58 protein-coding genes, 1 tRNA gene and 1 pseudogene (2 of these 60 only partly in view) are annotated in these 56,173 nt (G+C 56.4%); 43 read left to right on the plus strand and 17 right to left on the minus strand.

Annotation, left to right across the window (positions count from 1 at the left end; genetic code table 11):
* From MMW58_RS08445 to MMW58_RS08465, 5 genes and pseudogenes are all read left to right on the plus strand, one after another.
* A protein-coding gene (locus tag MMW58_RS08445) for an MFS transporter (protein ID WP_166646169.1) crosses the window boundary here: on the plus strand, positions 1–1,267 show its 3' portion. Its footprint begins 173 nt before the window's first position; only the last 1,267 of its 1,440 coding nucleotides appear in the window; the start codon falls outside the window, past its left edge; its stop codon occupies positions 1,265–1,267.
* Between the two features lie 60 nt (positions 1,268–1,327).
* The gene (locus tag MMW58_RS08450) at positions 1,328–3,007 is read left to right on the plus strand and encodes a glycoside hydrolase family 43 protein (RefSeq protein WP_241723112.1); all 1,680 of its coding nucleotides are present in this window, start codon (positions 1,328–1,330) and stop codon (positions 3,005–3,007) included.
* Between the two features lie 428 nt (positions 3,008–3,435).
* The gene (locus MMW58_RS08455) at positions 3,436–4,818 is read left to right on the plus strand and encodes a carbohydrate porin (RefSeq protein ID WP_159317175.1); all 1,383 of its coding nucleotides are present in this window, start codon (positions 3,436–3,438) and stop codon (positions 4,816–4,818) included.
* A 421-nt stretch (positions 4,819–5,239) separates the two neighbouring features.
* Positions 5,240–5,527: a PAAR domain-containing protein gene (locus tag MMW58_RS08460; RefSeq protein WP_241723113.1), complete on the plus strand. Its 288-nt coding sequence runs from the start codon at positions 5,240–5,242 to the stop codon at positions 5,525–5,527.
* Positions 5,528–6,141: 614 nt separating this feature from the next.
* Positions 6,142–6,443 (plus strand): annotated as a pseudogene (locus tag MMW58_RS08465) (type VI secretion system domain-containing protein); the annotation flags it as partial.
* A 154-nt stretch (positions 6,444–6,597) separates the two neighbouring features.
* On the opposite strand, the gene MMW58_RS08470 reads toward MMW58_RS08465, so the two are convergent.
* Both MMW58_RS08470 and MMW58_RS08475 read right to left on the minus strand, forming a co-directional pair.
* A tRNA-Arg gene (locus MMW58_RS08470) sits at positions 6,598–6,672 on the minus strand.
* A gap of 74 nt (positions 6,673–6,746) precedes the next feature.
* Complete coding sequence (locus MMW58_RS08475) at positions 6,747–7,655, minus strand: formate/nitrite transporter family protein (protein ID WP_241723114.1); 909 nt, start codon at positions 7,653–7,655, stop codon at positions 6,747–6,749.
* A gap of 270 nt (positions 7,656–7,925) precedes the next feature.
* Between MMW58_RS08475 and mlaA the strand changes: the two genes are divergently transcribed.
* On the plus strand, positions 7,926–8,687 hold the full coding sequence (gene mlaA / locus MMW58_RS08480) for a phospholipid-binding lipoprotein MlaA (protein ID WP_241723115.1): 762 nt from the start codon (positions 7,926–7,928) through the stop codon (positions 8,685–8,687).
* Positions 8,688–8,749: 62 nt separating this feature from the next.
* On the opposite strand, the gene fadL is transcribed toward mlaA, so the two are convergent.
* Complete coding sequence (fadL, locus tag MMW58_RS08485) at positions 8,750–10,072, minus strand: long-chain fatty acid transporter FadL (RefSeq protein WP_181955432.1); 1,323 nt, start codon at positions 10,070–10,072, stop codon at positions 8,750–8,752.
* A 91-nt stretch (positions 10,073–10,163) separates the two neighbouring features.
* Positions 10,164–10,337, minus strand: coding sequence for a hypothetical protein (locus MMW58_RS08490; RefSeq protein ID WP_159236779.1), 174 nt, complete (start codon positions 10,335–10,337; stop codon positions 10,164–10,166).
* A gap of 106 nt (positions 10,338–10,443) precedes the next feature.
* Here MMW58_RS08490 and MMW58_RS08495 point away from each other — a divergent pair, with 106 nt between their 5' ends.
* The 4 genes from MMW58_RS08495 (at position 10,444) to sixA (ending at position 15,036) form a co-directional block, all read left to right on the plus strand.
* Complete coding sequence (locus MMW58_RS08495; RefSeq protein WP_133599300.1) at positions 10,444–10,728, plus strand: YfcZ/YiiS family protein; 285 nt, start codon at positions 10,444–10,446, stop codon at positions 10,726–10,728.
* Between the two features lie 158 nt (positions 10,729–10,886).
* Positions 10,887–12,197, plus strand: a complete 1,311-nt coding sequence (gene fadI / locus MMW58_RS08500; RefSeq protein ID WP_045856133.1) for an acetyl-CoA C-acyltransferase FadI — start codon at positions 10,887–10,889, stop codon at positions 12,195–12,197.
* Positions 12,197–14,341, plus strand: a complete 2,145-nt coding sequence (gene fadJ / locus MMW58_RS08505; protein ID WP_241723116.1) for a fatty acid oxidation complex subunit alpha FadJ — start codon at positions 12,197–12,199, stop codon at positions 14,339–14,341. Before fadI ends, fadJ begins: the two co-directional genes overlap by 1 nt.
* 209 nt (positions 14,342–14,550) lie before the next feature.
* Positions 14,551–15,036, plus strand: coding sequence for a phosphohistidine phosphatase SixA (gene sixA / locus MMW58_RS08510; protein WP_045856130.1), 486 nt, complete (start codon positions 14,551–14,553; stop codon positions 15,034–15,036).
* A gap of 21 nt (positions 15,037–15,057) precedes the next feature.
* Here the strand turns inward: sixA and smrB are convergent, their stop codons facing one another.
* Positions 15,058–15,609 carry an endonuclease SmrB gene (smrB, locus tag MMW58_RS08515; RefSeq protein ID WP_045856128.1) on the minus strand — a complete coding sequence of 184 codons (552 nt, stop codon included), beginning with the start codon at positions 15,607–15,609 and terminating at the stop codon, positions 15,058–15,060.
* Positions 15,610–15,775: 166 nt separating this feature from the next.
* Between smrB and prmB the strand changes: the two genes are divergently transcribed.
* From prmB to MMW58_RS08545, 6 genes are read left to right on the plus strand one after another with little or no spacing between them, the layout of a single operon-like run.
* The gene (gene prmB, locus MMW58_RS08520; protein WP_041146611.1) at positions 15,776–16,708 is read left to right on the plus strand and encodes a 50S ribosomal protein L3 N(5)-glutamine methyltransferase; all 933 of its coding nucleotides are present in this window, start codon (positions 15,776–15,778) and stop codon (positions 16,706–16,708) included.
* Between the two features lie 35 nt (positions 16,709–16,743).
* Complete coding sequence (gene aroC / locus MMW58_RS08525; RefSeq protein ID WP_241723117.1) at positions 16,744–17,829, plus strand: chorismate synthase; 1,086 nt, start codon at positions 16,744–16,746, stop codon at positions 17,827–17,829.
* Positions 17,830–17,832: 3 nt separating this feature from the next.
* Complete coding sequence (gene mepA / locus MMW58_RS08530) at positions 17,833–18,657, plus strand: penicillin-insensitive murein endopeptidase (protein WP_241723118.1); 825 nt, start codon at positions 17,833–17,835, stop codon at positions 18,655–18,657.
* Positions 18,657–19,466, plus strand: coding sequence for a sulfite exporter TauE/SafE family protein (locus MMW58_RS08535; protein WP_133599287.1), 810 nt, complete (start codon positions 18,657–18,659; stop codon positions 19,464–19,466). The genes mepA and MMW58_RS08535 overlap by 1 nt, the downstream gene beginning before the upstream one ends.
* Positions 19,466–20,014 carry an elongation factor P hydroxylase gene (locus MMW58_RS08540; protein WP_241723119.1) on the plus strand — a complete coding sequence of 183 codons (549 nt, stop codon included), beginning with the start codon at positions 19,466–19,468 and terminating at the stop codon, positions 20,012–20,014. The genes MMW58_RS08535 and MMW58_RS08540 overlap by 1 nt, the downstream gene beginning before the upstream one ends.
* Positions 20,015–20,045: 31 nt before the next feature.
* Positions 20,046–20,321 carry a YfcL family protein gene (locus MMW58_RS08545; RefSeq protein ID WP_123709424.1) on the plus strand — a complete coding sequence of 92 codons (276 nt, stop codon included), beginning with the start codon at positions 20,046–20,048 and terminating at the stop codon, positions 20,319–20,321.
* An 81-nt stretch (positions 20,322–20,402) separates the two neighbouring features.
* Here the strand turns inward: MMW58_RS08545 and mnmC are convergent, their stop codons facing one another.
* Positions 20,403–22,391 (minus strand): bifunctional tRNA (5-methylaminomethyl-2-thiouridine)(34)-methyltransferase MnmC2/FAD-dependent 5-carboxymethylaminomethyl-2-thiouridine(34) oxidoreductase MnmC1, encoded by a 1,989-nt coding sequence (gene mnmC / locus MMW58_RS08550; RefSeq protein ID WP_241723120.1) that lies wholly within the window; start codon positions 22,389–22,391, stop codon positions 20,403–20,405.
* A 158-nt stretch (positions 22,392–22,549) separates the two neighbouring features.
* Between mnmC and fabB the strand changes: the two genes are divergently transcribed.
* Together fabB and MMW58_RS08560 are read left to right on the plus strand one after the other, a co-directional pair.
* The gene (fabB, locus tag MMW58_RS08555; RefSeq protein ID WP_045856114.1) at positions 22,550–23,767 is read left to right on the plus strand and encodes a beta-ketoacyl-ACP synthase I; all 1,218 of its coding nucleotides are present in this window, start codon (positions 22,550–22,552) and stop codon (positions 23,765–23,767) included.
* A gap of 111 nt (positions 23,768–23,878) precedes the next feature.
* Positions 23,879–25,054, plus strand: coding sequence for an MFS transporter (locus MMW58_RS08560; protein WP_241723121.1), 1,176 nt, complete (start codon positions 23,879–23,881; stop codon positions 25,052–25,054).
* 2 nt (positions 25,055–25,056) lie between these two features.
* On the opposite strand, the gene MMW58_RS08565 is transcribed toward MMW58_RS08560, so the two are convergent.
* Positions 25,057–25,791 carry a GntR family transcriptional regulator gene (locus MMW58_RS08565; protein WP_241723122.1) on the minus strand — a complete coding sequence of 245 codons (735 nt, stop codon included), beginning with the start codon at positions 25,789–25,791 and terminating at the stop codon, positions 25,057–25,059.
* Positions 25,792–25,988: 197 nt separating this feature from the next.
* Here MMW58_RS08565 and MMW58_RS08570 point away from each other — a divergent pair, with 197 nt between their 5' ends.
* From MMW58_RS08570 to MMW58_RS08580, 3 genes are all read left to right on the plus strand, one after another.
* On the plus strand, positions 25,989–26,303 hold the full coding sequence (locus MMW58_RS08570; RefSeq protein WP_241723123.1) for a PTS sugar transporter subunit IIB: 315 nt from the start codon (positions 25,989–25,991) through the stop codon (positions 26,301–26,303).
* Positions 26,304–26,417: 114 nt separating this feature from the next.
* Positions 26,418–27,740: a PTS sugar transporter subunit IIC gene (locus MMW58_RS08575; RefSeq protein ID WP_133599275.1), complete on the plus strand. Its 1,323-nt coding sequence runs from the start codon at positions 26,418–26,420 to the stop codon at positions 27,738–27,740.
* Positions 27,741–27,814: 74 nt separating this feature from the next.
* Positions 27,815–29,488 (plus strand): carbohydrate porin, encoded by a 1,674-nt coding sequence (locus tag MMW58_RS08580; protein ID WP_241723124.1) that lies wholly within the window; start codon positions 27,815–27,817, stop codon positions 29,486–29,488.
* A gap of 86 nt (positions 29,489–29,574) precedes the next feature.
* On the opposite strand, the gene flk is transcribed toward MMW58_RS08580, so the two are convergent.
* Positions 29,575–30,558 carry a flagella biosynthesis regulator Flk gene (flk, locus tag MMW58_RS08585; protein ID WP_241723125.1) on the minus strand — a complete coding sequence of 328 codons (984 nt, stop codon included), beginning with the start codon at positions 30,556–30,558 and terminating at the stop codon, positions 29,575–29,577.
* A 109-nt stretch (positions 30,559–30,667) separates the two neighbouring features.
* Between flk and pdxB the strand changes: the two genes are divergently transcribed.
* The 10 genes from pdxB to MMW58_RS08635 all read left to right on the plus strand — a co-directional run bounded on the left by pdxB (position 30,668) and on the right by MMW58_RS08635 (position 40,759).
* Positions 30,668–31,804, plus strand: a complete 1,137-nt coding sequence (pdxB, locus tag MMW58_RS08590; RefSeq protein ID WP_241723126.1) for a 4-phosphoerythronate dehydrogenase PdxB — start codon at positions 30,668–30,670, stop codon at positions 31,802–31,804.
* A 62-nt stretch (positions 31,805–31,866) separates the two neighbouring features.
* A complete protein-coding gene (locus MMW58_RS08595) occupies positions 31,867–32,880 on the plus strand; it encodes an aspartate-semialdehyde dehydrogenase (protein ID WP_133599269.1) in 1,014 nt (337 codons plus the stop codon).
* The gene (gene truA / locus MMW58_RS08600; RefSeq protein WP_123709419.1) at positions 32,880–33,692 is read left to right on the plus strand and encodes a tRNA pseudouridine(38-40) synthase TruA; all 813 of its coding nucleotides are present in this window, start codon (positions 32,880–32,882) and stop codon (positions 33,690–33,692) included. The genes MMW58_RS08595 and truA overlap by 1 nt, the downstream gene beginning before the upstream one ends.
* 148 nt (positions 33,693–33,840) lie before the next feature.
* On the plus strand, positions 33,841–34,500 hold the full coding sequence (locus tag MMW58_RS08605; protein WP_045856102.1) for a DedA family protein: 660 nt from the start codon (positions 33,841–33,843) through the stop codon (positions 34,498–34,500).
* Positions 34,501–34,700: 200 nt separating this feature from the next.
* A complete protein-coding gene (accD, locus tag MMW58_RS08610; protein WP_041146597.1) occupies positions 34,701–35,615 on the plus strand; it encodes an acetyl-CoA carboxylase, carboxyltransferase subunit beta in 915 nt (304 codons plus the stop codon).
* Between the two features lie 131 nt (positions 35,616–35,746).
* The gene (folC, locus tag MMW58_RS08615) at positions 35,747–37,015 is read left to right on the plus strand and encodes a bifunctional tetrahydrofolate synthase/dihydrofolate synthase (protein WP_241723127.1); all 1,269 of its coding nucleotides are present in this window, start codon (positions 35,747–35,749) and stop codon (positions 37,013–37,015) included.
* Complete coding sequence (gene dedD, locus MMW58_RS08620; RefSeq protein WP_241723128.1) at positions 37,005–37,706, plus strand: cell division protein DedD; 702 nt, start codon at positions 37,005–37,007, stop codon at positions 37,704–37,706. Before folC ends, dedD begins: the two co-directional genes overlap by 11 nt.
* A gap of 302 nt (positions 37,707–38,008) precedes the next feature.
* Positions 38,009–38,497, plus strand: a complete 489-nt coding sequence (gene cvpA / locus MMW58_RS08625; RefSeq protein WP_041147709.1) for a colicin V production protein — start codon at positions 38,009–38,011, stop codon at positions 38,495–38,497.
* A gap of 33 nt (positions 38,498–38,530) precedes the next feature.
* A complete protein-coding gene (gene purF / locus MMW58_RS08630; RefSeq protein WP_045856095.1) occupies positions 38,531–40,048 on the plus strand; it encodes an amidophosphoribosyltransferase in 1,518 nt (505 codons plus the stop codon).
* A gap of 141 nt (positions 40,049–40,189) precedes the next feature.
* Entirely contained in the window at positions 40,190–40,759 is a 570-nt protein-coding gene (locus MMW58_RS08635) for a UbiX family flavin prenyltransferase (protein WP_041146593.1), read from the plus strand.
* Positions 40,760–40,839: 80 nt separating this feature from the next.
* Here MMW58_RS08635 and MMW58_RS08640 read toward each other — a convergent pair whose 3' ends face one another.
* Positions 40,840–41,001 carry a hypothetical protein gene (locus tag MMW58_RS08640; RefSeq protein ID WP_241723129.1) on the minus strand — a complete coding sequence of 54 codons (162 nt, stop codon included), beginning with the start codon at positions 40,999–41,001 and terminating at the stop codon, positions 40,840–40,842.
* 48 nt (positions 41,002–41,049) lie between these two features.
* On the opposite strand from MMW58_RS08640, the gene argT reads away from it, so the two are divergent.
* The 5 genes from argT (at position 41,050) to hisP (ending at position 45,107) form a co-directional block, all read left to right on the plus strand.
* Positions 41,050–41,832, plus strand: coding sequence for a lysine/arginine/ornithine ABC transporter substrate-binding protein ArgT (gene argT, locus MMW58_RS08645; protein ID WP_133599261.1), 783 nt, complete (start codon positions 41,050–41,052; stop codon positions 41,830–41,832).
* Positions 41,833–42,077: 245 nt separating this feature from the next.
* On the plus strand, positions 42,078–42,860 hold the full coding sequence (gene hisJ, locus MMW58_RS08650) for a histidine ABC transporter substrate-binding protein HisJ (protein WP_133599260.1): 783 nt from the start codon (positions 42,078–42,080) through the stop codon (positions 42,858–42,860).
* Positions 42,861–42,926: 66 nt separating this feature from the next.
* Complete coding sequence (locus MMW58_RS08655; RefSeq protein WP_041146590.1) at positions 42,927–43,613, plus strand: histidine ABC transporter permease HisQ; 687 nt, start codon at positions 42,927–42,929, stop codon at positions 43,611–43,613.
* Entirely contained in the window at positions 43,610–44,326 is a 717-nt protein-coding gene (locus MMW58_RS08660) for an ABC transporter permease (RefSeq protein ID WP_041146589.1), read from the plus strand. Before MMW58_RS08655 ends, MMW58_RS08660 begins: the two co-directional genes overlap by 4 nt.
* A 7-nt stretch (positions 44,327–44,333) precedes the next feature.
* Positions 44,334–45,107, plus strand: a complete 774-nt coding sequence (hisP, locus tag MMW58_RS08665; RefSeq protein ID WP_133599258.1) for a histidine ABC transporter ATP-binding protein HisP — start codon at positions 44,334–44,336, stop codon at positions 45,105–45,107.
* Here the strand turns inward: hisP and MMW58_RS08670 are convergent.
* From MMW58_RS08670 to MMW58_RS08700, 7 genes are all read right to left on the minus strand, one after another.
* Positions 45,088–45,648, minus strand: coding sequence for a GNAT family N-acetyltransferase (locus MMW58_RS08670; RefSeq protein WP_133599256.1), 561 nt, complete (start codon positions 45,646–45,648; stop codon positions 45,088–45,090). The genes hisP and MMW58_RS08670 overlap by 20 nt on opposite strands.
* A gap of 85 nt (positions 45,649–45,733) precedes the next feature.
* The gene (locus tag MMW58_RS08675) at positions 45,734–46,300 is read right to left on the minus strand and encodes a helix-turn-helix transcriptional regulator (protein ID WP_241723130.1); all 567 of its coding nucleotides are present in this window, start codon (positions 46,298–46,300) and stop codon (positions 45,734–45,736) included.
* Positions 46,297–46,557 carry a hypothetical protein gene (locus MMW58_RS08680; RefSeq protein WP_132512364.1) on the minus strand — a complete coding sequence of 87 codons (261 nt, stop codon included), beginning with the start codon at positions 46,555–46,557 and terminating at the stop codon, positions 46,297–46,299. Before MMW58_RS08680 ends, MMW58_RS08675 begins: the two co-directional genes overlap by 4 nt.
* Positions 46,558–46,785: 228 nt before the next feature.
* Positions 46,786–47,679, minus strand: a complete 894-nt coding sequence (locus MMW58_RS08685; RefSeq protein WP_045856080.1) for a TIGR01777 family oxidoreductase — start codon at positions 47,677–47,679, stop codon at positions 46,786–46,788.
* Between the two features lie 18 nt (positions 47,680–47,697).
* A complete protein-coding gene (folX, locus tag MMW58_RS08690) occupies positions 47,698–48,060 on the minus strand; it encodes a dihydroneopterin triphosphate 2'-epimerase (RefSeq protein WP_041146583.1) in 363 nt (120 codons plus the stop codon).
* 65 nt (positions 48,061–48,125) lie between these two features.
* Positions 48,126–48,755, minus strand: coding sequence for a GSH-dependent disulfide bond oxidoreductase (yfcG, locus tag MMW58_RS08695; RefSeq protein ID WP_045856078.1), 630 nt, complete (start codon positions 48,753–48,755; stop codon positions 48,126–48,128).
* Positions 48,756–48,832: 77 nt separating this feature from the next.
* Positions 48,833–49,741: a LysR family transcriptional regulator gene (locus tag MMW58_RS08700; RefSeq protein WP_241723131.1), complete on the minus strand. Its 909-nt coding sequence runs from the start codon at positions 49,739–49,741 to the stop codon at positions 48,833–48,835.
* A gap of 103 nt (positions 49,742–49,844) precedes the next feature.
* On the opposite strand from MMW58_RS08700, the gene MMW58_RS08705 reads away from it, so the two are divergent.
* The 4 genes from MMW58_RS08705 to yfcD all read left to right on the plus strand — a co-directional run bounded on the left by MMW58_RS08705 (position 49,845) and on the right by yfcD (position 53,214).
* Positions 49,845–51,266 (plus strand): aldehyde dehydrogenase family protein, encoded by a 1,422-nt coding sequence (locus tag MMW58_RS08705; RefSeq protein WP_241723132.1) that lies wholly within the window; start codon positions 49,845–49,847, stop codon positions 51,264–51,266.
* Between the two features lie 85 nt (positions 51,267–51,351).
* On the plus strand, positions 51,352–51,996 hold the full coding sequence (gene yfcF / locus MMW58_RS08710) for a glutathione transferase (RefSeq protein ID WP_159236758.1): 645 nt from the start codon (positions 51,352–51,354) through the stop codon (positions 51,994–51,996).
* Positions 51,997–52,050: 54 nt separating this feature from the next.
* Positions 52,051–52,602 carry a phosphodiesterase gene (gene yfcE / locus MMW58_RS08715; protein WP_133599244.1) on the plus strand — a complete coding sequence of 184 codons (552 nt, stop codon included), beginning with the start codon at positions 52,051–52,053 and terminating at the stop codon, positions 52,600–52,602.
* Between the two features lie 57 nt (positions 52,603–52,659).
* Positions 52,660–53,214: an NUDIX hydrolase YfcD gene (gene yfcD / locus MMW58_RS08720; RefSeq protein WP_045856070.1), complete on the plus strand. Its 555-nt coding sequence runs from the start codon at positions 52,660–52,662 to the stop codon at positions 53,212–53,214.
* 4 nt (positions 53,215–53,218) lie between these two features.
* On the opposite strand, the gene MMW58_RS08725 is transcribed toward yfcD, so the two are convergent.
* Positions 53,219–54,238: a LacI family DNA-binding transcriptional regulator gene (locus MMW58_RS08725; RefSeq protein ID WP_133599242.1), complete on the minus strand. Its 1,020-nt coding sequence runs from the start codon at positions 54,236–54,238 to the stop codon at positions 53,219–53,221.
* Positions 54,239–54,476: 238 nt separating this feature from the next.
* Here MMW58_RS08725 and MMW58_RS08730 point away from each other — a divergent pair, with 238 nt between their 5' ends.
* The 3 genes from MMW58_RS08730 to MMW58_RS08740 form a co-directional block, all read left to right on the plus strand.
* Positions 54,477–54,920 (plus strand): PTS sugar transporter subunit IIA, encoded by a 444-nt coding sequence (locus MMW58_RS08730; protein ID WP_076945798.1) that lies wholly within the window; start codon positions 54,477–54,479, stop codon positions 54,918–54,920.
* Positions 54,921–54,997: 77 nt separating this feature from the next.
* Positions 54,998–55,270: a PTS sugar transporter subunit IIB gene (locus MMW58_RS08735; protein ID WP_041146575.1), complete on the plus strand. Its 273-nt coding sequence runs from the start codon at positions 54,998–55,000 to the stop codon at positions 55,268–55,270.
* A 20-nt stretch (positions 55,271–55,290) separates the two neighbouring features.
* Positions 55,291–56,173: the 5' portion of a PTS ascorbate transporter subunit IIC gene (locus MMW58_RS08740; RefSeq protein ID WP_045856066.1), read on the plus strand. 509 nt of this gene lie beyond the right edge of the window; the window shows 883 of its 1,392 coding nt (coding positions 1–883); the start codon lies at positions 55,291–55,293; the stop codon falls past the right edge of the window.

Genomic DNA, 56,173 nt, shown 5'->3' on the forward strand with positions numbered 1-56,173 from the left:
TGTCCGCATAGTTAACGTTTTTTGGGATCCGATGGTCGGGACCTACGTTGACAGAAGAAGCTCCAGTGCTGGCAAATATCGCCCCTGGCTTTTAAGAGCGGGTATTCCGCTCGTTATTCTTGCCGCATTGCTGTTTGCTCCTATTCCTGGCGTCCGGGGTTCCGTTCCTTTTGCCTTTATTATTTATTTGGCACTGGATTTAGTCTATTCAGTGGTGAATATTCCTTATGGTTCTCTTAACGCGTCATTGACACGCGATCCTGAGTCCATTGATAAACTGACCAGTACCCGAATGATGTTGGCAAACAGTGCTAACCTGCTTGTCTATACCCTGTTCCCGATGTTTGTACAAATTGCTTCACCCAAAGATCGAAGCCTCAAGGATACCGGTTTTTTTGGCTTTGAACTCAATATGGGGAACTATACCGATCCATCCGCGAATTACGCGTGGTTTGGCGTGTACTCAGTTTATATGGTGCTAGGCGCAGCGGCACTTTTCTTCTGTTATAAATTTACCAAAGAGCGCGTGGTCGCGACGGCAGAACAAACGGCCAACGTAAAAACGACCGATCTATTTCTTGAACTGAAAAACAACCGGCCGCTTGTCATTCTGGGGCTGTTTTTCATGCTGGCCTTTACCTTTATGTTCTTCATGAATACGGTGAACGGTTTCTTCAATCAGTTTGTTGTCGGCCATTCAGAATGGATGGGGGCAGTTGGTCTTGTTGCCTCAATTCCGGGTATTGTCTTCCCTATTTTTTGGCCCAAACTCAAGAAGTTTTTTGGCAAAAAAGGGTTCTTCCATCTTTTCCTTGCCATGTTTATTGTGGGTGAATTGTTGACTTACGTTTGGTCACGAGAAGGCATGCATGATGCCCTGTGGCTCGCCTACATCGCCACGTTCATTAAACAATGGGGCTTAACCTCGGCTACGGGCTTTATGTGGGCGCTGGTCCCTGAAGTGATTGCCTATGGCGAATTGAAATCAGGCAAGCGCAATGCGGCGATTATTAATGCGATCATGGGCCTTTTCTTCAAGATTGGGTTTACTATTGGCGGCGCTATTCCACTGTGGTTACTGGCTGCGTATGGCTTTAGCGAAACCGGTGCTCAACAAAGTGCCAATGCTATCGATGGAATTATTATGACAGCGGTTTGGATCCCGATTGCTTTATCCGTTGTTTCGATGATTGTCATTCAACTCTATCCTATCTCAGATAAAAACGTCACAGAGATCAACCGTCAGCTTGATGAGGTACGGGTATAGTTAAAGTTTGAATTAAATTGCAAAAATTTAAATTAGAGAATTATATAAAGGAAGATTGCTATGACTCTTATTCAAAACCCTGTGTTACCTGGATTTAATGCGGACCCCAGTATTATCCGTGTAGATGACACCTACTATATCGCAAACTCTACATTTGAGTGGTTCCCTGGCGTGCGTTTACATGAGTCAAAGGACCTGCAGCACTGGGATCTTCTCCCCAGCCCCTTGTCCACAACCGCGCTGTTAGATATGAAAGGTAACCCTTCATCAGGTGGCATCTGGGCTCCGGCGCTTTCTCATGCTGATGGCAAATTCTGGCTAGTGTATACGGATGTGAAAATCACGGAAGGTGCCTTTAAAGATATGACCAACTATCTGACCACCGCTACGGATATTCGTGGTCCATGGTCAGATCCTATCAAACTCAATGGCGTTGGCTTCGATGCTTCACTGTTCCATGACGATGACGGGCGTAAATATATCGTTCAGCAAACCTGGGACCATCGAGAATATCATCACCCCTTCGATGGCATTACGTTGACTGAGCTTGATACCCGGACATTAAAGTTAAAACCGGAAACAGCGCGAACCCTCTATCGCGGCACGGCCGTTGCGCTTGTCGAGGGGCCACACCTCTACAAACTGAACGGATATTACTATCTTTTCGCCGCTCAGGGAGGGACCGTATTCACCCATCAGGAGGTTGTCGCGCGTTCTAAGACCTTAGATGCCCACAGTTTTACCACGGCACCGGGAGAAGTTTTCCTAACCAACGTCGATACGCCGGACTGCTACATCCAGAAGCAGGGCCACGGCTCTTTGGTTTCAACGCCTGCTGGCGAATGGTATTACGCTTCGCTCTGCGCGCGTCCGTGGAATCGTCCAGGCGAGTCTGTCTACGATCCTCGCGGCTGGTCAACGCTGGGCAGAGAAACGTCGATCCAAAAAGTGTACTGGGATGAAGAGGGCTGGCCGCGCGTTGAAGGCGGCCACGGTGGAAAAACGTTTGTTGAAGGTCCAGAGGATGCCATTTACACCGAAAGCGCAACAGATCACAGTCAGCATGATGCGTTTACCACGTCGACCCTCGATCGCAACTGGAATACGCTCCGCGTTCCGTTCACCAAAAAAATGGGTACCACAGGCGATGGCAAACTGACGTTGATTGGTCAGGGTTCTTTAGCGAATACCCATGACCTGTCGCTTATTGCCCGACGTTGGCAAGCCTTCTATTTTGATGCCCAGGTTAAGGTCAAATTTAATCCATTCAGCTATCAACAAATGGCGGGGTTAACGAATTTCTATAACGATCGTCACTGGAGCTTTGTGTTCATCACCTGGAATGAAATTAATGGCTCAGTCATCGAAATAGGTGAAAATAATCGCGGAAAATACACCTCTTATTTAAAAGATGATGCCATCAAGATCCCCGAAGGTACCGAGTATGTCTGGTTCCGCACCAAAGTTCGCAAACAAACGTACAGCTATGAATATAGCTTTGATGGGATCAGCTTCACTCAAATTCCGGTCACGCTGGATGCCGCAATACTTTCAGATGATTATGTCCTGCAAAGCTATGGTGGGTTCTTTACCGGAGCATTCGTTGGCCTGGCGGCAGTCGACTACTCTGGCTATGAGGTCAGCGCAGATTTTTATGATTTTGCTTATCAGGAGCTCGGTGATTCGTTAACGGCTACTGGCGATTATGGCTGGGACGCAGGGGAATTACGCTCTAATTAAATAATAAACGAAATACCCGCTTACTGTCGTGAAGAAAGGGGGGCCGCTGATGAGCGCTGCCCGCCTTACGTTAGCGCGCGATAGAGAATGCCAGAGATTTGCTGTGGGATGCCGATGGCGCACTGCGGTAGACTCGGCAGAGCGGCAAGGCTGTAGGCGAAATACGGCAGTCTATGACCTCGACCGTGGTGCAGATGTCGGGCCGCCATCATTTTTGTTCGTGCGTGGATTATTGCAACAGACTATTCATCGATATCCATGCTGATATTTAATTATATCGAATAGGGAGAAGCCTATTACCCGATTTATTTAACTGTACCTCTGCGCAAATAAAAATAAAATCAGCTTGTTTTGGTGGTATCTTTTCAACTTACCCCAGAACGGGATGGTTATTGTCTGAAAATATAATTAATTAATTTGAGATAACCATGAAAAATATAAAAAAGCTGCCATTAGTCATGGCGGTTATTGCCGCGCTGTGCCCGCTTTCCTCTGTCATGGCACAAGAATTTACGCAGGAACAAATCGACGCCATTGTGGCGAAAGCCGTGGATAAAGCGCTGGCCGACCGTCAGGCCAAAATCGATGCTGCCGCCGATAAAAAGGTGGACGTCATCACCAACCCGCAGACCACCGCAGCCTCACCGGATATGGCTATTCCATTCGGCCTGAAGTTTAGCGGCTACGCCCGCTACGGCGCCCAGTTCCAGACCGGTGACCAGAAGTTCGTCGGCGTCGACGGCTCCTACAACGGCGCGTCGGCAATCGGCCGTCTCGGCAACGAAGGCAACGGCGGCGAATTCCAGATCACCAAAGCCTTTAAGAGCAGCCAGGGCGCTATCTGGGATATTAACGTTATGTTCGACCACTGGAGCGACGAAGTTAACCTGAAAAAGGCCTACGTCGGCGTCACTAACGTCCTCGAATCAAACCCCAACGCCTATATCTGGGCCGGTCGCGACTTCCACCAGCGTCCGCAGCAGGGGATCAACGACTACTTCTGGATGAACCACGACGGCCAGGGCGCCGGGGTGAAAAACTTTGATATCGGCGGCGTGCAGTTTGACGTGGCGGGGGTCTCACAGGTTGAGTCCTGCAGCCCGGAGGTGATGGCCGATGAGTCCAACCCGTCGCGCATCACCTGTACCGGCGGCTCGGGCACCGGCGATGACGGCCACTACGCGCTGACGTCAAAAATCCACAATATCAAGGCTGGCCCAATCGACGTTGAGGTGTACGCCAACTACGGCTTTGATTCAAAAGCGGTGGATAACGACGCGCAGCTCGATGCCTGGCAGGGCGGCCTGGTGCTGAGCCATACCAACGACGGCGGCGTGAACAAGGTTATCCTGCGCTATTCCGATAACGCGGATAACAGCGTCTATAACAAAACCGACGATCTGACCGCCATCTACGCCAGCTTTGAGGGCAGCCACAAGTTTACCCGACAGGCGCAGGTGGAGTATCTGCTGGCCTTCCATGACTACGACAACGGCAAGGACAATACCGATAACCGTAAAAACTACGGCGCGATTATCCGTCCGATGTATTTCTGGAACGACGTGCATTCAACCTGGCTGGAAGCCGGCTATCAGCGCGTTGACTACGATCGGGGCGGGGATAACCACGGCTGGAAGCTGACGCTGTCGCAGAACATCGCGATTGGTATGGGGCCTGAGTTCCGGCCGATGCTGCGCTTCTACGTCACCGGCGGCCAGGTGGATAATAAACATACCGCTAAGGTCAACGGCACCAGCAGCGACCAGCTGGATTCTCTGAACGTCGGCGGCATGTTCGAGGCGTGGTTCTAAGTTAGTTTGAGTATCCTGTGCCAGGACCTGAATGGAGTAGTTGCATACGGCTGAGTGACCTGCAGGGATGAGCGTTCCTGTCGGTCACTGCCGCCTGGCGGAAGAGGGATGAGACTTCCTGAGTGTAATGTGCGAGTTTGCATAAAACCTCAGGAAGTTCTGCCGCTGTAAGGGCTGTAAGGAAGGGATACAGGCTATTACTCCGCGCGCGAGTCACCCTGACACCGTAGCTGCGCGAGCATAGCCAGGCTGAAGGCCACGGTTAAGTGCTGATTGTCGGGAATGATCTTAAAACGGAGTCGGACACAGGAAGACATGGATCTGCATGCTCTGGCTGAATGGGACCGCAGACAGCGGAAATGGCGTTATGCACAGACAGAAGTGCAGATACGGATGAAAGTAAAAAAGTAAGGGTAGAGTGATGGCGGTTGGACATTTTTTGTTTCAGGACGATAAGACAAGCTGCGGTGGGACGATCACAGAAGGAATGCCCGATCACATGCATTTTGGGAGATTGCAGGCCTGCGAGGAGCACTGCGTAACCTGTGGTAAGCATCCCGGCCTTTTTAAAATCATGGGGGGTTTACCTGACGATTTTATTCATGGCCGCCGTATTGCCGGTACGCTGCACAGCAGAAGCACCTGCCCGCGCCGGGCTGAGTTTATTCCATCGATATATACCGACACATATGAATTTACTCCCCAATAGAGCAAAGGCGGCAATAACCCAAGGATAACCCTGTCAATGTCGGACTATCGGTATTCGCAGCGAGGCCGTACTTCTGAGCGTGCCGCGGCCGTTACCACACAATCAATACAACAACTGGCGCACCATTTACTGGGATGCCGTGAACACAAAAATGGAAAGGTCGGGAATATGGCTGTATCCCCCGTGACTTCCGCTAAGGAGGGTGAGGCATGAGGCGATTCCTCTTGCTGTTTAAGAAACCGGAAATTGTATTCTGGCTTTTGGCGTTAATCACGATGGTCGGCAGTATTGTTGTGGCGGGCATCGTTTACTGGCAGCCTGAAAGGCTACAACTCATCAGGCATACTTCTGCCTGGTATGCTTGGTTGAGTGGTACTGTGGCAGCCAGCATTGCTCTGGCCTTAGTTGGAATCTTTCTGCTCTTTGGTGCTCGCGCTGATGGTAAGCGTAGTTTCAGCATAGAACTGCAATGTGCGCAGGGTGATGATGTTAAGGTGTCACCAAACGAAGATGCGGCCCCCGTATCTACTGCTATGACGATCAGTCAACAAATTCGCACTCACCTTCGCCGTCGATATACCTTCTTCTGGCACCACAAAGTCCGTATATTGTTGGTTACCGGACTTGAAACGCTGGCGTTTAACGACACGACAGTGCGCCATTTGCTGATGAGATCACGCTGAACTGGATTAATGAAAAAGTACTCGCTGATATGTCCGGCTGGCGCGATGAGCCGGTCAGTGCCACCAGCATGGCTGACAACGATATCCAGGGGCTTGAACCGGAAGCGCTGGAGAAAGCCGACAGCGAAGGTCTGGATGCCACGCTCCACTGGCTGCATACACGCCCGAGTACCGACGCCATAAAAGACAAATGGCTACTGCGCCCGCCGATGGCCCGCGTGGCCGAGCAGAAAGTTTTGGGGGCTTGCCGGAGGTTGAACAGGATCGGTTTGCCAAACGTCTGTTGATTCGCGCTGAATCGGGTAGACGTTACACCCAGGGTTAAGCGCTTTTTGCCGGCCATCAGGGGATTTTATCGAATTCGGTAGGTATCAGGAGAGCTCAAAATGGTGTCCCCTGCAGGAATCGAACCTGCAACTAGCCCTTAGGAGGGGCTCGTTATATCCATTTAACTAAGGGGACGAAGCGGCGGGATTATAGCGTTTTTTTCCTTACAGGTTAAGCCGCTATCGGCTGACTGCTTAATCTATCGCCACTTAGCGCGTTTTTTTAGCTTTAGCCCGCGCTTTTTTCTCATTACTGATGTCGTTACGGATCTGGGCATGGCTGAGCAGGGCGAAAATAAACGTCCCGCCGCAAATATTGCCAGCCAGCGTCGGCAGGGCGAATGGCCAGATAAACTCCTGCCACCGCAGCGAGCCGTTGAAGACCAGATAAAATATTTCGACGCTGCCGACCACAATATGGGTGGTATCGGCGAGTGCAATAAGCCAGGTCATCATAATTATGACCACGATCTTTGCCGCACCGGCGGCGGGGAACATCCACACCATCGTTGCTACCAGCCAGCCGGAAATAATCGCGTTGGCAAACATTTCGCCCGGCGTGTTTTGCATTACCTTCAGGCTGATTTTCTCAAAGGCGTCGCGGGTCGCCGGGTCAAATATTGGCATGACATCAAAGGCCCATGCGGCGATTGCCGTGCCGATGAGGTTGCCCGCCAGCACGATGCCCCACAGACGTAATAACAGGCCGAGGTTACCGAGGGTGGGTTTATGCATGATTGGCAGCACGGCGGTCACGGTATTCTCGGTAAACAGCTGCTGGCGGGCCATGATAACGATGATAAAACCGAAGGTGTAGCCGAGGTTTTCCAGCAGGTACCCGCCCGCTACGTCGGTAAGATGCACGTGAAAAATGCCTTTTGCTACCAGCGAGGCGCCCATCGACAGGCCCGCAGCGACCGCTGACCAAAGCAGAGCCATGCCGTCGCGCTCAAGCTCCTTCTGCCCCTCCTGGCGGATCTCCTCATGCGTGGCCATGGCGCGAGAGGGCAGACGATCCTCATCCACCTCTATTTCCTCGCCCTGCTGTTTCTCGTCGCTCTCAACCTCTATCTCTTCTTTACCGCTGCGGCGATCGGGCGATTCCGGGTATGGAGTCATGCCGTTTCCCTCAATGATTTTTCATTATCATAAGCGTAGAGATATTTTTCGCGGACGGTGCTGGTGAACATCCTATTTTTTGTGCAATGGCAAGAATAGCAATACGAATATTGCAAAATATGTATAGAATCAGGACGCAACAATTATACCAAAGAGGGCTATGCTGAAAGCAGGCACCAGAGTGCACCTTGCTTCGGGCGATATCTTCATGGAGGCTGCAGTCCCCGGATGACCCACAGCGATAGCCAAAATTAACAGGGAGACACACCTATGAATTATCGCCTGTCGGCGCTTGCGCTCGGCGCCACACTGCTGGTGGGATGTGCCAGTTCCAGCCCTGGCGATTCGCCACAGGGGCGTTCAGACCCGCTTGAAGGGTTTAACCGTACGATGTTCAACTTCAACTTTAACGTGGTGGACCCGTACGTTCTGCGTCCGGTAGCCGTGGCATGGCGTGACTATGTCCCGCAGACGGCGCGTAATGGGCTGAGTAACTTTACCAGCAACCTTGAAGAACCGGCGGTGATGGCCAACTACTTCCTGCAGGGCGATCCCTATAAAGGTATGGTGCACTTTACCCGCTTCTTCCTTAACACTATTCTCGGGATGGGCGGCCTGATTGACGTCGCCGGGATGGCGAACCCGCAGCTGCAGCGCGTCGAGCCGCATCGCTTTGGTAGCACTCTGGGTCACTACGGCGTTGGCTACGGCCCGTACGTGCAGCTGCCGTTCTACGGAAGCTTTACGCTGCGTGATGAAGGCGGTGATATGGCCGATGGACTCTATCCGGTGCTCTCCTGGCTGACCTGGCCGATGTCTATCGGTAAGTGGGCGGTTGAAGGGGTCGAGACCCGAGCCCAGCTGCTGGACTCCGATGGCCTGCTGCGCCAGTCTTCAGATCCGTATATCCTGGTGCGTGAAGCTTACTTCCAGCGCCATGACTTTATCGCCAACGGCGGTAAGCTCACGCCGGCAGATAATCCGAATGCCCAGGCGATTGAGGGCGATCTGAAAGATATCGACTCGCAGTAATCGGGTGATATAAATAAAAAGGGTGAACATGATGTTCACCCTTTTTTTATGCCGGCAGCTCGTCAGAAGCGGTAGTTGAAGTTCGCGCCGTACAGCCAGGCCTTACCTTCAGAACGGAAGGTGTAAGGACCTTCTTTGATCTCTACGTGCTGGCCGTGCATGTAGGAGACGCCCACGTCTACGGATGCATCTTTATTGAAGGCGTAGGTGGTACCCGCGCTCAGCCACAGACGGTCCTGATCCGGAATGGAGATGGAGCGGTTAGAGGCTGGAACCGGGCTATCATCAAAGGCGATACCGCTACGGAAGGTCCAGTTATCGTCGTAGTAATAGGTGGTACCCAGCGCGATACGGTAGGCGTCCTTAAAGCTCTCGTCTTTATAGAACAGCGTCTCGCCGTTGTTGCCGGTCGCTTTCAGCTCCTGGAACTGGCTCCAGCTGGTATAGGTCAGGCTATAGTGAACCGCCCACTGCGGTGCGACGCGGTTATAGCCGGACAGCTCCCACATTTCAGGCAGGTTCAGGGTCAGAGAACCATCGGTAGTCTGACCGTTGGTCCCCGCCGGAAGGCCGAAATTACCGAGGATTTGGTTGTACGCTGACGGCAGGCTGCTTTTGTAATTACCGTCAAAGTCGATTTTCACTTCAGAACGGTAGGTGAAGCCATAGCGGTTATTCTTATCAAGTTCATAAAGAATACCGGCGTTCCAGCCGAAGCCCCAGGCGTTACCGTTCAGGTGCGCAATCTGCGTATCCGCAGGGATTTGCGATACCGGGCCCGCCAGCTGCGGCGGCAGGGCGCCGGAACCAGCAACGATCTGCCCCAGATCGCCCGCGTAGCGCTCGATCTTGGCCTTCGCATACACCGCGTCAAACCCTAAGCCAAAGCTCCAGTGACTGTCCAGGCGATAGGCGCCGCTCAGGTTGAAGTTGGCGGTGGTTAAATCGGTTTTCCCCCCCATGCTGCCGGCGGCGTAATCGTCCGCGTACTCGGTAGCCAGACCGTAGTTAGAGGTAATCGATGCCCCCCAGCCAAACTGATCGTTAATCGGCGACACGAAGTGGAAGTTAGGTACCCATGCGGTTGGCGCAATATTATTGGCGTTCAGGCTTTTGCCCGTTGGCGACTTGCCCGAGATGTTGACATCGGGATCGACAAATACCGCGCCCATAGACATCGTTGGGCGATCGAACATCATAATCAATGCTGGGTTACGGCTGGCATTGCCCGCATCGTCAGCAATTGCGCCTTCACCGGAATAGGCGCGACCCAGGCCTGATGAAGAGAATTCGTTTAACTGAAAGCCTGCTGACCAGGCCTGTGTGGAAACAAGTGCTACAGCCACTGCGAGGGCAGATTGGGTAAAGCGGGTTTTCTGGCTCATGCCCATAACCTCATTGAGTTATTTTTATTCAAACTATGTTACATGCCGTAACAGAAGCGCGAAGTGTAGGGTCTGCTTTACGACAGAGAAATCAGACCAGTGCGCTGAGTATAGGTCTGACCAGATGATATGTTGCAAGTTTGTTTATGGAATTTTTCAATTGTGATACGAAAAAAGCGATCCAGCCGGCAAATTTGCCTTCGCCCAGGGGGGCTGATTCGGGTAATTCTTGTTTTGGATCATTTTTAAGTGTGATTTCGGTCACTTAGCGCCGTTGTCATCATTAACGACTGGAGGCACTCCTCGCCCGGGCGTAAAATAAGCCTATTAATTGTCTGGCACCTTGCGTGCATATACAGAGGAAATCTACGATGAGTAAAGTTAGTGCAGATGAAACCCCGGTTTGCTGCTGTATGGATGTTGGCACCATTATGGACAACACCGATTGCACCGCCTCTTACAGCCGTGTGTTTGCCAACCGCGCTGAAGCCGACGAAACCCTGGCGGCGTTGAGCGAAAGAGCCCGCGGCGTGGAATCCGATCCGTGCAAAATTACCCCGACCTTTACCGAGGTTGAAGGCGGCGTGCAGCTGGATATCGATTTTGTATTCTGCTGCGAAGCGGAAACCCTGATTTTCCAGCTCGGCCTGCGTTAATTCCGTTCTGACGCCCCCTTTCTGCGGGGCGTCATCTTCTCCTTTCAATGTGTTTTGGCTCCCACTTTTTTGCTTCTCCGATTGGCTTAATGTAAAAAATTAGTTAAAACTGTTATCAGGTCAGACCACTTGGTTTTATCGGTTAACAGGGGAGAGTTATGAGTCAGGCACTACCGCTTGTCACCCGTCAGGGCGATCGCATAGCCATCGTCAGCGGTTTACGTACTCCGTTTGCCCGTCAGGCAACGGTATTTCACGGCGTTCCCGCGATTGATTTGGGAAAAATGGTCATCAGTGAAATGCTGGCTCGCAGCGATATTCCCCCGCAGATTATTGAACAGCTGGTCTTTGGCCAGGTGGTGCAGATGCCGGAAGCGCCGAATATTGCGCGCGAGATCGTGCTCGGCACCGGCATGAGCGTGCACACCGATGCCTATAGCGTCAGCCGCGCCTGCGCGACCAGCTTTCAGGCCGTCGCCAACGTCGCCGAAAGCCTGATGGCCGGAACGATCCGCGCGGGCATTGCCGGCGGCGCCGACTCCTCATCGGTGCTGCCTATCGGCGTAAGTAAAAAGCTGGCCCGCACGCTGGTGGATGCCAATAAGGCGCGCACCCTCGGCCAGCGGCTGAAGCTCTTTTCCCGCCTGCGCCTGCGCGATCTTTTACCGGTACCGCCCGCCGTCGCCGAATACTCGACCGGGCTGCGGATGGGCGACACCGCCGAGCAGATGGCAAAAAGCTGGGGCATCAGCCGTGAACAGCAGGATACGCTGGCGCTTCGCTCACACCAGCTGGCGGCCAAAGCCTGGGAGGAGGGAAAGCTTTCAGCTGAAGTGATGACCGCCTACGCGCCGCCGTTCCGCGAGCCTGTAGAAAGCGATAACAATATTCGTAAGAATTCTACCCTTGCTGATTACCAAAAGTTACGTCCGGCCTTCGATCGCAAGCACGGCACGGTCACCGCGGCCAACAGTACGCCGTTAACCGACGGCGCCGCGGCGGTGATAATGATGACGGAATCCCGGGCGAAAGAGCTGGGATTAACCCCGCTGGGCTATCTGCGCAGCTACGCCTTCACCGCCATCGGCGTTCAGCAGGACATGCTGCTGGGGCCGGCGTGGTCAACGCCTCTGGCGCTGGAAAGGGCGGGGCTAACCCTCGCCGATTTAACCCTTATCGATATGCATGAGGCTTTTGCCGCGCAAACGCTGGCCAACCTGAAGTGTCTGGCAAGCGATCGTTTTGCCCGCGAAGTGCTTGGCCGCTCGCAGGCCACTGGCGAAGTGGATGACAGCAAGTTTAACGTCCTCGGCGGCTCCATTGCCTACGGCCATCCTTTTGCGGCGACCGGCGCGAGGATGATCACGCAAACGCTGCACGAGCTGCGGCGCAGAGGGGGCGGGTTTGGTCTGGTCACTGCCTGTGCGGCGGGCGGTTTAGGCGCCGCCATGATTCTGGAGGTGGAGTAATGACTCCTGCATCGGCGTTTACTCTCGATATTCGTCCGGACAACGTGGCGGTAATTACCATCGATACGCCCGGCGAAAAAATGAATACCCTGAAGGCCGAATTTGGCAGCCAGGTTCGGGCTATCATCCGCCAGGTCCGCGATAATAAATCCCTGCGCGGCGTAGTGATTATTTCTGCTAAACCGGACAACTTCATCGCCGGGGCGGATATCAATATGATTGCCCGCTGTACCAGCGCGGAAGAAGCGGAGGCGCTGGCTCGTCAGGGGCAGCAAATCATGGCCGAGCTCCACGGGCTGACAATTCCGGCAATCGCCGCTATCCACGGCGCCTGCCTTGGCGGGGGCCTTGAGCTGGCGCTGGCCTGCCACGGGCGAGTCTGTAGCGATGATGATAAAACTCGCCTTGGTCTTCCTGAGGTGCAGCTGGGTTTGCTGCCGGGTTCCGGCGGCACGCAGCGGCTGCCGCGGTTGATTGGCGTCAGCAGCGCGCTGGAGATGATCCTCACCGGCAAACAGCTGCGCGCCAGACAGGCGCTTAAGGCCGGGCTGGTGGACGATGTGGTACCGCAGGCTATTTTACTGCAAACGGCGGTGGAGCTGGCGCTGAAAGGGCGTCCGGCAAGCCGCAATATGCCAATGCGCGAGCGCGTTCTTGCCGGCCCGCTAGGGCGTAATCTGCTGTTTCGCCTGGTGGCGAAAAAGACGCAGCAGAAGACCCAGGGCAACTATCCCGCCGCGAGAAAAATTCTGCAGGTCATTGAGAACGGGCTGGCTCATGGCTGCAGCAGCGGCTACGCCGAGGAGGCGAAAGCCTTCGGCGAGCTGGCGATGACGCCGCAATCGCAGGCGCTGCGCGCTATTTTCTTTGCCAGCACCGAGCTGAAAAAAGATCGCGGCGCCGAGGCTGAAGCCGGGCCTTTAAACAGCGTCGCCGTTCTCGGCGGCGGTCTGATGGGCGGGGGAATAGCTTACGTTACCGCCAGCAAAGGCGGATTGCCGGTGCGAATCAAGGATATTCAGGCCAGCGGGATTAACCATGCGTTGAAGTACAGCTGGGCGCTGCTGGACAAGCAGGTACGCCGTCGCTACATGCGCGCCAGCGAGCGCGACCGCCAGCTGGCCCTTATCTCCGGGACCACGGATTATCAAGGGTTTGCCCACCGCGACGTGGTGATTGAAGCCGTATTCGAGGACTTAGCGCTTAAACAGCGCATGGTTGCCGAAATAGAACAACATTGCGGCCCGGAGACGATCTTTGCCTCCAATACGTCGTCGCTGCCGATCGCCGGGATCGCGGCGCAGGCCAGCAGGCCTCAGCGGGTGATCGGCCTGCACTATTTCAGCCCGGTTGAAAAAATGCCGCTGGTGGAGGTTATCCCGCACCAGCATACGGACCCTCAGGCCGTCGCCACGGTGGTCCGGCTGGCAAAAATGCAGGGCAAAACGCCGATCGTGGTGGCGGATAAAGCCGGCTTCTACGTCAACCGCATTCTCGCCCCCTACATTAACGAGGCGATGCGTTTACTGATGGAAGGTGAGCCCGTTGAGCATATCGATAACGCACTGGTTAAATTCGGTTTTCCCGTAGGGCCTATCCAGCTGCTTGATGAAGTGGGTATCGACACCGGCACCAAAATTATTCCCGTTCTGGAATCGGCGTGGGGAGAACGTTTTAGCCCACCTGCAAATATCATTAATGCGATCTTGAATGACGATCGCAAAGGCAGAAAAAATAGCCGCGGTTTCTATCTTTATGAGAAAAAAGGGCGTACAAGCAAAAAACGACCCGATGCGGCAATTTATTCGCTACTGGGGATTTCTGCCCCGCAGGCGCGACTGTCGGCGCAGCAGGTGGCGGAACGCTGCGTGATGATGATGCTCAATGAAGCGGCGCGCTGCTTCGATGAGCGGGTTATTCGCAGCGCCCGCGATGGCGATATCGGCGCCGTGTTTGGTATAGGCTTCCCGCCGTTTCTTGGCGGCCCGTTCCGCTATATGGATACATTCGGGGCGGGTGAAGTGGTTGCAATTTTGCAGCGTCTGGCCGCTCAGTACGGCCCGCGTTTTACGCCATGTGAAAATTTATTGCGCATGGCCGAGCAGGGGGCGACGTTTTGGCCCGCTGGCGAACGGACGACCTAAGTTCTGGTCAAAGAAGATAAATCCGACGATGAATGACGCTGTCGATTGGCTGTTTTGTCAACAATCATTGACTATACTTACGCCACTGAGGTAAAAAACAGCGTTTCATTCGTTGGATGGATCAGGCACAATGCCCGGCCACTGAGTCGACTGCGTATTACCTTCGCGGGCAAGACTACGGTGCTTCTGGTTAACAAAAGCGGTGCAATATGCAAGTTTTTATCATGCGTCACGGCGACGCTGCCCTCGATGCAGCCAGTGACTCGGTTCGTCCATTAACCGCATGCGGTTGTGATGAGTCTCGTCAGATGGCAACCTGGCTGAAAGGCCAGAAAGTGGATATTGAGCGGGTTCTTGTGAGTCCTTATCTGCGTGCAGAACAGACGCTGGATATCGTAAGAGAGTGCATGAACCTGCCGAAGAACGTCGACGTCATGCCGGAGCTGACGCCGTGCGGCGACGTTGGCCTGGTCAACGCCTATCTTCAGGCGCTGGCGAATGAGGGGGTGGCAACGGCGCTGGTCGTTTCTCACCTGCCGCTGGTGGGGTACCTCGTCTCAGAGCTCTGCCCGGGAGAGACTCCCCCGATGTTCACGACCTCGGCCATTGCCTGCGTGACGCTCGATGCCAACGGCAAGGGCGAATTCAACTGGCAGATGAGCCCCTGCAACCTGAAGATGGCGAAAGCTATCTAATCTCCCCCCGGAGCCGACGTATTACGGAAGCTCCGGCGGTTGCCACTCTTCAATCTCAATCAGCACCAGCAGTGCGGCGTCTCCGCCGTACTCTTTTGGCGCCTGATGGAAGGCCATAATATGCGGATGCTGCGCCAGCCATAATGGCGTTTGCTGCTTCAGAATATGCTTTCCGTGGCCGTGCATCACGCAGGCGCAGAATACGTGTTCCCGGCGGCATGCGGCAATCAGCGCGCCCAGCTCCTGCTTTGCCTGCTGCTGGGTTAAACCGTGCAGGTCAAGAAACAGCTCGGGCGAATAGTCTCCGCGGCGCAGCTTTTTCAACTCAAAGTGGCTCACGTCCGAACGGACGTATTTTACCGACCCCTCGGTATTCAGCAGCGGCTGAAACTCATCCGAAAAGTAGTGGCTGTTGTCGGCCTGCTCCTGAAGCAGACGCTTCGGCGGCACTTCGGTTATTTTCTTGCGCAGCGGGCGGTGAACGATAGTGTCCTGCTTAATCTTACGCGTGCCGGTCATGAGCTGACGGAACAGCGTCTGATCCTCCACGCTAAGCGATGTTTTCTTTTTCATTGCCCACTCTCATCTTTTCTTTGCGCTAGTTTACCCGACCCGGAGTAGATCCGGGCAAGCAAAACGTACTTTTCCCCCTCAGCCTGACGTAAGAATGCTGATTTATCGCCGTCTTCGTGGCAAACTAGCCGCCGAATTTACAGTAGAGCGTGTCCTGGAGGATGGCGTGGATAAAATTTTTGTTGATGAAGCAGTCAATGAGCTGCAGACCATTCAGGACATGCTGCGCTGGGCGGTAAGCCGCTTCAGCGCGGCGAATATCTGGTACGGTCACGGCACCGACAACCCGTGGGACGAAGCGGTGCAGCTGGTACTGCCTTCGCTGTACCTGCCGCTGGACATCCCGGAAGACATGCGCATTGCGCGCCTGACCTCCAGTGAAAAGCACCGCATCGTTGAGCGCGTGATTCGCCGCGTCAACGAGCGCATTCCTGTCGCCTATCTGACCAACAAAGCCTGGTTCTGCGGCCATGAGTTTTACGTCGATGAACGCGTGCTGGTGCCGCGCTCGCCGATTGGCGAGCTTATCGAAAACCAGTTTGCCGGACTGATCGACCATCAGCCGCAGCATATCCTCGATATGTGCACCGGCAGCGGCTGTATCGCCATCGCCTGCGCCTATGCTTTCCCGCAAGCGGAAGTCGACGCGGTGGATATCTCCCCTGACGCGCTGGCCGTCGCCGAACAAAACGTGGAAGAGCACGGGCTTATCCATCAGGTTACGCCGATTCGCTCCGATCTGTTCCGCGATCTGCCGAAGGTGCAGTATGACCTGATCGTCACCAACCCGCCGTACGTCGACGAAGAAGATATGTCCGATCTGCCGGGCGAATATCGCCATGAGCCGGTGCTCGGGCTGGCTTCAGGCAGCGACGGTCTGAAGTTAACCCGCCGCATCCTCGCCTGCGCCCCGGATTACCTCAACGATGACGGCATTCTGATTTGTGAAGTTGGTAACAGCATGGTACATCTGATTGAACAGTATCCGGATGTCCCGTTCACCTGGCTTGAGTTCGATAACGGCGGAGACGGCGTGTTTATGCTGACCAAACCGCAGCTGATCGCCGCCCGGGTGCATTTCGGTATTTATAAAGACTAAAAGTAAAAACAACACGCAAACATGACGGAGCCGTGATGGCAGGAAATACAATTGGACAACTCTTTCGCGTAACCACTTTCGGCGAGTCGCACGGCCTGGCGCTGGGCTGCATCGTCGACGGCGTACCTCCGGGCATCCCGCTGACCGAAGCCGATCTGCAGCACGACCTGGATCGCCGCCGTCCCGGCACCTCGCGCTATACCACCCAGCGTCGCGAACCGGACCAGGTTAAGATCCTCTCCGGCGTATTCGAGGGCGTCACCACCGGCACCAGCATTGGCCTGCTGATTGAGAATACCGACCAGCGTTCGCAGGACTACGGCGCGATCAAAGACGTTTTTCGTCCCGGCCACGCGGATTACACCTACGAGCAGAAATACGGCCTGCGCGATTATCGCGGCGGTGGACGCTCGTCGGCGCGCGAGACCGCGATGCGCGTTGCGGCAGGGGCGATCGCCAAGAAGTTCCTCGCGGAGAAGTTTGGCATCGTCATCCGCGGCTGCCTGACCCAGATGGGAGATATCCCGCTGGCCATTAAAGACTGGGAGCAGGTTGAACAGAACCCGTTCTTCTGTCCCGATCCGGATAAAATTGAAGCGCTTGATGAGCTGATGCGCGGCCTGAAAAAAGAGGGCGACTCGATTGGCGCAAAAATCACCGTCGTGGCCGATGGCGTGCCTCCGGGACTCGGTGAGCCGGTATTCGACCGCCTGGATGCCGACATTGCCCACGCGCTGATGAGCATCAATGCGGTGAAAGGCGTTGAGATTGGCGACGGCTTTGAGGTGGTTAAGCTGCGCGGCAGCGAAAACCGCGATGAGATAACCAAAGCCGGTTTCCAGAGCAACCATGCGGGCGGCGTGCTCGGCGGGATCAGCAGCGGTCAGCAGATTGTCGCGCATATTGCGCTGAAGCCGACCTCCAGCATCACCGTTCCGGGGCATACCATTAACCGCTTTGGCGAAGAAGTCGAGATGATCACCAAAGGGCGGCACGATCCGTGCGTGGGGATCCGCGCGGTGCCGATCGCGGAAGCGATGCTGGCGATCGTGTTAATGGATCACTTTATGCGTCAACGCGCGCAAAACGGCGACGTGACGACATCAATTCCACGCTGGTAATCGATGAAAAAAACCGTTATCGCTCTGCTGGCGCTCGTGGCCAGCTCTGCCTGCTCTGCGGCAACGCCGTGGCAAAAAATCACCCAGCCGATAGGCGGCAGCGCGCAGTCTATCGGCGCTTTTGCTAACGGCTGTATTGTGGGAGCCCAGGCGCTGCCGCTGAACTCGGTAAACTACCAGGTGATGCGTACCGACCAGCGCCGCTATTTCGGCCACCCCGATCTTGTCCGGTTTATCCAGCGCCTGAGCAATCAGGTGCATAGCCGGGGAATGGGGACGATGCTGATTGGCGATATGGGCATGCCCGCCGGCGGGCGTTTTAACGGCGGCCACGCCAGCCATCAGAGCGGCCTGGATGTCGATATTTTCCTCCAGCTGCCGCAGACGCGCTGGAGCCCGGCGCAGCTGCTGAAGCCGCAGGCGCTGGACCTGGTCTCCGGCGACGGCAAGCGCGTTGTCCCGGCGCGCTGGAGCCCGCAAATTAGCCAGCTGATCAAGATGGCGGCGCAAGATAGCGAGGTCACGCGCATCTTCGTTAACCCGGCGATCAAACAGCAGCTCTGCCTCGATGCCGGAAGCGATCGCGACTGGCTGCATAAGGTTCGCCCGTGGTTCCAGCACCGTGCGCATATGCACGTTCGTCTGCGCTGTCCTGCCGGAAGCCTGGAGTGCGAAGAGCAGGCGCCGCCGCCTGCCGGCGACGGCTGCGGTGCAGAGCTACAAAGCTGGTTCGAACCCCCGAAACCCGGATCAACCCCTCCTGTGAAGAAGACGCCGCCTCCGCTGCCGCCTTCCTGCCAGGCGCTACTGGATGAGCACGTTCTTTAATGGATAGTTTTATCGACCTGTTTATGGTTTCGCCCACGGTGCTGGTAGTGCTTTTCTTCGTCGCTATTCTCGCCGGATTTATCGATTCTCTGGCCGGCGGCGGCGGGCTGTTGACCGTCCCGGCGCTGATGGCTGCGGGGCTTCCTCCGGCGCAGGCGCTGGCGACCAACAAGCTGCAGGCCTGCGGCGGCTCGCTCTCCGCGTCGCTCTACTTTATCCGCCGCAAGGTGGTGAACCTCGCCGATCAGAAGCTTAATATTGTGATGACCTTTATCGGCTCCACCGGCGGTGCGCTGCTGGTACAGCACGTGCAGTCCGATATCCTCAGGCAGATTTTGCCGATCCTGATTATCGGGATTGGCCTCTATTTTCTGCTGATGCCAAAATTAGGCGAGGCCGATCGCCAGCGTCGCTTGTACGGCCTGCCGTTCGCGCTTATCGCCGGCGGCTGCGTGGGTTTCTATGACGGCTTCTTCGGCCCGGGTGCCGGCTCGTTCTACGCCCTGGCCTTTGTCACCCTGGCGGGGTTTAACCTTGCAAAATCAACCGCTCATGCGAAGGTGCTCAACGCGACCTCCAACCTTGGCGGCCTGCTGCTGTTTATTATTGGCGGTAAAGTGATTTGGGCGACCGGATTCGTGATGATGGCGGGGCAGTTTATCGGCGCCCGCGCCGGCTCACGGCTGGTATTGAGCAAAGGGCAATCGCTGATTCGACCGATGATCGTGGTCGTGTCCGCAGTGATGAGTGCGAAACTTCTTTATGACAGCCACGGGGCGGAAATCCTGCAGTGGCTGGGAATGAATTAATGCAACAGCAACACCATTATGAGCAGCTGATCGCTATTTTTGACGGCTGCTTCGCCGGCGATTTTAATACCCGTCTGATTAAAGGCGATGACGAACCGATCTATCTTCCGGCTGATAACGACGTACCTTTTAACCGTATCGTCTTTGCCCACGGCTTTTATGCCAGCGGCCTGCACGAAATTTCGCACTGGTGTATTGCCGGGAAAGCGCGTCGTGAGCAGGTTGATTTCGGCTACTGGTACTGCCCGGACGGTCGGGATGCGATGACGCAGAGCCAGTTTGAAGACGTCGAGGTGAAGCCCCAGGCGTTTGAGTGGCTGTTTTGCGTGGCGGCGGGCTTCCCGTTTAACGTCAGCTGCGACAACCTGGAAGGGGACGTCGAGCCCGATCGTATTGCCTTTCAGCGGCGGGTCCATGCCCAGGTCATGAGCTATCTGCAGCAGGGGATCCCGGAACGTCCGGAACGATTTATTCAGGCATTACAAAAATATTATCAAACGCCGCCACTGACGGCAGAACAATTTCCGTGGCCGGAAGACCTGCACTAAGGCCACGCTTTACACTAGAAGAGGAAAGACAATGCTCGCGGAGTTTGAATCACGCATTCTGGCGCTAATCGACGAAATGGTAGACCACGCCAGCGATGATGAACTGTTTGCCGGCGGCTATCTGCGTGGCCACCTGACGCTGGCGGTAGCCGAGCTGGAAGGCGGAGACGATCACTCGCCGCAGGCGATCAGTGACCGGGTGACTCGTAGCCTGGAAAAAGCGATCGGCGCGGGAGAGCTTTCGCCGCCGGACCAGATCCTCGTTCAGGATATGTGGAATAAATTGTATCAGCAGGCAAAACGCTAAATAGCCTGCTCGATAGCCCTGGCCGCGCGTTGCGAGGTCGGGGAATAGCCCGGAGAGTGCCATCCGGGCTACCTCAACGGATTATTTCACCGCTTTTCCCTTCAGCAGTTTTCTTACCCATAGCCGATTAGGATTGAGCGCCGCCAGCGTTTCGCGATCCATTGGCAGCGGTTCACCGCTCATCTGTGCCGCCAGAATTTCCGCCGTTAACGGCGCGGAGCACAGCCCGCGCGATCCCAGTGCCCCAAGAAGATAAAGATTACTATGCACCGGCGCAGAGGGCGCATCCTCCTTCTGCCCGGCAAGCTGAGCGTACCGGGCAAGCGTAGCCTCATAGTCCGGCACGTTGCCGACCATCGGTAAATGGTCGCGGGTGGCGCAGCGCACGCCGCAGCGGGCCTCGTTGGCGCTGGTATCGACCTCCTGGGCCCACTGCGCATCGGGGAAGCAGTCTACCAGGCGCTGACGGTTCTGCCGCTGGTCCTCGGCGCTGAACGCCGTTTCCGTCTGCCCGCGATGATAGCTGGCTCCGATACAGTGCTGCTGGTTCCGCGGGTTTTGCGGCGTCAGGTAGCCGTCATAGCACAGCACCTGGCGCAGCTGAGAAAGCCCCGGCGTCGTCGGGATATGGCTAACCTGGCCGCCCACCGGATAGGCCGGCAGCTGCGCGGTTTGGCTGAAGGTTGTCAGCTGATGGCCGTTCGCCAGTACCACCACCGCATGCTGCTGGCTCTGGTTCAGCTGCCAGCCGTCGTCTCCGGCGGTGAGCGTCTCCACCTTAAAGCCATAGCGCGCGTGCAACCCTCGGGTCGCCGCCAGCGCGAGGAGTTCGGCCGTCAGCTGCTGCGGGCAGAGCCAGCCTCCTGCGGGATAGGCAATCCCGCCGCAGCCGGTCTCGACGCCGGTCGCCTGCGCCACCGCTTCGGCGCTAACGGCGGCGGCAATTTCCGCCGGTAGATTGAGCTCAAGCATCTGGGCGATTTTTTGCCCGCTTTTCTCATCCCAGGCGAGCTGCGTCACGCCGCACCACTGGTGGTCGAAGGTGACCGGCAGCGCATCGTAAACCCTGCGCGCGAAGGTAAATGCGGCGGGGAAGAAGCGGGTCAGGGCCGGGTCGTGCTGGCTGAGCAAAGGATACAGGGCTCCCTGACGGTTGCCGGATGCGCCTTTGGCGGGGGCATCGTCGGCGCAATAGAGCGTCACTTGCCAGCCGCGGCGCAGCAGCGCGAGCGACAGCAGGGCGCTGGCAATCCCGCCGCCGATAATCGCCACCTCGCGTTTTTCGCTGGCGGTGCGGGCAAACCACGGCGCGCGCGCGGGCAGGTTCAGCTCGTGGCTCATCTCGCCGATCAGCATCTCTCGCTTGCGGCCAAAACCTTTATGCTTGTGCATGGTAAAGCCGGCTTCCTGCAGGCCGCGACGCACGAAGCCTGCGGAGGTGAAGGTCGCCAGGGTTCCGCCCGGTTTTGCCAGCCGGGCCATGGCCGCGAAGAGCTCTGGCGTCCACATATCCGGGTTTTTTGCCGGTGCAAACCCGTCGAGAAACCAGGCATCGACCTGCTGGTTGAGGGAGTCATCAAGCTCAAGGGTCAGCTCGTTGATATCGCCGAACCATAAATCGAGGGTCACGCGTCCGTCGTCAAGCAGCAGCCGGTGGCAGCCGGCAACGGGCAGCGGCCACTGGGCCTGCAGCTGCTCCGCCCACGGCGCCAGCTCCGGCCAGTGCCGGTGGGAGAGGGCCAGATCGGCGGCGGTGAGCGGAAATTTTTCAAAACTGATGAAATGTAATCTTTGCAGGGTAGCTTCGGGGTAGTCACGGTGAAAAACGTCGAACGCCTGCCACAGCGTAAGGAAGTTGAGGCCGGTGCCGAATCCGCTCTCCGCCACCACAAACAGCGGCTGGGAATGAACAGGAAAGCGTTCACCGAGGCTGTTGCCGCCGAGAAAAACGTAGCGGGTCTCTTCCAGACCGTTGTCATTGGAAAAGTACACGTCGCCGAAATCTCGGGAAACAGGTGTACCCTCAGCGTTGAATTCCAGGTTGGCAGGTTGTATGGCGTTTTGTTTCACGTAAGTTACTCGAATCTCAAGGCGTAGAACGATCTTAACGATGTGTGCCGGGAGGCGCAAATTTATACACAAAATGGCTGATCGGACTTGTTCGGCGTACAAGTGTACGCTATTGTGCGACTCGAAACTTAAAATAGTGCGACTTACAGAGGTATTGAATGAAACGTGCAGTTATTACTGGCTTGGGCATCGTTTCCAGCATCGGTAACAACCAGCAGGAAGTCCTGGCATCTCTGCGTGAAGGACGTTCAGGGATCACTTTCTCTCAGGAATTTCAAGATTCAGGTATGCGCAGCCACGTATGGGGCAACGTTAAGCTGGATACCACCGGTCTGATCGACCGTAAAGTGGTTCGCTTTATGAACGATGCCTCCATCTACGCCTATCTCTCAATGCAGCAGGCCGTAGAGGACGCTGGATTGAAAGAAGAAGTTTATCAAAATAACCCGCGCGTCGGTCTGATCGCCGGTTCCGGCGGCTCTTCAAAATACCAGGTGTTTGGCGCAGATGCGATGCGTAGCCCGCGCGGCCTGAAGGCCGTTGGCCCGTACGTGGTGACCAAAGCGATGGCCTCTGCCGTTTCTGCCTGCCTGGCCACGCCGTTTAAAATCCACGGCGTCAACTACTCTATCAGCTCCGCCTGTGCGACTTCCGCACACTGTATCGGCAATGCCGTAGAGCAGATTCAGCTGGGTAAACAGGATATCGTTTTTGCCGGCGGCGGCGAAGAGCTGTGCTGGGAAATGGCCTGCGAATTCGACGCAATGGGCGCGCTGTCCACCAAATACAACGAAACTCCGGACAAAGCGTCCCGTACCTATGATACGCACCGCGACGGTTTCGTTATCGCTGGCGGCGGCGGTATGGTTGTGGTTGAAGAGCTGGAGCACGCTCTGGCACGCGGCGCACACATCTATGCGGAAATCGTCGGCTACGGCGCAACGTCCGACGGCGCCGACATGGTTGCCCCGTCTGGTGAAGGCGCAGTCCGCTGCATGCACATGGCGATGCAGGGCGTTGACACCCCGATTGATTACCTGAACTCCCACGGTACCTCAACGCCGGTTGGCGACGTGAAAGAGCTGGGCGCAATCCGTGAAGTCTTCGGCGATAACAGCCCGGCAATCTCCGCAACGAAAGCGATGACCGGCCACTCGCTGGGTGCCGCTGGCGTACAGGAAGCGATCTACTCTCTGCTGATGCTGGAACACGGCTTTATCGCCCCAAGCATCAACATCGACGAGATGGACGAGCAGGCCGCAGGCCTGAACATCGTGACTAAGCCGACCGAACGTGCGCTGACCACCGTGATGTCCAACAGCTTCGGTTTTGGCGGCACCAACGCCACCCTGGTGATGCGCAAACACGACGCATAGTCAGTCAGTAATTGAAAAGGGAGCCAGCAGGCTCCCTTTTTTGCATTATTGAGAGAGCCTGGCGCAGGGAGGCACACTCACCTCGTCTTACTCTGCGAACTGGAGTAAAGCATGTCCGCAGCGACAAAAACAACGAATCCCTCTTCGGCGAATATTTCGCTATTTCGCATTACGTTTTCCGTCTTTCTGACCTACATGACCGTTGGCCTTCCGCTGCCGGTGATCCCTCTTTTTGTGCACCACGAGCTCGGTTTTGGCAACACGATGGTTGGCATCGCCGTTGGAATACAGTTTCTGGCGACGGTTCTGACGCGAGGCTACGCCGGTCGCCTCGCCGACCAGTACGGGGCGAAACGCTCGGTGCTGCAGGGGATGCTCGCCTGCGCGCTGGCCGGCGCCGCGTGGCTGCTGGCGGCGCTCCTGCCGGTATCGATTGTAGCGAAATTTGCGCTGCTGGTGCTGGGCCGGCTAATCCTTGGCTTTGGCGAAAGCCAGCTGCTAACCGGTAACCTGAGCTGGGGGCTGGGCCTCGTCGGGCCGACGCGCTCGGGGAAAGTCATGTCATGGAACGGAATGGCCATCTACGGATCGCTGGCGGCCGGCGCCCCGCTGGGGCTGCTGATCTACACGCAGTACGGCGTTGCGGTGCTGGCCTGCGTCACCATGGCGCTGCCGCTCCTTGCCCTCGCCATTAACGGCACGGTCTGCAAGGTTCCGGCGCACGGCGGCGAGCGTCCGTCGCTGTGGAGCGTTGTCGGTATGATCTGGCGTCCGGGGATTGGCCTTGGCCTGCAGGGCGTCGGATTTGCGGTGATTGGTACCTTCGTCTCGCTCTATTTTGCCAGCAACGGCTGGGCGATGGCCGGCTTTACGTTGACCGCTTTTGGCGGCGCCTTCGTGCTGATGCGCATCCTGTTTGGCTGGATGCCCGATCGCTTCGGCGGGGTGAAGGTGGCGACGGTCTCGCTGCTGATTGAGGCCGCTGGCCTGACGCTGCTGTGGCTGGCGCCGGATGCCTGGACCGCCTTAGCCGGCGCCGCGCTGACCGGCTGCGGCTGCTCGCTTATCTTCCCGTCGCTGGGCGTGGAGGTGGTGAAGCGCGTTCCGCCACAGGTGCGGGGCACCGCGCTGGGGGGCTATGCGGCGTTCCAGGATATTTCATACGGTATTAGCGGTCCGCTTGCCGGGCTGCTGGCGACGTCTCTGGGCTACTCGTCCGTCTTCCTGGCGGCGGCGGTCTGCGCCGCGCTGGGTATCGTCGTCACCCTGGTATCACTACGCAAGTAGGCCTATGGCTCGGCCCTCGGTGAGTGAGGGCCGGCCGCCTTGCGCGGAAGATAGTACTTCACCTGAAACTCAAACATGTTTGTATAGAGGATCGAGTAGTCGATAGGCTGGTGCTGTTCGTCTATCGCCTGGGTCTGCATGCGGATGATGGGATCTTTGGTGCTGATATGTAACAGTTTAGCCAGCTCGGGGGAGGGGAGAATGGGGACAATCGATTCGTAGCATCCGTCTATTCTCACCCCGCAGTCATTTTCAATGTAGGCAAACTTCGATTTTTTCATATGGGCAATCGTCAGGTCCGGAAAGCGCGTTGCCGAAAGCCAGGTCTCTTCTAATTGCATCGCAATATTGTCGATAAAGCGCAGTCTTTTAGCATAATAGACGGGTTCTCCGTGCTGCAGCTGCAGGCCTTTAGCTATTTCCTCTGATGCCGGCTGTAATTCAAATTTGAGAATTTGGCTGGAGGGGGTTTTACCTTCATTACGGGCGATTTCAGTAAAACTGTCTAAATGGGTAACGGAAGCCTGAAAATGTTTATTTCGGATCCACGTTCCGGATCCATGACGGCGCTCAATTAAGCCGTCCTCCTCCAGCGTTTTTAGCGCCTTACGCAGCGTATTGCGTGAAACATTATAAAATTCTGCCAATTCCTTTTCTGCTGGCAGAAGATCTCCGACGCTATAGGCTGGACTATTAATTTTGTTCTTCAGTAAATTAACTACATTTTTATAGACCACTTTTGCACCTCTTAAATCCCTTTATAAACATCATGTTGTCATCACTGTGCGATGAAGTTACGTCAACACGTTCATTTATTTCTTTGCTTTTGAACAACTTTTACATTGCTAACTGTGATCAAAACTGCGGATAAGAAAATTAACAATTATTACAGTGCTCGTCAATTGAGCTTCTTGAACAGGAAAAGGTAAGGGATATGAAAAATATATTGTTAGTGTGTGCCGCCGGGATGTCCACCAGTATGCTGGTAAAACGAATGCAGGATCGCGCTGGGGCGGTTGGTATTGCCGCTAATATCAATGCGCTGGCTATTTCTGAGGCCAAGGAAAAAATCAAAAAAAATGAGGTTGACGTTGTGCTGTTAGGGCCTCAGGTGCGCTTTCAGAAAAATGAAATAGAGGAAATCGCGCAAGGAAGAATACCGGTAGCGGTCATCGATATGAAAAGCTACGGGCAAATGGATGGCCACGCCGTTTTAGATAATGCCCTGCAGCTGCTGGCAGGCAAGTAATTACGCTAAAATTGCTCGGCCCCGCAGGTCGGGTATTGATTTTCAGCACGCCGGATGTGAATGCCTTCATCAATGATTCGCTAGTGAACGTTAATTATTAGAAAAGGGTTAATCATGAGTTTTATGGATAGCTTTGAACGGGGTATGGAGAAAATTTTGGTGCCGGTGGCCATCAAATTAAACTCTCAGATCCACGTCTCAGCAATTCGGGATGCATTTATTTTATCGTTCCCGATCGTTATGGCCAGCTCGCTAATTATTCTTATTAATTTCGCGATACTTTCACCCGATGGCTTTATCGCCAGTATTTTACATCTGGGAACGCTCTTTCCGAATTTGGCCGACGCACAGCAAATTTTCACCCCGGTAATGAACGGCTCGGTCAACATTATGGCGATACTGATTACCTTTCTTGTCGCGCGTAATATCGCAATAAGCTACCAGCAGGACGATCTGCTGTGCGGGCTGACGGCGATCGGCGCCTTTTTTGTGGTCTATACGCCGTACGTTATCATCGATGGGCAGGCCTATCTGACAACAAAATATCTCGGGCCGCAGGGGCTGTTTGTGGCGATTATTGTCGCCATTATCTCCAGCGAAGTATTTTGTCGCCTGGCGCGCAATCCGAAAGTGACGATTAGTATGCCAGCCGCGGTGCCGCCGGCGGTGGCGCGTTCATTCAAGGTGCTGCTGCCTATCTTCTTCGTGATGATCTCTTTTTCGATTATCAACTACCTGTTAACCCGCATTTCGCCAAACGGTCTTAACGATCTGATCTATACCCTGATCCAGGCGCCGCTAAAGGACATGGGCACCAATATCGTCACCGTTCTGGTGCTCGGGCTGGTGGCGAACTTCCTGTGGGTGCTGGGGATCCACGGTCCGAATACGGTAGCGGCAATTCGTGAAACTATCTTCTCGGAAGCGAACCTGGAAAACCTCTCCTGGGCCGCCTCACACGGCAGTACGTGGGGAGCGCCGTATCCGATTACGTGGACCGGCATCAATGATGCGTTCGCTAACTGCGGCGGTTCCGGTATGACGCTGGGCCTGCTGATCGCGATTTTTATTGCCTCCCGGCGTAAGGATTATCGCGATCTGGCGAAGATGGCTTTTGTTCCCGGGCTGTTTAATATTAACGAACCGGTCATGTTTGGCTTACCGATTGTGCTGAACCCGATTTTGGTTATTCCATTTATCTTCGTGCCTTTTATTAATTCGCTCATTGGCTACTTCTTTATCAGCATGGAGTTTATTCCGCCAATCGCCTACGCGGTTCCGTGGACCACGCCGGGCCCGCTGATCGCCTTCTTTGGCACCGGCGGAAACTGGCTGGCGCTGTTTGTTGGGATCCTGTGCCTGGCCGTATCAACGTTGATTTACTTACCGTTTGTCATTGCGTCAAATAAAGTGAATACCGCCGCTGCGGCACAGTAGCGCGCCCCCCTCTGGCTTTACCTGCCTTCGGCCTCATGGCTGAAGGCAAATTATAAAAATATAAAAGGTACCCTATGTATTCAAGTAAATTGAAGGTTAGCTTATTGTCTTTATCCGTTCTGCTGGCTATTTCGTCAAGCAATACGGTGGCGGCTAAATTAACGATTGAACAGCGTCTTGAATTGCTGGAATCAGAGCTGTCGGCGAATAAAAAAGAATTACAGAAAACGCAATCGCAGCTCTCGACGTATAAAGATAAAGTGGCCGTGCTGCAGAAAAGTATTAAAGAGAATGAACAGCGCAAGGTCACGGCCGGCTACCCAACGGCGGCCTCGCCGGTGGCTGAAAATATCGTCAATGAAAATAACGAAGTCGGTGAAAAATCGGCACCGGCGCAGGTGAAGGCGACGCAGCAGGTGGCGGTTATCAATACCGATGGCAAGAAGGCCAGAGTGGAGAGTATTACCATGAAGGATCTCAGCAAATTCGTTAAGGACGATATTGGCTTCAGCTATCAGGGATATCTGCGCTCGGGGTGGGGAACGTCTAACCACGGCTCGTCCCAAACCTATGCCGCCGGCTCTCTGGGCCGCTTTGGTAATGAGATGAGCGGCTGGTTTGACCTGACCCTCAATCAGCGGGTCTATAGCCAGGACGGCAAAACGGCTAACGCCGTGGTGACCTTCGATGGCAACGTGGGCGAGCAGTATAACGACGCATGGTTTGGCGATACCAATAACGAAAATATCCTCCAGTTCAGCGATATCTTCCTGACGACGAAGGGCTTCCTGCCGTTTGCGCCGGAGGCTGATTTCTGGGTAGGGAAGCATAAATTGCCCGAATATGAAATTCAGATGCTTGACTGGAAATCGCTGACTACCGATGTTGCCGCGGGTCTTGGGATCCAGAACTGGACGCTGGGCGTTGGCCAGCTGGACGCCTCGCTCAGCCGCAATGACGTGGATGTCTATTCGCGCGACTTCTCCCGGACCACCCAAATGAATACTAACTCTGCCGATCTGCGCTATCGCAACATCCCGCTGTGGGAGAAGGGCTCGCTGTCGTTAATGGGGAAATATGCCTTTGCCAATAAGAGTGACGAGCAGAAGGAAAATGAGGATAACAGCGGCTACTTCAAGCTGAAAGACACCTGGATGGTGACCGGTATTGTACGCCAGGAGCTGGAGCGTAAAGGCTTCAATGAGTTTACGCTCCAGGTGGCAAATAACTCTTACGCCAGCAGTTTCTCGAACTTCTCCGGCGCCAGCAACTCAATGGCGCATGGCCGCTACTATTATGGCGACCACAGCAACGGGGTAGCCTTACGTCTGATTTCGCAGGGGGAAACGTACCTCGCCGATCGGATTATTATGGCGAATGCGCTGGTCTGGTCGCACGGCAACGATATCTATAGCTACGAAAGCGGCGCGCACAGCGACTTTGACAGCCTCCGGGCGGTCATCCGTCCGGCCTGGATTTGGGATACCTGGAACCAGAGCGGGGTGGAGCTGGGCTGGTTTGCGCAGAAAAATAAAACTCAGCAGGGCAAGGACTTGAAAGAGTCGGCGTATAAAACGACGCTCTACCATGCGCTAAAAGTGGGGCCAAGCCTGTTGGGATCGCGTCCGGAAATTCGCTTCTACGGCACCTATATCAACATTCTCGATAATGAGCTGTCGCAATACCGCTTTAACGACAACAGCAAGGATGAGTTTATGCTGGGCGTGCAGGCCGAGGTCTGGTGGTAACCGTCCCCTGACCAGAGTAACGCCCGTCTCGTGCGGGCGTTACCGTAACGGTGATATTAGCCGCCCCGTTTCTCTGGCGGCAGGCGCTACGCAACCATCAGCCATATCAGCGCCAGCGCGGCCAGCGCCAGCAGGATAAGCCACGGCTTTTTGAGCCGTGCGGAGAGCGGGGTAACCTCCGTTTGCAGCGAGGGGATCGCCAGGGTTTCCTGGGCGCGCGCCACCCGCAGCACGAAAACTTTGTTTAACAGCGTCAGTATCTGGCTGGAGCTCAGCGCCGACTGCGGCGTCACGTGCCAGCTGTTGCGGGCAAAATCGGCGATCTTCTGCCACTCCTGCGCTTCCAGCGGCTGCTTCAGCGCGGCCTGCAGCGAGTTGAGCGTCGGGCTGGCCTGGGTGCTTAGCGTTTGCCGCGCCTGAAGCCAGTAGGAGAGCGGGGTAAAATGCGTTGCCGGGATCAGCTCGCCGGTTTTCACGCCGCACAGCTCCAGCATCGATTGCCAGATAAGCTTGCCGGGCTCGCCGGTTGCGGCGGCAAGGCGGGTCACCAGCTGATTCAGCGTGTTGTGTTCCGCCGGCAGCAGCGGGCGCAGCGTAGGCTGACGCTGTTGGGGCGACGGAATCGACAGCCGGCCGTTTTGCAGCAGCTGCAGCACGTTCTCAAGCTGCTGCTGGGTCAGCGCGTGTAGCGTAGTTTGGCCATAATTCTGGCGAATATAATCGCTTACCGCCTGACGATTGTTGCCCTGGCTCAGCAGCTCGCCGAGCTGCGCCAGAGTCTGACGGTGGCGATGGTTTTGCTGCGCAACGGTCAGGCGCTGGTTCAGGTGACTTTCGGCGGCGGCAAAGTGGCATGCCAGCAGCGGCGCATCGCCTTTCAGTCCCAGATCGTGCTTGATTCCGGCCCACACTTCCGCGTTCTGCTGCGATGTTAGCGCCACCAGGCGGGTGATCAGTCGCTCGAGAACGGTGCGTTGTTGGGTGGTCAGCGAAAGCTCCCCGGCGACGGGCGCACCGGAGGGAGCCGTCCCCGGAGGGCGATCGGACATACCTGAAACGGGTTGTGTCATGATTAATCCTTTCCGTATTACTGTACTGAGGCCCGGTGATGATGTTCCTGGCGGCGAGATTATGGCACACTTCCCCGGTTTACTCTCGTTCTCAGACAGGTACTGAACCGTGAAAATCCTCGTTGATGAAAATATGCCCTATGCCCGTGAGCTTTTTAGCCGTTTGGGCGAGGTGAGGGCGGTCCCCGGCCGCCCAATTCCGGCTGAAGCGCTGACCGATGCCGACGCGCTGATGGTCCGCTCCGTCACTAAAGTCAATGAAGCGCTGCTTGCCGGTAAGGCTATTCAGTTCGTCGGCACCGCGACCGCGGGCACCGATCATGTCGATCAGGCGTGGCTCCAGCAGGCGGGGATCGGTTTTTCCGCCGCGCCGGGCTGCAACGCTATTGCGGTAGTTGAGTATGTTTTCTCGGCGCTGCTGATGCTGGCCGAGCGCGATGGCTTTGCGCTGACCGATCGTACCGTCGGGATCGTGGGGGTGGGCAACGTCGGCGGACGGCTGCAAAAACGTCTTGAAGCGCTGGGGATTAAAACGCTGCTTTGCGATCCGCCGCGCGCGGATCGCGGTGATGAGGGCGATTTCCGCAGCCTCGACGAGCTGGTTCAGCAGGCCGATGTGCTGACGTTCCACACGCCTTTATATAAAGAAGGGCAGTACAAGACGCTGCACCTCGCGGATGAGGCGCTGATTAGCCGTCTGAAGCCGGAAACGGTGTTAATTAACGCCTGCCGTGGCCCGGTGGTGGATAACGGCGCGCTGCTGAAGCGCCTGCAGGCCGGGCAGCCGCTGAGCGTGGTGCTGGACGTCTGGGAGCCGGAGCCGGATCTTAACCTTGAGCTGCTGGATCGCGTGGATATCGGTACCGCGCATATCGCGGGCTATACCCTTGAAGGGAAAGCGCGCGGGACGACCCAGGTGTTTGAAGCCTACAGCGCGTTTATCGGCCATCCGCAGCAGGTTGCGCTGGATACCCTGCTGCCGGCGCCGGAGTTTGGCCGTATCACCCTCCACGGCGCGCTCGATCAGGCAACCCTGAAAAGGCTGGTCCATTTGGTGTATGATGTGCGCCGCGACGATGCGCCGCTGCGAAAAGTGGCCGGTGCTGCGGGTGAATTTGACAAGCTGCGCAAAAATTACCAGGAACGCCGTGAATGGTCTTCGCTGTACGTACAGTGCAGCGATGAGCAGGCGGCGACGCTGTTGCGGCAGCTCGGCTTTAATGCCATACATCATCCTGTTCGTTAATATCTTCTTAATGACCCTGTTGGATACTCCTGCAGGGTCGCTTTTTTCCGGAGTAAACCACCATGTCTGAAGGCTGGAATATTGCCATACTGGGCGCAACGGGCGCCGTCGGCGAAGCCCTGCTCGAAACCCTTGCTGAACGTCAGTTCCCGGTGGGTGATATTTACGCCCTGGCGCGTAACGAAAGCGCGGGCGAACATCTGCGCTTCAACGGTAAGTCGGTCATCGTACAGGACGCCGCGGAGTTTGACTGGACCCAGGCCCAGCTGGCCTTTTTCGCCGCCGGCGTCGAAGCTACGGCGGCCTACGTTGATGAGGCGACTAACGCTGGCTGTCTGGTTATCGACCTCAGCGGCCTGTTCGCGCTGGAGCCGGACGTCCCGCTGGTCGTGCCGGACGTCAACCCATTTGTGCTCGCCGATTACCGCAATCGTAACGTTATTGCCGTGGCCAACAGCCTCACCAGCCAGCTGCTGGCCGCGCTGAAGCCGCTGATTGACGAAGGCGGCCTGTCGCGTATTCAGGTCACCAGTCTGCTCTCCGTTTCCGCCCACGGTAAAAAAGCCGTCAGCGCGCTGGCAGGCCAGAGCGCTAAGCTGCTCAACGGCATGCCGATTGATGAAGATGATTACTTTGGCCGTCAGCTGGCGTTCAATATGCTGCCGCTGCTGCCCGATCGCGAAGGCAGCGTGCTGGAAGAGCGACGCATCGTCGACGAAGTGCGGAAGATCCTCCAGGACGAAGGGCTGATGATCTCCGCAAGCGTGGTCCAGTCGCCGGTATTCTACGGCCATGCGCAGATGGTTAATTTCGAAGCCATGCGTCCGCTGGCCGCAGAAGAGGCGCGCGATGCCTTTGCGCGCGGGGAAGATATCGAGCTGTCCGAAGCGCGCGAGTTCCCGACCCAGGTTGGCGACGCCTCCGGCACCACCCAGCTCTCCGTCGGATGCGTGCGTAACGATTACGGGATGCCGGAGCAGGTTCAGTTCTGGTCCGTTGCCGACAACGTCCGCTTCGGCGGCGCGCTGATGGCGGTCAAAACCGCCGAGAGGCTGGTGCAGGAGTATTTTTACTAATGTCTGAGCTGGAGCAGCTGCCGGTCTATAAAATCGCGCTGGGCATCGAGTACGACGGCAGTAAATATTACGGCTGGCAGCGGCAGAACGAAGTACGCAGCGTGCAGGAGAAGCTGGAAAAGGCGCTCTCGCAGGTGGCGAATGAACCGATTAACGTCTTTTGCGCGGGCCGCACCGACGCCGGCGTTCACGGCACCGGCCAGGTGGTGCATTTTGAAACGCGTGCGCTGCGTAAAGACGCGGCCTGGACGCTGGGCGTGAATGCGAATCTGCCTGGTGACATTGCCGTGCGTTGGGTGAAACATGTGCCGGACGCGTTCCACGCGCGCTTCAGCGCAACGGCGCGCCGCTACCGTTACGTTATCTATAACCACCGGCTGCGCCCGGGGGTATTAAGCCAGGGAGTGACCCATTATCACCAGCCCCTGGATGCCGAGCGGATGCAGCGCGCGGCGCAGTGCCTGCTGGGTGAGAATGATTTTACCTCGTTCCGTGCGCTGCAGTGCCAGTCGCGTACGCCCTGGCGCAACATGAAGCACATTAGCGTCACGCGTTACGGCGCATATGTGGTGGTCGATATCAAAGCAAACGCCTTTGTACATCATATGGTAAGGAACATTGTCGGCAGCCTGATGGAAGTAGGGGCCGGTAACCAGCCAGAGAGCTGGATTGCAGAACTTCTGGCGGCAAAAGACAGGAAGCTGGCCGCCGCGACGGCCAAAGCCGAGGGATTGTATCTGGTGTCGGTTGATTATCCGGCCCATTTCGATCTGCCGGTGATGCCGATGGGCCCGCTGTTTCTGGCGGACTGACGTATACGCCTCATCCTTCAGGCTGCCGCGCTGCCGGCCGCGCTGGTTTCCCCGGACTCGCCTCTTGAGGTGGGCCCGGGAGCTACCGTTCGGCCGCCTGGCTGCGCCGTGAAGGATTTTACGTATTGCTATTAAGGACTCAAACGGTATGGACCTGATTCGCTTTTTAATTGATTTCATCCTGCATATAGATGTACACCTGGCCGAACTGGTTGCCGAGTACGGTATCTGGGTTTATGCCATTCTGTTTTTGATTTTGTTTTGCGAAACGGGTCTGGTGGTGACACCGTTCCTGCCGGGAGATTCGCTGCTGTTTGTTGCCGGGGCGCTGTCTGCGCTGCCGACTAACGATCTGAATGTGCATTTGATGGTGGTGCTGATGGTTATCGCGGCGATTGTCGGCGATGCCCTGAACTACACGATCGGCCGGCTGTTCGGGGAAAAGCTCTTCAGTAATCCTGACTCAAAAATCTTCCGCCGCAGCTATCTGGACAAGACCCACGCGTTCTACGAGCGTCACGGCGGCAAAACCATTATCCTCGCTCGCTTCGTACCAATTGTCAGAACCTTTGCGCCATTTGTGGCGGGAATGGGCCACATGTCCTATCGTCATTTTGCGGCCTATAACGTGGTTGGCGCGCTGCTGTGGGTGCTGCTGTTCACCTACGCAGGCTACCTGTTTGGCGATTTACCGATCGTCCAGGAAAACCTGAAGCTGCTGATTGTGGCGATTATTCTCCTGTCCGTGCTGCCGGGAGTGATTGAAATCATTCGCCACAAGCGCGCGGCGGCGAAGCAGTCAAAATAATCACCGTAGCCTAATCTTCTTCGGGCGGAGCGCCGCCGCCCGAAGAGTGAAGTGTGAGCGGTACGACCACTTTTTTATCCCATGTGACGGGATGTTATGATTTAATGTGCAACATTCATGGTCTGTAAGGGTCAAAAATGGCATTATGCGCCCCTTACGACAAAACTGGCATCGACCAGGTTCAGGCAGAAAGGTTATCAATGAGCTGGATTGAACGAATTAAAAGCAATATAACTCCCACCCGCAAGGCAAGCATTCCTGAGGGTGTATGGACCAAGTGCGACAGTTGCGGTCAGGTATTGTACCGCGCAGAACTGGAGCGCAACCTGGAGGTTTGCCCTAAGTGCGATCACCATATGCGTATGTCGGCGCGTAATCGCCTGCATAGCCTGTTGGACGAAGGTTCCCTCGTGGAGCTGGGAAGCGAGCTCGAGCCGAAAGATGTGCTGAAGTTCCGCGATTCGAAAAAATACAAAGACCGCCTGGCGTCGGCTCAAAAAGAGACCGGCGAGAAAGATGCGCTGGTGGTCATGAAGGGCACCCTGTACGACATGCCGGTTGTCGCCGTTGCTTTTGAATTCGCCTTTATGGGCGGTTCGATGGGCTCGGTGGTGGGCGCGCGCTTCGTACGTGCCGTTGAGCAGGCGTTGGAAGACAACTGCCCGCTGGTTTGCTTCTCAGCGTCCGGCGGCGCGCGTATGCAGGAAGCGCTGATGTCGCTGATGCAGATGGCGAAAACGTCAGCCGCGCTGGCGAAAATGCAGGAGCGCGGTTTACCCTATATCTCGGTGCTGACCGACCCGACGATGGGCGGCGTATCGGCGAGCTTTGCGATGCTCGGCGATCTCAACATCGCGGAACCGAAAGCGCTGATCGGCTTTGCCGGTCCCCGCGTTATCGAGCAAACCGTACGCGAAAAGCTGCCGCCAGGATTCCAGCGCAGCGAGTTCCTGATTGAAAAAGGGGCGATCGACATGATCGTACGTCGCCCTGAAATGCGCCTGAAGCTGGCCAGTATTCTGGCGAAGCTGATGAATCTCCCGGCACCGTGCCCGGAGGTTCCTCATGAAGGCGACGCGGTACCGCCGGTACCGGATCAGGAACCAGAGGCCTGATAATGCAGAGGGCAGGCCTGACGGTGCTGCCCTTTTTTTATATTCAAATAGCTACGCGACATCATCCTGACCTGACCGCTTCGCGGCACGCTGAAGGATGAGCGTATTTACCGTTAACTCTTGCGGACATCATGGAAAAAGAACCTATTCCTCAGGCCACGTCGCCCCTGGCTACGTGGCTTTCTTATCTGGAGCATCTGCACAGCAAAACTATCGATCTCGGGCTGACGCGCGTGAACGAGGTTGCCGGGCGGATGGCGGTAGTGAAACCTGCGCCGTTCGTCTTTACGGTGGCGGGAACCAACGGTAAGGGGACCACCTGCCGTACGCTGGAGTCGGTGCTGATGGCGGCGGGCTATAGGGTCGGCGTCTACAGTTCCCCGCATCTGGTGCGCTACACCGAACGCGTTCGCGTGCAGGGAGAGGAGCTGCCGGAAGCGGCGCATACCGCCTCTTTCGCCGAAATCGAAGCCGCGCGCGGTGAAATCTCCCTGAGCTATTTTGAGTTCGGTACGCTCTCCGCGCTGTGGCTGTTTAAGCAGGCGCAGCTGGATGTCGTTATCCTTGAGGTCGGGCTCGGCGGTCGCCTTGATGCGACAAATATTGTTGATGCCGACGTGGCGGTGGTGACCAGCATTGCGCTCGATCATACCGACTGGCTGGGGCCGGATCGCGAAAGCATCGGCCGCGAAAAGGCCGGTATTTTCCGCTCAGGCCGGCCGGCTATCGTCGGTGAGCCGGATATGCCTCATACCATTGCCGACGTTGCGGCGGAAAAAGGCGCGGTGCTGCGGCGTCGCGGCGTCGACTGGCGCTACGAGAGCGGCGAGCAGGGGTGGGATTTCAGCGACGAGCAGGGGACGCTGGCGGGACTGCCGCTGCCTCAGGTACCCATGCCGAATGCGGCTACGGCGCTGGCCGCGCTGCGCGCCAGCGGGCTGGCGGTGAACGAACGGGCGATTCGCGACGGCATTAGGCAGGCGATGCTGCCCGGGCGTTTCCAGATAATTGGCGAAACGCCGCGCGTGATCCTCGACGTTGCCCATAATCCGCACGCGGCGGCCTATCTGGCCGGGCGTCTCAAAAGCCTGCCGAAAACGGGGCGCGTGCTGGCGGTTATTGGTATGCTGCATGATAAGGATATTGCCGGTACGCTGGCAAACCTGATGGCTGAGGTTGATTGCTGGTACTGCGCGCCGCTGGAAGGGCCGCGTGGAGCAACAGCGGAGCAGCTGCTGGAGCATTTGCGTACGGGTAGAGCCTGCGCAGACGTCGCTCAAGCATGGCATACGGCCATGGCCGATGCCGGACCTGAAGATACGGTGCTGGTGTGTGGCTCATTCCACACGGTAGCGCACGTAATGGAAGAAATAGACGCGGGGAGAATCGGTGGCGAGTAAGTTTCAGAACCGTTTAGTCGGGACGATTGTGCTGGTGGCGCTGGGGGTTATTATCCTCCCAGGACTGCTTGACGGTCAGAAAAAACACTATCAGGATGAGTTTGCGGCGATCCCGCTGGTGCCAAAGCCGGGCGATCGCGATGAGCCTGATATGCTACCGGCGGCAACGCAGGCCTTGCCTGCCCAGCCTCCGGAAGGGGCGGCAGAAGAGGTGAGGGCCGGAAATGCGGCGGCGCCGTCGCTGGATCCGTCGCGCATCCCGGTAAACAATAACAGCTTCGACGATGTCCAGGAGCCGGTTGTCGCGCCGAAGCCGCAGCCGAAACCTCAGGCCCAGCCGAAGCCGCAACCTCAGCCGCAGCCGGTCGAGAAGCCGCAGCAGCAGCCGCAGCAGCAAACTGTCGCCCAGACGCCGGCGCCGAAGCCAGCTGAAATTCCTGCGCCGACCGGCAGAGCCTACGTGGTGCAGCTGGGCGCGTTGAAGAACGCGGACAAGGTCAACGAAATCGTCGGTAAGCTGCGTTCCTCCGGGTTCAAGGTTTACACGTCGCCTTCAACGCCGGTGCAGGGGAAAATCACCCGCATTCTGGTTGGTCCTGATGCGTCGAAAGATAAGCTGAAAGGCCAGCTTGGCGATCTGCAGCAGCTGTCGGGTCTGAGCGGCGTGGTGATGGGATACACGCCAAACTAGCCTTGCTATTCAGTCTGATAGCGTTGAGAGCGCCGAGGCTTGTGCTGGGCAAGGAGGCATTCTTCCTTGTGCGGTCAGAACGGTGGGCCGTCGGGCCCGCCACCCTGCTTGCTGTCGGCGAGCGAAGGGGCTGAATCCCTTACCTGACGCGCCCTGCAGAGGCGAAAGGCAGCATGGCGTTGAATGTTTTTTCAGCGCCATTTTTATTTCTGTAGGGCACGGAAATCCCTACGCAAACGTTTTCTTTTTCTGTTAGAATGCGCCCCGAACCGGACGACAGGGCGTAAAATCGTAGGATGTATATGGTCTGGATTGATTACGCCATTATTGCGGTGATTGGTTTTTCCTGTCTGGTAAGCCTGATCCGCGGCTTTGTTCGTGAAGCGTTATCGCTGGTAACCTGGGGATGTGCTTTCTTTGTTGCCAGTCATTACTACACTTACCTGGCTGTCTGGTTCACGGGCTTTGAAGACGAAATGGTCCGCAATGGGATTGCTATCGCGATACTGTTTATCGCAACGCTTATCGTCGGCGCTATCGTTAACTACGTGATTAGCGCACTGGTAGAGAAAACCGGCCTGTCGGGTACCGACAGGGTGTTAGGGATCTGCTTCGGCGCCCTCCGTGGCGTGCTGATTGTCTCGGCGATCCTGTTCTTTCTCGATAGTTTTACCGGTATGGCGAAGAGCGAAGACTGGCAAAAGTCGGAGCTTATCCCGCAGTTCAGTTTCGTTATCAGATGGTTTTTTGACTATCTGCAGAGCTCGTCAAGTTTCTTGCCCAAAGCATAAGCGTTGGGATGTAGCTGAACGAGGAAAAGACGTATGTGCGGTATTGTCGGTATCGCCGGTGTTATGCCGGTCAACCAGTCGATTTATGACGCGTTAACGGTGCTTCAGCATCGTGGCCAGGATGCCGCAGGCATCATCACCATTGATGCAAATAATTGCTTCCGCTTGCGTAAGGCAAACGGGCTGGTGAGCGATATTTTTGAGGCTCGCCACATGCAGCGTATGCAGGGCAACATGGGGATCGGCCACGTCCGTTACCCTACGGCTGGCAGCTCCAGCGCCTCCGAGGCTCAGCCTTTCTACGTTAACTCGCCGTATGGCATTACGTTGGCGCATAACGGTAACCTGACCAACGCGCACGAGCTGCGTAAAAAGCTGTTTGAAGAAAAACGCCGCCACATCAACACCACCTCCGATTCTGAAATTCTGCTCAATATTTTCGCCAGCGAGCTGGATAACTTCCGTCATTATCCGCTGGAAGCCGACAATATCTTTGCGGCAATTGCGGCGACCAATCGGCAGATTCGCGGCGCTTATGCCTGCGTGGCGATGATTATCGGCCACGGTATGGTGGCGTTTCGCGATCCGAACGGTATTCGCCCGCTGGTGCTGGGCAAGCGCGATATTGGCGACGGCCGTACCGAGTACATGGTGGCCTCCGAAAGCGTGGCGCTGGATACGCTGGGCTTTGAGTTCCTGCGCGACGTTGCGCCGGGTGAAGCGGTGTACATCACCGAAAAAGGCCAGCTGTTTACCCGCCAGTGTGCGGAGAACCCGGTCAGCAACCCGTGCCTCTTTGAGTACGTCTATTTTGCCCGTCCGGACTCCTTCATCGATAAGATCTCCGTCTACAGCGCGCGCGTGAATATGGGGACCAAGCTGGGCGAGAAGATCGCCCGCGAATGGGAAGATCTGGACATTGACGTGGTCATCCCGATTCCGGAAACCTCCTGCGACATCGCGCTGGAAATAGCCCGTATTCTCGACAAGCCTTATCGTCAGGGCTTCGTCAAAAACCGCTACGTCGGCCGTACTTTTATCATGCCGGGCCAGCAGCTGCGTCGTAAATCAGTACGTCGTAAGCTCAACGCTAACCGCGCCGAGTTCCGTGATAAAAACGTCCTGCTGGTCGATGATTCCATCGTTCGCGGCACCACCTCGGAACAGATTATCGAGATGGCGCGCGAAGCGGGTGCGAAGAAGGTCTACCTGGCCTCCGCTGCGCCGGAGATTCGCTTCCCGAACGTCTACGGCATCGATATGCCGACGGCCACGGAGCTGATCGCCCACGGTCGTGAAGTTGACGAAATTCGGCAGATCATCGGCGCTGACGGCCTAATCTTCCAGGATCTGAACGATCTGATCGACGCCGTGCGGGCTGAGAATCCGGATATTCAGCAGTTTGAGTGTTCGGTATTTAACGGCGTGTACGTCACTAAGGACGTCGATCAGCAGTACCTGGATTATCTCGACTCCCTGCGTAACGACGATGCCAAAGCGGTGCAGCGTCAGAACGAAGTGGAAAACTTAGAGATGCATAACGAAGGCTAAACCACGCCTTTGTCGTTAAAGCCCGCCGTCGTCAGACTGCGGGCTTTTTGTTTTTCAGGCCCCGGTTAGCGAGCCACCGGACTTGCGTCCGGTGCTATAATCCGGCAAAGTCTGCGACTCTAAGCAGAAGGGGCAACCATCGTGAAACGACTTATCATTGGAATTTCTGGCGCCAGCGGTGCCGTTTACGGCGTGCGGCTGCTCCAGATATTGCGTGATGTCGCGGATGTTGAAACCCATCTGATCATGAGCCAGGCGGCGCGGCAGACCCTGGCGCTGGAGACCGACTACTCCCTGCGTGAAGTTCAGGGGCTGGCCGACGTCGTCCACGATGCCCGCGATATTGCCGCCAGCATCTCTTCCGGCTCGTTTAAAACCGCCGGGATGGTGATACTCCCCTGCTCGATGAAAACGCTTTCAGGGATTGTTCATAGCTATACCGATGGTCTGCTGACCCGCGCGGCGGACGTGGTGCTGAAAGAGCGTCGTCCGCTGGTGCTTTGCGTGCGCGAAACGCCGTTCCACCTCGGACACCTGCGTCTGCTGGTCCAGGCGGCGGAAATGGGCGCGGTTATCATGCCCCCGGTTCCGGCCTTCTATCATCGTCCGCAAACTCTGGACGACGTGATCAACCAGACGGTCAATCGCGTTATCGATCAGTTCGATATTACGCTGCCGCAGGACCTGTTTGCCCGCTGGCAGGGGGCCTGATCGCGCGCTAAAATAGTGCGCTTTATGATTCTTTGCGCCCCTATGGTGCAATTTTGTCGCCCCGATCAAATCCTCAACATTTAATTTGTTTTTTTGCGTTTCGACGCTGCGGTTTCTCCGTTAATACTGGTATCTTCCCTTTCAAGACAATTCTGCAACTTTATATTAACAAATTTAACGCTGTTTCCAGCACGCACTGAGAAAATGGCACAAAAACTGCAGTATACGTCGGCACTACACATAACTAACAACGCACCGCATAACAACATCACGACACTTAAGGGTATTGTATGAAGAAGACGATTCTGGCCCTCTCTTTAATTATGGGAATTAGCAGTGCTTCCAGCGTCTTTGCAGCTCTGCCGCAAAGCATCCGCATCGGTACCGATGCCACCTACGCGCCATTCTCCTCTAAGGACGCCAAAGGTGATTTCGTCGGCTTTGACATCGATTTGGGTAACGAACTCTGTTCGCGTATCAAGGTAAAATGTACCTGGGTAGGGAGTGATTTTGATTCACTGATCCCATCGCTGAAGGCGAAGAAAATTGACGCCATCATCTCTTCATTATCGATTACCGAAAAACGTCAGCAGGAGATAGCCTTCTCTGACAAGCTGTATGCCGCAGACTCCCGTCTGATTGCGCCGAAAGGTTCCACCATCCAGCCGACCCTGGAGTCGCTGAAGGGCAAGCACGTCGGCGTACTGCAGGGCTCTACTCAGGAGTCTTACGGTAACGAACGCTGGCGCAGCAAAGGCGTTGATGTGGTGGCCTATCAGAACCAGGACCTGATCTACTCTGACCTCGCCGCCGGTCGCCTCGACGCCGCGCTGCAGGATGAAGTGGCCGCCAGCGAAGGGTTCCTCAAACAGCCTGCCGGCAAAGATTTCGCGTTTGCCGGTCCTTCCGTAAAAGACAAACAGTTCTTCGGTGATGGCACCGGCATTGGCCTGCGCAAGACGGACGGCGAGCTGAAAGCCGCCTTCGACAAAGCGTTGGGTGAAATGCGTAAAGACGGCACCTACGACAAGATGGCGAAGAAGTACTTCGACTTTAACGTTTACGGTGACTAAGCATGCCGCGGGCCCGGTATACCGGGCCCTTTAGCGTGGCGATAGCTATCAATGCCCCTTATTGGTGCATTCGTCGTGTCGGCGTTTCATTTTGGTGCAAAAAATGCATAGTTAAGCGTTTCTGATGCGAAAAAATTTGCTCCCCGGCGCAGAATGTTTTGCCATATCGGGGAGAAAAGTGGCACGATAACTGGCTTAAGTACTTCTAATAAACCCATTAGAATGACAGTTTGTTGAGGATAGTTATGAAAAAACTGGCGTTGTCTCTTTCCTTAGCGCTGGCCCTTTCCAGCGTTTCCACGGTATTCGCAGCAATTCCGCAAAAGGTTCGTATCGGTACAGATCCCACTTATGCCCCGTTTGAATCGAAAAATGCGCAGGGTGAGTTGATTGGTTTTGACATCGATCTGGCCAAAGAGCTGTGTAAGCGCATCAATACGCAATGTACCTTCATTGAAAACCCGCTGGATGCGCTGATCCCATCTTTAAAAGCGAAGAAAATCGATGCGATTATGTCTTCGCTTTCTATTACTGAAAAACGCCAGCAGGAAATTGCCTTCACCGACAAACTTTATGCCGCCGATTCCCGCCTGGTGGTGAAAAAGGGCAGCGATATCACGCCGGATCTGACTCGCCTGAAGGGCAAGCGTATCGGCGTGCTGCAGGGCACAACCCAGGAAACTTACGGCAACGAACACTGGGCGCCAAAAGGGATTGAGATTGTCTCCTATCAGGGTCAGGACAATATCTATTCCGACCTGACCGCCGGCCGCATTGACGCTGCGTTCCAGGATGAAGTGGCTGCAAGTGAAGGCTTCCTCAAGCAGCCGGTAGGTAAAGACTATCAGTTCGGCGGCCCGTCCATTAAGGACGAGAAGCTGTTTGGCGTCGGCACCGGCATGGGCCTGCGTAAAGAGGACAACGAGCTGCGCGAAGCGCTGAACAAAGCCTTCGCTGAAATGCGCAAAGATGGCACCTACGACAAGCTGGCGAAAAAATATTTCGATTTTAACGTGTACGGCGACTAACCATCACGCGTACGCCACCGCGCGTATTTTAGCGCGCGGTGGTCGATGATAGACAGGGCAGACAGCATGCTGTACGGGTTTTCACAGGTAATATTGCAGGGCGCTCTTGTCACGCTGGAGCTGGCCCTTAGTTCGGTTGTGCTGGCGGTCCTGATTGGTCTGGCCGGCGCCGGCGCGAAGCTATCGAGCAATCGACCGCTGGCGCTGGTATTTGAAGGCTACACCACCTTAATTCGCGGCGTGCCGGATCTGGTGCTGATGCTGCTGATTTTCTACGGGCTGCAGATCGCGCTAAACACGCTCACCGATGCGCTGGGGATGTCGCAGTTTGATATCGACCCGATGATTGCAGGCATCATCACGCTGGGCTTTATCTACGGCGCGTACTTTACGGAAACCTTCCGTGGCGCTTTCCTCGCGGTACCGAAAGGACATATCGAAGCGGCGACCGCCTTTGGTTTCAGCGGCGGGCAGACGTTTCGGCGCATTCTGTTCCCGGCGATGATGCGCTATGCGCTGCCGGGGATCGGCAACAACTGGCAGGTTATCCTGAAAGCTACGGCGCTGGTTTCGCTGCTGGGGCTGGAGGATGTGGTGAAAGCGACGCAGCTGGCGGGAAAAAGCACCTGGCAGCCGTTCTATTTTGCCATCGTCTGCGGCCTGATTTATCTCGTATTTACAACGATTTCCAATGGTGTGCTGCTGCTGCTTGAACGCCGTTATACCGTGGGCGTGAAGAGGGCTGACCTGTGATTGAGATTATTCAGGAGTACTGGAAATCCCTGCTGTGGACCGACGGCTACCGCTTTACCGGCGTCGCCATCACCCTGTGGCTGTTAATCTCCTCGGTGGTGATGGGCGGCGTGCTGGCGATTTTTCTCGCCATCGGGCGCGTCTCCAGCAATAAGTACATTCAGTTTCCGATCTGGCTTTTTACCTATATTTTCCGCGGTACGCCGCTCTACGTGCAGCTGCTGGTGTTTTACTCCGGTATGTACACGCTGGAAATTGTCAAAGGCACCGAGCTGCTGAACGCCTTTTTCCGCAGCGGCCTGAACTGTACGGTGCTGGCGCTGACGCTGAATACCTGCGCCTATACGACGGAGATTTTTGCCGGGGCGATTCGTTCGGTCCCCGCCGGAGAGATAGAGGCGGCGCGGGCGTATGGTTTTTCATCGGCCAAACTGTATCGCTGCATTATTCTACCCTCCGCGCTGCGCATCGCGCTGCCGGCATACAGTAATGAAGTGATTCTGATGCTGCACTCCACCGCGCTGGCTTTTACCGCCACGGTGCCGGATCTGCTGAAAATTGCCCGTGATATTAACTCAGCGACCTATCAGCCGTTTACCGCCTTCGGCATTGCCGCGGTGCTGTACTTAATTATCTCGTATGTGCTGATTAGCCTGTTCCGCAAGGCGGAAAAGCGCTGGCTGCAGCATATAAAACCTTCTTCGACGCACTGAGAACGCCATGTCCGAAAATAAATTAAACGTTATCGATCTCCATAAACGTTACGGCGAGCATGAGGTGCTGAAAGGTGTCTCGATGCGGGCAGAAGCCGGGGACGTTATCAGCATCATCGGCTCATCGGGTTCCGGTAAAAGTACCTTTTTGCGCTGCATTAACTTCCTTGAGAAACCGAGCGAAGGCACGATCGTTGTTAGCGGGCAGAATATTGGCCTGGTGCGCGATAAGGATGGTCAGCTCAAGGTTGCGGATAAAAACCAGCTGCGCCTGCTGCGCACCCGTCTGACGATGGTATTCCAGCATTTCAATCTGTGGAGCCACATGACGGTGCTGGAAAACGTCATGGAAGCGCCCATTCAGGTGCTGGGGCTGAGCAAGCAGGAAGCGCGGGTGCGGGCCGAGAAGTACCTGGCGAAAGTCGGTATTGACGAGCGTCAGCAGGTCAAATATCCGGTGCATCTCTCCGGCGGTCAGCAGCAGCGCGTTTCCATTGCGCGCGCGCTGGCGATGGAGCCTGAAGTCCTTCTGTTCGACGAACCGACCTCCGCGCTTGACCCTGAGCTGGTGGGGGAAGTGCTGCGCATTATGCAGCAGCTCGCGGAAGAGGGGAAAACGATGGTGGTGGTGACCCACGAAATGGGCTTCGCCCGCCACGTTTCCTCGCACGTTATTTTCCTCCATCAGGGGAAAATTGAAGAGGAAGGCCATCCTGATGAGCTTTTCGGTAATCCGAAGAGCCCGCGTCTGCAGCAGTTCCTCAAGGGTTCGTTGAAGTAAATTTCACGTTCTCCCCGGCGGGGTTAACCCTGCCGGGACAGGATCGGCGCTCCAGGCGATAGATCCAGTCATCGTAGTCAACGCCGTCCAGATGCCAGGCCTTCTCGAGGATCTGGATCCGCCGGAAACCGTGCTTTTCCAGCAGCCGCGAAGAACCTGAATTATCCCCGATGACCCACGCATTAATCGCGTTAACGCCGAGCCGGGCAAATCCATAGCGGCAAACCTCCTCCAGCGCTTCGCTGGCATAGCCATGACCCTGAGCCTCAGGCAGCAGGGCGTAGCCGACGTCGGCTTCGTGCGGATTTTTACTGCTGATGCGCAGGCCGATGTCGCCAAGGGCCTTGCCGCAGCCATCGCGAAGTACGAATACGCCGGATGCTTCGCGCCGCGCATCGAAGACGTTTCGCAGCGCCTCCTCGTCAAGGATCGGCCCCATAAAGCGCATCACCTGAGGGTCGCTGCGCAGGCGCAGGAAAAAAGGCCAGTCGGATTCGGTGAACGGAGAGAGCAGCAGGCGCGAGGTGGTTAGCGTAATCATAAGCGGGCCATGACGGGGGATCGTCCGTTAACCTTAACACCAGAAAGTCCCGGATAACACGATCCTGTCCCGATCGTTGCGGCGGTTACCCGGCGGTTGGAGAGGCTGGCTGCGGCTTGTCGAGCCCGTGAAAATAGTGCATCACGGTTTCGCTCTGCTGAGAGGCCCGCAGCTGCAGGGCCAGATTCAGGCTGTCGAGGACCTCCGCGTGTACCACCAGCGGTGAGTCTGCCGCAATTCTTGCTTCCGCGACCAGCCAGCTGACAATGGTTTTCCAGCGCCACAGCGGCGAGTTGCCTTTTACGCGCTGTACGGGGCCGGGGAATTTGCCGGAGCCGCGCGCCCCGTCTTTCAGCAGGGCAACGGCCTGTCGTGAAAGACCGGTGAGTTCGGCGATATCGCTGAGGCCCACCAGCGTGGCGTCAACGGACTCGACCCGGGCGTTCAGCTTCGATGCGGATTCGATGTTATCGATGGCAGACAGAATCGCCCGTTCGAGCGATTTGCTGTCGCGATCGAACTCCAGATACACCGCCGTTCCGTAAAAACAAACCAGCGCGTCGGCACAGCCGGCGAGATACAGCGCGTCCTCGAGATCTGGCGTGTGGGCGCTAACGCCTGATAGCGTCAGGGTAAAGTTATAGAGGGTCATAGTTTGCGATCCTTATGATTAAACCAGGCCGTCGACGTTGAGCGACAGCGGTCGACCATCCTGATAATTTGCCTCGCGTGGTTCTCGGGAACGGCAGGAGTAGACCAGATGCTCATCATGTGTTCGCGATGATTGGCCGTACCGCACATGAGCCGTCCGAAACAGTGCGCGCTTTTCCCGCCAGCAATAAAAATCCACCCCCGGGCGCGAGCATAGTCGATGGCTGCCCTGATGTGCTTATCCGGATGTTCCTTCATCAATGTGTCCTCTGATACTGAACGTTGTGTTGACGATTGTCAACATTGTTGTGCTGAAAAAACAAACACCGGGACGTTATGACAGAGAGCAGGAAAGGACGCTGGAACGAGCTTCACGGCGATAAATGAACGGCGGCGGGAGATTGGATTACTGCGAGAGAGCTTCCACGGGCGGCAGGCGAGCAGGAGAGTCCGGGAGAGCGGTAAATCTCCCGGGATTAAATTGGGTTAGCCAAGGACGTCTTTTAACGCTTCTTCTAAATCGTACCAGCGAAAGCCAAAGCCCGCGGCTTCCAGGCGCTTTGGCAACGCGCGCTGGCCGCCGAGCACCAGAACCGAAGACTCACCCATAAGCAGGCGTATTGCCGCCGCCGGGACGCGAAAAATGGCCGGGCGATTTAGCGCGTGGCCAAGCGCGTGGGCGAACTGTTCGTTGCGTACCGGATAAGGCGAAACCATGTTAAAGGGGCCGCGCAGGTCGTTATCCAACAGCCACAGAATAGCGTTAACCATATCGTCGATGTGGATCCACGCCAGATACTGCCTGCCGCTGCCGATAGGGCCACCAAGGCCGAGCTTAAAGGCAGGGGTCATTTTGGCAAGGATACCGCCTCTCGATGCCAGCACAACGCCGGTTCGCAGCAGGCAGACTCGGGTGCGGTCGCTTTGCGCTTCGCAGGCCAGCTGTTCCCAGCGGGCGCAGAGTTTGTGGGTGAACTCATTGTGCGGGGGCTCTTCTTCGGTGACAACAACCTCCCCCAGGTCGCCATAATAACCTGCCGCAGAGCCGCTAATCAGCACCGCAGGCGGGGTGTCGCTGGCGTTGATGAGCGCGACCAGCTTTTGCGTAATATCCCAGCGGCTGTGGCACAGGCGCTGCTTTTGCTCCGCGGTCCAGCGCTTGTCGGCGATAGGCTCGCCCGCCAGATTGATAACGGCGTCAATGTCGTTGAGGTGCTGGTGATTGTCAAAGCCGCGCCACAGCGTGACGCGGGGATCGAGCCGGGCACGGGCTTTTTCCGGGCTGCGCGTGGATACCGTTACGTTATGCCCCAGCTCAAGCAGCCGGGGGATGAGATGCCGACCAATCAGACCGGTACCGCCGGTAAGCAGAATCTTCATAGCGCCTCCCTAAGAAGCCTACCGCCGCCAGCTCATGGTCATGGATACCGAGTCGGCGTAGCGGAGTGCATAAAGTTTATCGATCTCAACTTCAGCATAAGTGACCCAGTGATGTTCGCATGCGATATCGAGCACATCCTGAGTTAATTTTTCCAGTAAGGAGAAGCGGTTATTCTCAATATGGCTGATGATGCGCTTGGTGATGGTGCGGTAATTCAGCGCATCGTTGATATCTTCGCTGTTGCGGGATTGATCCGCCGGGTAGTGGATGGCGACGTTGACCACCACATCCTGACGGTTAGCGATCTCTTCCTCTTTAATACCAATAAAAGTACGCAAGCGTAGGTTCTTTATACGAATAATGGCGTCTGGCTGAGACATTGCAGGCTTCCTTCGTGTTGTCATTTCCGCAATCATACATGAAAGCAGGTCGTGCGAGCAGGGGGTTAATATTGTTGAATTTTCAGCAACGCCTGGGCGGTTGCGGGGCGCTGGCGAATACGCTCGAACCAGTTATGCACCGCCGGGAAGTTTGCCAGATCGATACGCTGGCGCTGATGCGCGCTAATCCACGGCCAGCAGGCGATATCGGCAATGCTGTAGCGCTCGCCGCCGAGCCACGGGCTGACCTCCAGACGCCGGTTGAGTACGCTATATAGCCGCTGCGTTTCCACCTGATAGCGCTCAATGGCATAGGGAACCGTCTGCGGTGCCGAATGGTTGAAGTGCTGATTTTGCCCCAGCATCGGCCCCAGTCCGCCCACCTGCCAGAACAGCCACTGCAGCGTAACGTGGCGCTCGCGCAGCTCGCCGCTCAGCAGCTTTGCCGATTTCTCGGCGAGGTAGAGCAGAATGGCCCCGGATTCGAACAGGCTCAGCGGCGCTCCGCCGTCAGCGGGAACGTGGTCAACTATCGCCGGGATTTTATTGTTGGGTGAAAGGCTGAGAAACTGCGGGCGGAACTGTTCGCCCTTGTTGATATCGACCCGAATCAGCCGATAGGCCAGCTCAGCCTCTTCGAGGAACAGGACGATTTTTTGGCCGTTTGGGGTGGGTGCGTAGTAAAGATCGATCATGATGTCTCCCGCCGTCGTGGGTCGCCAGTTTTCGAGTATAGGTGACCTGACGTATTACGGGAGCACAGGGGGGAAATTCAGCGCGCTGCGGTGGAAGGAGCCCGCATTTCGCGCACCAGGGCGATAAACGCCTGCAGCCCCGGCGGGATATGGCGACGGCCAGGGTAGTAGAGGGAGAGGCCGCCAAAAGAAGGGCACCAGTCGTCCATCACGCTGATGAGCCTGCCGCCGGCAAGATCGTCCTGGATAAACCAGTCAGAAATAAACGCCAGCCCGATCCCCGCCAGCGCCGCGCGGTGAATGGCCTGCATCTCGCTAAGAATAATGCGTGGCGGGACGTTAAGCGCCATTTTTTGCCCATCCCGCTCGAGCTCCCAGCGATAAATGCCGCCGTGCGACATACGCATGCCAATCCCCTGATGATGCATAAGATCGTCCGGACCTAGCGGAACGCCGTGCCGGGCAAAATAGTCCGGGGTGCCGACGATCAGCATCCGCGCGTCGGGCGTCAGGGCGACGGCAATCATGTCCTGCGGCAGCGACTCCGCCAGGCGGATCCCCGCGTCGTAGCCTTCGGCAACGATATCCACCAGCCGGGATTCGGTGGTGATATCCAGGCGCATGGATGGATAGCGCTTGAGGAAGGTCTCGAAAATATCAAACAGCAGGGCAACGCTTTCGCGCGGCGCGTTGATCCGCAGCGTCCCGCTCGGCATTTCAGGCCGGGTGGCGACCTCCTCCGAGGCGCGCTGGATTTCGGCTACGGCGGGCGCTATCCGCTCAACGTACCGCTGTCCGGCTTCGGTCAACGCGACGCTGCGGGTCGTACGATTGAACAGGCGCACGTTCAGGCGGGCCTCCAGTCCGGCAACGGCGTTGCTGACGGCGGTCGCCGACATACCCAGCTCCCGGGCCGCTGCCCGAAAGCTTTGCCGGTGCGCGACGGCGAGGAGGACTTCGAGTTCGGTAATACCGCTACGCTGCATAATTATCCCGATTTTCGTAACAGACTGTATTGATTATACCCGCTTATCGCGGCAATACGACGCTCCTATACTCCCGGATATCCAACAAGATGGGAAAATCATTATGCTGAACATCGACCAAATTTATATCAACGGCCAGTTTGTCACGCCGCACGGTAGCGAAGAGTTTGCGCTGTTTAATCCGACGACCGAAGAGGCGATTGGCCGGGTCCGACTGGCTGACGAACGGGACGCGGAGCGGGCAATTGCTGCGGCAAAGGCGGCATTTCCGGCGTGGTCGCGGACGACGAAAGAGGAGCGCCTGGCAGTGCTGGAACGCATGTATCTTGCCGTTCAGGCGCGGGAGGCCGACCTGCTGGAAGCGATTGTCACGGAATACGGCGCACCGGCTTCTCGCTCGCAGTGGATGGCGGCGTGGCCGGCGCAAACCATCAGGCAGGCGATGGTCACGCTGGAGCGTTTTGAGTTCGTTGAGCAGGCCGGCCGCGCCCGGGTGGTGATGACGCCGGTCGGCGTCGCGGGATTGATTACGCCGTGGAACAGCGATGCCGGTTTTATCTGTAGCAAGCTGGCGACGGCGATGGCGGCGGGCTGTACGGCGGTGATTAAGCCGAGCGAGATGAGCGCCTGGCAGACGCAAATTATTAGCGAGGCGCTGCACGCGGCCGGGATCCCGGCGGGCGTATTTAATATCGTCACCGGGCGCGGCGAGGTTGTGGGGGATGTGATTAACCATCACCCCGATATCGCAAAAATTTCGTTTACCGGCTCCACCGCTGTAGGCAAACATATTATCGAAAGCGGGGCGCAAACGCTCAAGCGCGTGACGCTGGAGCTGGGGGGCAAGTCGCCCACCGTGATTCTTGATGATGCGGATATCGAGCAGGCGGTTCCTTTGGCGCTGGCGGCCGGGTTTATGAACAGCGGGCAGGCGTGCGTTGCCGGCACGCGTATTTTGGTCCCCGCCCGGCGCCAGGCCGAGTTTGAGCAGGCTATCGTACAGGCCGTGGAAGCCGACTATACGTCTGGCGACCCGCGCGATCCGCGGACCGCGATAGGCCCGATGGTCAGCCATAAGCAGTGGCTGCGGGTGCAGGATTATATCCGCCTTGGCCAGCAGGAGGGCGCCCGGGTGCTGACGGGAGGCGTTGGCCGGCCGCAGGGCATGGAAAAAGGCTGGTGCGTTAAGCCGACGGTGTTCAGCGATGTGCATAATCAGATGCGTATTGCGCGGGAAGAGATTTTTGGCCCGGTGCTGGTCATTATTCCTTATCAGGACGAGGCTGAAGCGATTGCGATCGCTAACGACACCGCGTACGGACTGAGCGCGCTGGTATTATGCGGCGATCGCCAGCGCGGGACGGAGGTGGCGCTGGCGATTGAGTCCGGGCGCGTGCTGGTCAATACCCTCGAACATGAGCCGCAGGCGCCGTTTGGCGGGTTCAAGCAATCCGGGGTGGGGCGTGAAATGGGGAGATGGGGAATGCAGGCCTATCTGGAGCCGAAAACGCTGCTCGTTGGCTAGTGCAAAATCCTCATGGTGCGGTAAGTGACATCCCTCAGAAGACAGGATATGTTGCTTTATCGCCCCATTATTAATTGAGGATGCCATGAGCCAGCCGGTCATTACCCTGTGGTCCGATTCCGATTTTTTCTCTCCGTACGTGATGTCAGTCTACGTTTCCCTGCAGGAGAAGAGCCTGCCTTTTACGCTTAAAACCGTCAATCTGGATAGCGGCGAACACCTGCAGGCGGGCTGGAAGGGATACTCCGCCACCCGGCGCGTGCCGCTGCTGGAGGTTGACGATTTCTCCCTCAGCGAATCGTCTGCGATCGGCGAATATCTTGACGAGCGCTTTGCGCCGCCGGAGTGGGAGCGGCTCTATCCCCACGATCTGCAAAAGAGGGCCCGCGCCCGCCAGGTTCAGGCCTGGCTGCGCAGCGATCTGCTGCCCATTCGCGAAGAGCGCTCTACCGACGTTATCTTCGCCGGACAAAAGAAACCGGCCCTTAGCGCGGCGGGGCGCAGAAGCGCGGAAAAACTATTCGAGACCGCTTCCGGGCTGCTGGCCCACGGCGGCACCAATCTGTTCGGCGAATGGTCAATTGCCGATACCGATCTCGCGCTTATGCTCAACCGGCTGGTGCTTAACGGCGATGAGGTGCCGGAGCGGCTGGCTGATTACGCCTCCTTCCAGTGGCAGCGGGCGTCCGTTCAGCGCTATGCCGCACTGTCGGCTAAACGCGCCGGCTGATTCGCCTTCGCGGTTCCGCTATCATGGGGCATCGTAATGCGTGGAGATGAAAAAATGCGGCTGATGTTTGCATCGGATATTCATGGCTCTTTGCCCGCCGCCGAGCGCGTGCTGGAACGGTTTGCGCAGAGCGGGGCGCAGTGGCTGATTATTCTGGGTGACGTGCTCAACCACGGGCCGCGTAACGCTCTCCCTGAGGGCTACGCGCCGGCAGAAGTTGCCGGGAAGCTCAATGGCGCTGCGGCGCGCATTATTGCCGTACGCGGCAACTGCGACAGCGAAGTCGATCAGATGCTGCTGGACTTTCCCATCACCGCACCCTGGCAGCAGGTTCTGACTGAACGCTGTCGGCTGTTTCTGACTCACGGGCATCTGTACAGCCCCGAAAAATTGCCGTCGCTCTGCGCTGGCGATGTCCTGGTTTATGGTCATACTCATATTCCGGTAGCCGAGAAGCGCGGCGATATTTTTCTCTTTAACCCCGGTTCCGTGAGCATCCCCAAAGGGGGATTTCCCGCCAGCTATGGCCTCCTTGAAGGGGATCGACTGCAGGTTTTAGCTCTCGATGATCATCAGGTTATTGCAGAGGTGGCAATTAACCCGTAATTTACCCCCAACCGTAAAGACGCGCCGCAAGAGCGCTTTAAAAAGTAAGGTTTCCTGATGGCGGAACAGAACGATTTGGCAAGCACAGAATGGGTAGATATCGTTAATGAAAACAATGAGGTGATTGCGCAATCCAGCCGCGAGCAAATGCGCGCGCAGTGCCTGCGCCATCGTGCAACCTACATTGTCGTTCATGATGGGATGGGCAAAATTCTGGTGCAGCGTCGTACCGAGATAAAAGATTTTCAGCCGGGCATGCTGGATGCTACCGCCGGTGGCGTGGTGCAGGCCGACGAGCAGCTGCTGGATTCAGCGCGTCGCGAGGCCGAAGAGGAGCTGGGCATTGCCGGCGTACCCTTTGCCGACCACGGCCAGTTCTACTACGAAGATAAGCACTGCCGCGTCTGGGGAAGCCTGTTTAGCTGCGTGTCGCATGGCCCCTTTGCTTTGCAGGAAGAGGAGGTCAGCGAAGTGTGCTGGCTGACGCCGGAAGAGATCACCGCCCGCTGCGATGAGTTCACCCCGGATTCGTTAAAAGCGCTGGCGCTGTGGATGACCCGCAATGCCAACAACGAGTCGGCAAAACCGGAAAAGCAGGAAGAGGCCGAGTAGCCACCTAGCAGCTATCCCGCAGGCATAAACTGGAGACGATGGGTTTTCTGCCGCTCCAGTTTCCTTCATTAAGGCGCTCCAGAAGCGCGCGTCCAGCTTCAATACCAATCTTGTGATGCGGTACCGCCATCGTGGTTAGCGGCGGCTGGCAGACCCGGCTGACATCGCTATCGCCGAAGCCGACGACCGCCAAATCGTCCGGGACTTTAATACGCCGACGCTGGCATTCGTACAGCGCGCCGCACGCCAGCTCGTCGGAGACGCAGACCAGCGCATCCAGCTCCGGCCACGCCAGCAAAAATTCCGGTAGCTGCGAAGCGCCGGTGGAGAAACTGGGGGGAAGCGCGGCGTTAATCACCCTATTCGGCGACATATGGTGGCGCAGCATCGCTTTGTACCACCCCTGCAGATGCTGCTGAAAAATCCACTGCTCCTGGTTGGCGCACAGCAGGCCGATATTCTGATAGCCGCGATGAATGAGCATTTCGGTGAGCTCGAACATGGCGGCAACGTTATCAATGCCGATATTCATGTCAATCGGGTCGGCGCGCATGGCGCCCATCTCCATCACCGGAATCGACGCGTTATTCAGCCAGTGGCGGACGGTATCGCTATGTTCAACGCTGAGCAGAATGGCGGCCGCAATGTTCGATGCCAGCAGCGTTTCCAGCAGCGTCTCTTCCTGTTCAAGACGATGCTGCGACTCCGCCAGCATAATCTGATAACCCGCCGGCTGCAGCACCTGCTGAAGCCCGGCAAACATCGCGGAGCAGCCCGCTTCGGCAAGATTTGGCACCACCATGGCTATCGTTCTTGAGGAGGCGGAAGCCAGCGCGCTGGCGGCCAGATTGGGCATATATCCCAGCTCCTGCACCGCGGCTTCGATTTTTTCACGAAGCTTGTCGGAAACCTGCTCCGGCGTGCGCAGCGCACGCGAGACGGTCATCGTGCCCACGCCGGCAAGCTGGGCAACATCGGCGATCGTCACCTTACCGGTACTACGCCGTTTTCGGGTTAGAGACATACACATTCCTGCTGAACAGACGCTTTTCATTAGCATCCATCACTTTACGTTTCAGGGAGTATACGCCTTAAATCCACATTTTTGCTGCGTTTTCATATGATGATTGCGAATTGATAGCGCTATCACAATTTTGAATGTTATCTGTTGGTAGCGCTATCTTTGTGATCGCCGTCGCAGCTAACTGCTGTGCGCTTGAATAAAGTTTGCCCATATTTTGCTAAAAGACGGGGGAGATAAAATGCTCAGTAAATGGATCTTTGATGCCACTATCACGCTCCGACAGAGCGTAGAAGAGTGGCCTCAGGCTCTTGAGGTTTGTGCCAGGCCGCTGCTCGAGGCCGGCGTTATTGCGCCAGAGTACGTGACCGCGATTGTGGAACAACATGCGAAGCTGGGACCCTACTATGTGCTGGCGCCGGGGCTGGCAATGCCGCATGCGCGGCCGGAAGAGGGGGCCAGAGGCCTCGGCCTTTCGCTGCTGAAGCTGGAGCAGGGCGTGTCGTTTGGTTCAGAAGAGTTCGACCCGGTCGATATTATTATTATGCTGGCGGCACCCGACAAGCATAGTCATATCGAGATGATTTCCGCGCTGGCTGAATTATTTTCCAGCGACGAAGATATGGAGCAATTACATCAGGCGAAAACCCTGGAGGAAATTAAAACGATAATCGCGCGATTCTGATCTTATTCATAACCTGATTTATAACCCATTACGCCCGGCGTGATGCGGACCAACTGTACCCAAAAAAGGTGATAACAATGAAAATTATGGCGATTTGTGGTTCTGGCCTGGGCAGTAGTTTTATGGTTGAAATGAATATTAAAAAGGTGCTTAAAAAGCTCGAAATAGAAGCGGAAGTTGAACACTCCGACCTCTCATCGGCAACGCCGGGAGCGGCAGATTTATTCGTGATGGCTAAAGACATCGCCGCCAGCGCCAGCGTGCCGGAAAGCCAGCTGGTGGTGATTACCAACATCATCGACATCAATGAACTCGAAGCGCAGCTGCGCGCGTGGTTCGCCAAACAATAACTATTTGTAGCGAGGCGGATATGTTTATCCTGGAAACGCTGAATTTTGTTGTTGATATTCTGAAAGTGCCCTCGGTGCTGGTGGGGTTAATTGCGCTGATCGGCCTGGTGGCACAAAAAAAATCATTTTCTGACGTCGTCAAAGGAACGATTAAAACCATTCTTGGCTTTATTGTTTTGGGCGGTGGGGCGACGGTATTAGTCGGCTCGCTGAATCCGCTGGGAGGCATGTTTGAACACGCCTTTAATATTCAGGGAATTATTCCAAATAACGAGGCGATTGTTTCTATTGCTCTCGAAAAATACGGCGCGTCAACCGCGCTGATTATGGCCTTTGGGATGGTCGCGAATATTATCGTCGCCCGCTTTACGCGGCTGAAGTATATCTTCCTGACCGGGCATCATACCTTCTATATGGCCTGTATGATCGGCGTGATCCTCACCGTGGCGGGCTTCGAAGGCGTGGGGCTGGTGTTTACCGGCTCGCTGATCTTAGGCCTGGTGATGGCGTTCTTCCCGGCGCTGGCGCAGCGCTATATGAAGCGAATTACCGGAACCGATGATATTGCCTTCGGCCACTTCGGTACCCTGGGCTACGTGCTTTCGGGCTGGATTGGCAGCGTCTGCGGAAAAGGCTCCCGCTCCACCGAAGAGATGAATCTGCCGAAGAACCTCAGCTTCCTGCGCGACAGCTCCATCTCTATCTCCCTGACGATGATGATTATCTACCTGATCATGGCCGTGAGCGCGGGACGCGAGTATGTGGAAAGCACCTTCAGCGGCGGCCAGAACTATCTGGTCTACGCCATCATCATGGCGATTACCTTCGCCGCCGGGGTGTTTATCATCCTGCAAGGGGTGCGCCTGATCCTCGCGGAAATCGTGCCGGCGTTTACCGGCTTCT

It is taken from the genome of Klebsiella sp. HC6 (assembly GCF_022605325.1).
GTDB lineage: Bacteria > Pseudomonadota > Gammaproteobacteria > Enterobacterales > Enterobacteriaceae > Klebsiella > Klebsiella terrigena.

Coding starts and splice junctions, on each gene's coding strand:
- cvpA (WP_041147709.1), top strand. CDS start 38,009: ATGGTCTGGATTGATTACGCCATTATTGCGGTGATTGGTTTTTCCTGT.
- accD (WP_041146597.1), top strand. CDS start 34,701: ATGAGCTGGATTGAACGAATTAAAAGCAATATAACTCCCACCCGCAAG.
- MMW58_RS08685 (WP_045856080.1), bottom strand. CDS start 47,679: ATGAAGATTCTGCTTACCGGCGGTACCGGTCTGATTGGTCGGCATCTC.
- MMW58_RS08670 (WP_133599256.1), bottom strand. CDS start 45,648: ATGATTACGCTAACCACCTCGCGCCTGCTGCTCTCTCCGTTCACCGAA.
- MMW58_RS08570 (WP_241723123.1), top strand. CDS start 25,989: ATGAAAAATATATTGTTAGTGTGTGCCGCCGGGATGTCCACCAGTATG.
- argT (WP_133599261.1), top strand. CDS start 41,050: ATGAAGAAGACGATTCTGGCCCTCTCTTTAATTATGGGAATTAGCAGT.
- MMW58_RS08595 (WP_133599269.1), top strand. CDS start 31,867: ATGTCTGAAGGCTGGAATATTGCCATACTGGGCGCAACGGGCGCCGTC.
- MMW58_RS08575 (WP_133599275.1), top strand. CDS start 26,418: ATGAGTTTTATGGATAGCTTTGAACGGGGTATGGAGAAAATTTTGGTG.
- MMW58_RS08705 (WP_241723132.1), top strand. CDS start 49,845: ATGCTGAACATCGACCAAATTTATATCAACGGCCAGTTTGTCACGCCG.
- MMW58_RS08450 (WP_241723112.1), top strand. CDS start 1,328: ATGACTCTTATTCAAAACCCTGTGTTACCTGGATTTAATGCGGACCCC.
- MMW58_RS08730 (WP_076945798.1), top strand. CDS start 54,477: ATGCTCAGTAAATGGATCTTTGATGCCACTATCACGCTCCGACAGAGC.
- MMW58_RS08560 (WP_241723121.1), top strand. CDS start 23,879: ATGTCCGCAGCGACAAAAACAACGAATCCCTCTTCGGCGAATATTTCG.
- MMW58_RS08655 (WP_041146590.1), top strand. CDS start 42,927: ATGCTGTACGGGTTTTCACAGGTAATATTGCAGGGCGCTCTTGTCACG.
- fabB (WP_045856114.1), top strand. CDS start 22,550: ATGAAACGTGCAGTTATTACTGGCTTGGGCATCGTTTCCAGCATCGGT.
- MMW58_RS08680 (WP_132512364.1), bottom strand. CDS start 46,557: ATGAAGGAACATCCGGATAAGCACATCAGGGCAGCCATCGACTATGCT.
- MMW58_RS08545 (WP_123709424.1), top strand. CDS start 20,046: ATGCTCGCGGAGTTTGAATCACGCATTCTGGCGCTAATCGACGAAATG.
- MMW58_RS08455 (WP_159317175.1), top strand. CDS start 3,436: ATGAAAAATATAAAAAAGCTGCCATTAGTCATGGCGGTTATTGCCGCG.
- MMW58_RS08580 (WP_241723124.1), top strand. CDS start 27,815: ATGTATTCAAGTAAATTGAAGGTTAGCTTATTGTCTTTATCCGTTCTG.
- sixA (WP_045856130.1), top strand. CDS start 14,551: ATGCAAGTTTTTATCATGCGTCACGGCGACGCTGCCCTCGATGCAGCC.
- MMW58_RS08675 (WP_241723130.1), bottom strand. CDS start 46,300: ATGACCCTCTATAACTTTACCCTGACGCTATCAGGCGTTAGCGCCCAC.
- MMW58_RS08495 (WP_133599300.1), top strand. CDS start 10,444: ATGAGTAAAGTTAGTGCAGATGAAACCCCGGTTTGCTGCTGTATGGAT.
- hisP (WP_133599258.1), top strand. CDS start 44,334: ATGTCCGAAAATAAATTAAACGTTATCGATCTCCATAAACGTTACGGC.
- truA (WP_123709419.1), top strand. CDS start 32,880: ATGTCTGAGCTGGAGCAGCTGCCGGTCTATAAAATCGCGCTGGGCATC.
- MMW58_RS08605 (WP_045856102.1), top strand. CDS start 33,841: ATGGACCTGATTCGCTTTTTAATTGATTTCATCCTGCATATAGATGTA.
- fadI (WP_045856133.1), top strand. CDS start 10,887: ATGAGTCAGGCACTACCGCTTGTCACCCGTCAGGGCGATCGCATAGCC.
- hisJ (WP_133599260.1), top strand. CDS start 42,078: ATGAAAAAACTGGCGTTGTCTCTTTCCTTAGCGCTGGCCCTTTCCAGC.
- MMW58_RS08460 (WP_241723113.1), top strand. CDS start 5,240: ATGGCGGTTGGACATTTTTTGTTTCAGGACGATAAGACAAGCTGCGGT.
- mlaA (WP_241723115.1), top strand. CDS start 7,926: ATGAATTATCGCCTGTCGGCGCTTGCGCTCGGCGCCACACTGCTGGTG.
- yfcD (WP_045856070.1), top strand. CDS start 52,660: ATGGCGGAACAGAACGATTTGGCAAGCACAGAATGGGTAGATATCGTT.
- MMW58_RS08700 (WP_241723131.1), bottom strand. CDS start 49,741: ATGCAGCGTAGCGGTATTACCGAACTCGAAGTCCTCCTCGCCGTCGCG.
- aroC (WP_241723117.1), top strand. CDS start 16,744: ATGGCAGGAAATACAATTGGACAACTCTTTCGCGTAACCACTTTCGGC.
- MMW58_RS08540 (WP_241723119.1), top strand. CDS start 19,466: ATGCAACAGCAACACCATTATGAGCAGCTGATCGCTATTTTTGACGGC.
- MMW58_RS08735 (WP_041146575.1), top strand. CDS start 54,998: ATGAAAATTATGGCGATTTGTGGTTCTGGCCTGGGCAGTAGTTTTATG.
- MMW58_RS08725 (WP_133599242.1), bottom strand. CDS start 54,238: ATGTCTCTAACCCGAAAACGGCGTAGTACCGGTAAGGTGACGATCGCC.
- MMW58_RS08640 (WP_241723129.1), bottom strand. CDS start 41,001: ATGTGTAGTGCCGACGTATACTGCAGTTTTTGTGCCATTTTCTCAGTG.
- mepA (WP_241723118.1), top strand. CDS start 17,833: ATGAAAAAAACCGTTATCGCTCTGCTGGCGCTCGTGGCCAGCTCTGCC.
- yfcF (WP_159236758.1), top strand. CDS start 51,352: ATGAGCCAGCCGGTCATTACCCTGTGGTCCGATTCCGATTTTTTCTCT.
- folC (WP_241723127.1), top strand. CDS start 35,747: ATGGAAAAAGAACCTATTCCTCAGGCCACGTCGCCCCTGGCTACGTGG.
- MMW58_RS08535 (WP_133599287.1), top strand. CDS start 18,657: ATGGATAGTTTTATCGACCTGTTTATGGTTTCGCCCACGGTGCTGGTA.
- fadL (WP_181955432.1), bottom strand. CDS start 10,072: ATGAGCCAGAAAACCCGCTTTACCCAATCTGCCCTCGCAGTGGCTGTA.
- smrB (WP_045856128.1), bottom strand. CDS start 15,609: ATGAAAAAGAAAACATCGCTTAGCGTGGAGGATCAGACGCTGTTCCGT.
- yfcE (WP_133599244.1), top strand. CDS start 52,051: ATGCGGCTGATGTTTGCATCGGATATTCATGGCTCTTTGCCCGCCGCC.
- MMW58_RS08475 (WP_241723114.1), bottom strand. CDS start 7,655: ATGACTCCATACCCGGAATCGCCCGATCGCCGCAGCGGTAAAGAAGAG.
- yfcG (WP_045856078.1), bottom strand. CDS start 48,755: ATGATCGATCTTTACTACGCACCCACCCCAAACGGCCAAAAAATCGTC.
- fadJ (WP_241723116.1), top strand. CDS start 12,197: ATGACTCCTGCATCGGCGTTTACTCTCGATATTCGTCCGGACAACGTG.
- flk (WP_241723125.1), bottom strand. CDS start 30,558: ATGACACAACCCGTTTCAGGTATGTCCGATCGCCCTCCGGGGACGGCT.
- folX (WP_041146583.1), bottom strand. CDS start 48,060: ATGTCTCAGCCAGACGCCATTATTCGTATAAAGAACCTACGCTTGCGT.
- purF (WP_045856095.1), top strand. CDS start 38,531: ATGTGCGGTATTGTCGGTATCGCCGGTGTTATGCCGGTCAACCAGTCG.